The sequence below is a fragment of the Salinisphaera sp. C84B14 genome, from assembly GCF_040361435.1.
In the GTDB taxonomy this organism is placed as follows: Bacteria; Pseudomonadota; Gammaproteobacteria; order Nevskiales; family Salinisphaeraceae; genus Salinisphaera.
In genome coordinates this window covers 225177-282847 of sequence record NZ_APNL01000002.1, presented here as the reverse complement: position 1 = coordinate 282847, position 57671 = coordinate 225177, and the positions used below count along the sequence as shown (strand labels likewise).

Annotated in this window: 44 protein-coding genes and 2 pseudogenes (2 of these 46 cut by a window edge); 22 read left to right on the top strand and 24 right to left on the bottom strand. The window is 62.2% G+C overall.

Going from position 1 to position 57671, the window contains the following annotated elements:
- On the bottom strand, nt 1–745 hold the 5' portion of the coding sequence (locus tag C84B14_RS02770; RefSeq protein ID WP_353221756.1) for an acyl-CoA dehydrogenase family protein. It extends 503 nt beyond the left edge of the window; only the first 745 of its 1248 coding nucleotides appear in the window; the start codon lies at nt 743–745; its stop codon lies off the left edge, out of view.
- Between the two features lie 175 nt (nt 746–920).
- On the opposite strand from C84B14_RS02770, the gene C84B14_RS02765 reads away from it, so the two are divergent.
- Nucleotides 921–1586 carry a transposase gene (locus C84B14_RS02765; RefSeq protein ID WP_353221755.1) on the top strand — a complete coding sequence of 222 codons (666 nt, stop codon included), beginning with the start codon at nt 921–923 and terminating at the stop codon, nt 1584–1586.
- 108 nt (nt 1587–1694) lie between these two features.
- Here the strand turns inward: C84B14_RS02765 and C84B14_RS02760 are convergent, their stop codons facing one another.
- On the bottom strand, nt 1695–2234 hold the full coding sequence (locus tag C84B14_RS02760) for a hypothetical protein (protein ID WP_353221754.1): 540 nt from the start codon (nt 2232–2234) through the stop codon (nt 1695–1697).
- 193 nt (nt 2235–2427) lie between these two features.
- Nucleotides 2428–4062 (bottom strand): methyl-accepting chemotaxis protein, encoded by a 1635-nt coding sequence (locus tag C84B14_RS02755; protein WP_353221753.1) that lies wholly within the window; start codon nt 4060–4062, stop codon nt 2428–2430.
- A 449-nt stretch (nt 4063–4511) separates the two neighbouring features.
- On the opposite strand from C84B14_RS02755, the pseudogene C84B14_RS02750 reads away from it, so the two are divergent.
- Nucleotides 4512–4646 (top strand): annotated as a pseudogene (locus C84B14_RS02750) (IS3 family transposase); the annotation flags it as partial.
- A gap of 129 nt (nt 4647–4775) precedes the next feature.
- Here C84B14_RS02750 and C84B14_RS02745 read toward each other — a convergent pair.
- The 7 genes from C84B14_RS02745 to aceE all read right to left on the bottom strand — a co-directional run bounded on the left by C84B14_RS02745 (nt 4776) and on the right by aceE (nt 14070).
- A complete protein-coding gene (locus C84B14_RS02745; protein WP_353221752.1) occupies nt 4776–6137 on the bottom strand; it encodes a hypothetical protein in 1362 nt (453 codons plus the stop codon).
- A gap of 145 nt (nt 6138–6282) precedes the next feature.
- Nucleotides 6283–6543, bottom strand: a complete 261-nt coding sequence (locus C84B14_RS02740; RefSeq protein ID WP_353221751.1) for a HigA family addiction module antitoxin — start codon at nt 6541–6543, stop codon at nt 6283–6285.
- 81 nt (nt 6544–6624) lie between these two features.
- Entirely contained in the window at nt 6625–7023 is a 399-nt protein-coding gene (locus tag C84B14_RS02735) for a PIN domain-containing protein (RefSeq protein ID WP_353221750.1), read from the bottom strand.
- A complete protein-coding gene (locus C84B14_RS02730) occupies nt 6992–7264 on the bottom strand; it encodes a type II TA system antitoxin, ParD family (RefSeq protein ID WP_353221749.1) in 273 nt (90 codons plus the stop codon). Before C84B14_RS02730 ends, C84B14_RS02735 begins: the two co-directional genes overlap by 32 nt.
- Before the next feature lie 126 nt (nt 7265–7390).
- Nucleotides 7391–9283, bottom strand: a complete 1893-nt coding sequence (gene lpdA / locus C84B14_RS02725; RefSeq protein ID WP_353221748.1) for a dihydrolipoyl dehydrogenase — start codon at nt 9281–9283, stop codon at nt 7391–7393.
- Nucleotides 9284–9468: 185 nt separating this feature from the next.
- Nucleotides 9469–11295 (bottom strand): dihydrolipoyllysine-residue acetyltransferase, encoded by a 1827-nt coding sequence (locus C84B14_RS02720; RefSeq protein WP_353221747.1) that lies wholly within the window; start codon nt 11293–11295, stop codon nt 9469–9471.
- 84 nt (nt 11296–11379) lie between these two features.
- Entirely contained in the window at nt 11380–14070 is a 2691-nt protein-coding gene (gene aceE, locus C84B14_RS02715; RefSeq protein WP_353221746.1) for a pyruvate dehydrogenase (acetyl-transferring), homodimeric type, read from the bottom strand.
- A 141-nt stretch (nt 14071–14211) separates the two neighbouring features.
- Between aceE and C84B14_RS02710 the strand changes: the two genes are divergently transcribed.
- The gene (locus C84B14_RS02710; RefSeq protein ID WP_353221745.1) at nt 14212–15219 is read left to right on the top strand and encodes an amidoligase family protein; all 1008 of its coding nucleotides are present in this window, start codon (nt 14212–14214) and stop codon (nt 15217–15219) included.
- A gap of 8 nt (nt 15220–15227) precedes the next feature.
- Complete coding sequence (locus C84B14_RS02705; RefSeq protein ID WP_353221744.1) at nt 15228–15911, top strand: gamma-glutamyl-gamma-aminobutyrate hydrolase family protein; 684 nt, start codon at nt 15228–15230, stop codon at nt 15909–15911.
- Between the two features lie 73 nt (nt 15912–15984).
- Here the strand turns inward: C84B14_RS02705 and C84B14_RS02700 are convergent, their stop codons facing one another.
- Both C84B14_RS02700 and C84B14_RS02695 read right to left on the bottom strand, forming a co-directional pair.
- Entirely contained in the window at nt 15985–16191 is a 207-nt protein-coding gene (locus tag C84B14_RS02700; protein WP_348766484.1) for a CsbD family protein, read from the bottom strand.
- A 76-nt stretch (nt 16192–16267) separates the two neighbouring features.
- On the bottom strand, nt 16268–17128 hold the full coding sequence (locus tag C84B14_RS02695) for a formate/nitrite transporter family protein (protein WP_353221743.1): 861 nt from the start codon (nt 17126–17128) through the stop codon (nt 16268–16270).
- A 115-nt stretch (nt 17129–17243) separates the two neighbouring features.
- On the opposite strand from C84B14_RS02695, the gene C84B14_RS02690 reads away from it, so the two are divergent.
- The gene (locus tag C84B14_RS02690; RefSeq protein WP_353221742.1) at nt 17244–18032 is read left to right on the top strand and encodes a glutaminyl-peptide cyclotransferase; all 789 of its coding nucleotides are present in this window, start codon (nt 17244–17246) and stop codon (nt 18030–18032) included.
- An 11-nt stretch (nt 18033–18043) separates the two neighbouring features.
- Here C84B14_RS02690 and C84B14_RS02685 read toward each other — a convergent pair whose 3' ends face one another.
- The 6 genes from C84B14_RS02685 to rpmH form a co-directional block, all read right to left on the bottom strand.
- Complete coding sequence (locus C84B14_RS02685; RefSeq protein WP_006914437.1) at nt 18044–18445, bottom strand: ectoine synthase; 402 nt, start codon at nt 18443–18445, stop codon at nt 18044–18046.
- Between the two features lie 171 nt (nt 18446–18616).
- Nucleotides 18617–20200 (bottom strand): FMN-binding glutamate synthase family protein, encoded by a 1584-nt coding sequence (locus C84B14_RS02680; protein WP_353221741.1) that lies wholly within the window; start codon nt 20198–20200, stop codon nt 18617–18619.
- Nucleotides 20201–20276: 76 nt separating this feature from the next.
- A complete protein-coding gene (mnmE, locus tag C84B14_RS02675; RefSeq protein WP_353221740.1) occupies nt 20277–21635 on the bottom strand; it encodes a tRNA uridine-5-carboxymethylaminomethyl(34) synthesis GTPase MnmE in 1359 nt (452 codons plus the stop codon).
- A 10-nt stretch (nt 21636–21645) separates the two neighbouring features.
- The gene (gene yidC / locus C84B14_RS02670) at nt 21646–23394 is read right to left on the bottom strand and encodes a membrane protein insertase YidC (RefSeq protein WP_353221739.1); all 1749 of its coding nucleotides are present in this window, start codon (nt 23392–23394) and stop codon (nt 21646–21648) included.
- Between the two features lie 20 nt (nt 23395–23414).
- On the bottom strand, nt 23415–23801 hold the full coding sequence (gene rnpA / locus C84B14_RS02665) for a ribonuclease P protein component (RefSeq protein WP_353221738.1): 387 nt from the start codon (nt 23799–23801) through the stop codon (nt 23415–23417).
- 9 nt (nt 23802–23810) lie between these two features.
- A complete protein-coding gene (rpmH, locus tag C84B14_RS02660; RefSeq protein ID WP_006914433.1) occupies nt 23811–23945 on the bottom strand; it encodes a 50S ribosomal protein L34 in 135 nt (44 codons plus the stop codon).
- A gap of 177 nt (nt 23946–24122) precedes the next feature.
- Between rpmH and dnaA the strand changes: the two genes are divergently transcribed.
- The 4 genes from dnaA (at nt 24123) to gyrB (ending at nt 30360) form a co-directional block, all read left to right on the top strand.
- Complete coding sequence (gene dnaA, locus C84B14_RS02655) at nt 24123–25436, top strand: chromosomal replication initiator protein DnaA (RefSeq protein ID WP_353221782.1); 1314 nt, start codon at nt 24123–24125, stop codon at nt 25434–25436.
- A gap of 252 nt (nt 25437–25688) precedes the next feature.
- Nucleotides 25689–26789 carry a DNA polymerase III subunit beta gene (gene dnaN, locus C84B14_RS02650; RefSeq protein ID WP_353221737.1) on the top strand — a complete coding sequence of 367 codons (1101 nt, stop codon included), beginning with the start codon at nt 25689–25691 and terminating at the stop codon, nt 26787–26789.
- 11 nt (nt 26790–26800) lie between these two features.
- Nucleotides 26801–27874 (top strand): DNA replication/repair protein RecF, encoded by a 1074-nt coding sequence (gene recF, locus C84B14_RS02645; protein WP_353221736.1) that lies wholly within the window; start codon nt 26801–26803, stop codon nt 27872–27874.
- A gap of 65 nt (nt 27875–27939) precedes the next feature.
- Nucleotides 27940–30360, top strand: a complete 2421-nt coding sequence (gene gyrB, locus C84B14_RS02640) for a DNA topoisomerase (ATP-hydrolyzing) subunit B (protein WP_353221735.1) — start codon at nt 27940–27942, stop codon at nt 30358–30360.
- Between the two features lie 57 nt (nt 30361–30417).
- Here the strand turns inward: gyrB and gmhB are convergent, their stop codons facing one another.
- From gmhB to glyQ, 3 genes are read right to left on the bottom strand one after another with little or no spacing between them, the layout of a single operon-like run.
- Entirely contained in the window at nt 30418–30978 is a 561-nt protein-coding gene (gene gmhB, locus C84B14_RS02635) for a D-glycero-beta-D-manno-heptose 1,7-bisphosphate 7-phosphatase (RefSeq protein WP_353221734.1), read from the bottom strand.
- Nucleotides 30979–31011: 33 nt separating this feature from the next.
- Nucleotides 31012–33093 carry a glycine--tRNA ligase subunit beta gene (gene glyS, locus C84B14_RS02630; RefSeq protein ID WP_353221733.1) on the bottom strand — a complete coding sequence of 694 codons (2082 nt, stop codon included), beginning with the start codon at nt 33091–33093 and terminating at the stop codon, nt 31012–31014.
- A complete protein-coding gene (gene glyQ, locus C84B14_RS02625) occupies nt 33090–33986 on the bottom strand; it encodes a glycine--tRNA ligase subunit alpha (protein WP_348766473.1) in 897 nt (298 codons plus the stop codon). The genes glyS and glyQ overlap by 4 nt, the downstream gene beginning before the upstream one ends.
- 259 nt (nt 33987–34245) lie before the next feature.
- Here glyQ and glnA point away from each other — a divergent pair, with 259 nt between their 5' ends.
- From glnA to glnG, 4 genes are all read left to right on the top strand, one after another.
- On the top strand, nt 34246–35655 hold the full coding sequence (gene glnA, locus C84B14_RS02620; protein WP_348766472.1) for a glutamate--ammonia ligase: 1410 nt from the start codon (nt 34246–34248) through the stop codon (nt 35653–35655).
- 129 nt (nt 35656–35784) lie between these two features.
- Nucleotides 35785–36471: a DUF4124 domain-containing protein gene (locus C84B14_RS02615; protein ID WP_353221732.1), complete on the top strand. Its 687-nt coding sequence runs from the start codon at nt 35785–35787 to the stop codon at nt 36469–36471.
- A gap of 471 nt (nt 36472–36942) precedes the next feature.
- The gene (gene glnL, locus C84B14_RS02610; protein ID WP_348766470.1) at nt 36943–38019 is read left to right on the top strand and encodes a nitrogen regulation protein NR(II); all 1077 of its coding nucleotides are present in this window, start codon (nt 36943–36945) and stop codon (nt 38017–38019) included.
- 21 nt (nt 38020–38040) lie between these two features.
- Entirely contained in the window at nt 38041–39564 is a 1524-nt protein-coding gene (gene glnG, locus C84B14_RS02605) for a nitrogen regulation protein NR(I) (protein ID WP_353221731.1), read from the top strand.
- A 49-nt stretch (nt 39565–39613) separates the two neighbouring features.
- Here the strand turns inward: glnG and C84B14_RS02600 are convergent, their stop codons facing one another.
- Nucleotides 39614–40939, bottom strand: coding sequence for an NAD(P)/FAD-dependent oxidoreductase (locus C84B14_RS02600; RefSeq protein ID WP_353221730.1), 1326 nt, complete (start codon nt 40937–40939; stop codon nt 39614–39616).
- A gap of 65 nt (nt 40940–41004) precedes the next feature.
- Here C84B14_RS02600 and C84B14_RS02595 point away from each other — a divergent pair, with 65 nt between their 5' ends.
- The 4 genes from C84B14_RS02595 to C84B14_RS02580 all read left to right on the top strand — a co-directional run bounded on the left by C84B14_RS02595 (nt 41005) and on the right by C84B14_RS02580 (nt 49846).
- Nucleotides 41005–41769 carry an NRDE family protein gene (locus C84B14_RS02595; protein ID WP_353221729.1) on the top strand — a complete coding sequence of 255 codons (765 nt, stop codon included), beginning with the start codon at nt 41005–41007 and terminating at the stop codon, nt 41767–41769.
- 13 nt (nt 41770–41782) lie between these two features.
- Nucleotides 41783–43735 carry an alpha/beta hydrolase family protein gene (locus C84B14_RS02590; RefSeq protein ID WP_353221728.1) on the top strand — a complete coding sequence of 651 codons (1953 nt, stop codon included), beginning with the start codon at nt 41783–41785 and terminating at the stop codon, nt 43733–43735.
- 334 nt (nt 43736–44069) lie between these two features.
- Nucleotides 44070–45953, top strand: a complete 1884-nt coding sequence (locus C84B14_RS02585; protein WP_353221727.1) for an autotransporter assembly complex protein TamA — start codon at nt 44070–44072, stop codon at nt 45951–45953.
- A complete protein-coding gene (locus tag C84B14_RS02580; RefSeq protein ID WP_353221726.1) occupies nt 45950–49846 on the top strand; it encodes a translocation/assembly module TamB domain-containing protein in 3897 nt (1298 codons plus the stop codon). The genes C84B14_RS02585 and C84B14_RS02580 overlap by 4 nt, the downstream gene beginning before the upstream one ends.
- A gap of 462 nt (nt 49847–50308) precedes the next feature.
- Here C84B14_RS02580 and C84B14_RS02575 read toward each other — a convergent pair whose 3' ends face one another.
- Together C84B14_RS02575 and C84B14_RS02570 are read right to left on the bottom strand one after the other, a co-directional pair.
- Nucleotides 50309–50881, bottom strand: coding sequence for a DedA family protein (locus C84B14_RS02575; RefSeq protein WP_348766214.1), 573 nt, complete (start codon nt 50879–50881; stop codon nt 50309–50311).
- Nucleotides 50881–51540 (bottom strand): alpha/beta hydrolase, encoded by a 660-nt coding sequence (locus C84B14_RS02570; protein ID WP_353221725.1) that lies wholly within the window; start codon nt 51538–51540, stop codon nt 50881–50883. The genes C84B14_RS02575 and C84B14_RS02570 overlap by 1 nt, the downstream gene beginning before the upstream one ends.
- Nucleotides 51541–51737: 197 nt before the next feature.
- Between C84B14_RS02570 and C84B14_RS02565 the strand changes: the two genes are divergently transcribed.
- The 5 genes and pseudogenes from C84B14_RS02565 to polA form a co-directional block, all read left to right on the top strand.
- The gene (locus C84B14_RS02565; RefSeq protein WP_348766216.1) at nt 51738–52847 is read left to right on the top strand and encodes an S-(hydroxymethyl)glutathione dehydrogenase/class III alcohol dehydrogenase; all 1110 of its coding nucleotides are present in this window, start codon (nt 51738–51740) and stop codon (nt 52845–52847) included.
- Between the two features lie 101 nt (nt 52848–52948).
- Nucleotides 52949–53803 carry an S-formylglutathione hydrolase gene (fghA, locus tag C84B14_RS02560; protein WP_353221724.1) on the top strand — a complete coding sequence of 285 codons (855 nt, stop codon included), beginning with the start codon at nt 52949–52951 and terminating at the stop codon, nt 53801–53803.
- A gap of 152 nt (nt 53804–53955) precedes the next feature.
- A pseudogene (gene lptM, locus C84B14_RS02555) lies at nt 53956–54066 on the top strand (LPS translocon maturation chaperone LptM); the annotation flags it as partial.
- Nucleotides 54067–54165: 99 nt separating this feature from the next.
- On the top strand, nt 54166–55428 hold the full coding sequence (gene lysA, locus C84B14_RS02550) for a diaminopimelate decarboxylase (RefSeq protein WP_353221723.1): 1263 nt from the start codon (nt 54166–54168) through the stop codon (nt 55426–55428).
- 409 nt (nt 55429–55837) lie between these two features.
- On the top strand, nt 55838–57671 hold the 5' portion of the coding sequence (polA, locus tag C84B14_RS02545; protein WP_353221722.1) for a DNA polymerase I. Its footprint extends 899 nt past the window's final position; only the first 1834 of its 2733 coding nucleotides appear in the window; the start codon lies at nt 55838–55840; its stop codon lies off the right edge, out of view.

Sequence of the window (57671 nt, the reverse complement as noted above, 5' to 3'; positions counted from 1 at the left end):
TGGCCGGCACGTTCAGGGTGGCATACACGCTGGGCTGATAGCGCTTGTTCACGAAGCCGAGGGCGTCGCTCCAGGGCACTTCCACGTCGCGGATAATGACGCCGCCGGATTCGGTCAGACGCTGGCCGAGGTTGTCCCAGTCACCCAGAAATTCCAGCCCGTCCTGGCGCGAATCCACCACCGCGAACACATGCTCGCCGCTGTTTTCCAGCACGCCTTCCAGTACGGTCAGATCCGCCACCCCGCTGCCGGTGGAAAAACTCTTGCGGCCGTTGAACACGAGCGTATCGCCCGTATCCGTCACCTTGAGATCGTTATCACGCGGGTTCACCGCGCCGCCGAAAAACAGCTGCCCGGCGGCATAGTGGCGCTCGATGGCCTCGATCTGATCCGGCGTGCCCACCAGACGCGCCGCCCAGGCCCACAGATAGTGATACCCCAGCAGCTGACCGATCGAGCCATCGCCCCGGGCCACCTCGCGAATCACCCGATAGGCGGTCGACCACCGCTGGCCACCGCCGCCAAGGGCTTTCGGCGCCAGCAGCGTGACCAGCCCGGCGTTCTTGAGCAGCTCCACCTCGGCATGCGGGCTGCGATTGGCGCGATCGCGCACCACCGCATCCTCGGCCAGCAGATCGCCGACGCTACGGGCCCGCTCGATCCAGCCATCCGCCGTATCCGGCCAGGCATCCTGCTGCCAACCGAACGCATCGACCACTTCCTGCTTGATAGACACTGCACTCATCGCTGCTCTCCATCGAAAGACGCATCGGCGCGGCCCCATGCCGTCACCGCAGGCCAACAGTCTCTGCAACGAAGTGAGAGCCGCGCCAATCACAAAACGGCAAAAGCAAATCACGCAGCATCTATTCGGGGACAGTATACTTAACTCCCACACCCGACCCCGCTAGAGCATCCGCATGGCCCGCCTCGCCCGTGTCGTCCTACCCGGCACACCGCACCACGTCACCCAGCGCGGCAATCGCCGCCAGCCCGTCTTTTTCGAAGACGACGACTACCGGTTCTATCTATCGCTGATCAACGAGTTCGCTGCGAAGGCGGATACCGCGGTGATCGCCTATTGCCTCCTGCCCGACCAGGTGCACTTCATCCTGACGCCAAGCCACGCGGACGGCCTGCGCGCGGCGCTGGGCGAAGCCCATCGGCGCTATACGCGACATATCAACTTCCGCGAAAACTGGCGTGGTCATCTCTGGCAGGAGCGCTTTCATTCCTATCCCATGGATGATGCGCACCTCTGGGCCGCCGTACGCTATGTCGAACGCAATCCCGTAGCGGTGGATATCGTCACCGACCCCACCGAATGGCCGTGGTCGAGTGCCAAGGCCCATGTATCGAACCGAGCCGATCCCCATATCAAACTATCGCGCCGACCCAACCTGGCTGATGACTGGCGCGATTACCTGGCTGCCGGCGTGCCCGCGGATGAAGCCGAACAGGTCGAGCAACACCTACGTACTGGCCGCCCGCTGGGCAATGAGGTGTTCATCAACCGGGCCGAGAAGCGGCTCGGGCGAACGCTTCACAGACAGCCGCCCGGGCCGAAGCCTAAAAGCCGGGACTGAGATAAGAATGCTTTCCCCGGATCCAGGCACGCGGGTCAGGGCGTCGCTTCAGGCCTGCAGCCCGGTATATATCCCGTCGAAAACCGGCGGCACATGTACCGCGCCCGGCTAACGCTTTCTGTCCGCCTGTCGGTAACAAACCTCGTCCGGCGCCAGGCCGCGCTTTTCGATCGCATCAAGATAGGCTTGTGCCTTCGCCTTGCGAACAATCGTGGGGCCCACCATCAGGCCCAGGCCTTCGTTGGCCGGCACTTCGTTGTAATCCGCCACCAGGGCATTGATCGGGACAAGCGGCAAGACCCACAGCAGGCCATAGAACTTGTGAACCCGCGCGCCATATTGATAGCGCGCGATCTGCACATTCTGGTGGTACAAACGCGCCTGCGCATGCACCGGCGACAGCCAATAGGTCGGCAACAGCCCGAACGTCCACCCGGACAACCACCCAGCCGGATTCTCATCCATGTAATCGTTACCGGAGCCGCTATCCACCTCGAAGTAATAGGGCGTCGGGCCGGCGTGCACGTCACACACCGGTACAGCTACCGCCGTCTGATCGACCCGGGCGAGTTCGCCGCCGACGATACCGGCGCACCCGGTCAAGACGCTGATCACCATCGTCGCAGCAACACGGGCGAGATACTTCATGGTTCCCCTTCGGAAAAACCATGAAGAAACTACAGCGTTGAACGAATACCCGCCACCGACGGCCGCGAAGGTAATTTCGGGCGCATCTATAGCGACGTATAAGGGACAGACGACTTCTTATCGCGTTAATCGGTGATATCACTCACTTAAGCGATTCAAACGTGGTCTGTCCCGAATGGCGCTGAATGCGGGCTCAAGCCGGCTGGTACGCGGGCGTGGCATCGGCGGGCTGTAGCACAGCGTCGCTGGCCGGCGATCGGGCGGGATCGCTGACGCGCTGTAGACGGAATTCCGAGATCGCACTCAGCAACAGCTTGGCCTGGCGATTGAGTTCCTTCGCATCCGCGTTGCTCTGCTCAACCATGCGGGCGTTGTCCTGCGTGTTCTGATCGATCTGGCCAATCGATGTACTCACTTCGCTCACCCCGATGCTCTGCTCGGCGCAGGCCTGGCTGATTTCGGCCACATGGCGGGTCACGCGTTGGATCGCTTCCACGGCCGCCTGAATCGTCTGGCCGGCATGGGTGGCGCGTTCGGTGCCCTGCTCGGTCTGGCTGACGCTCTGGTTGATCAAATCCTTGATCTGGCGGGCCGCTTCGGCGCTGCGCGTCGCCAGGCTACGCACCTCCTGCGCCACGACCGCGAAGCCGCGGCCCTGTTCGCCGGCTCTTGCGGCTTCCACCGAGGCGTTCAGCGCCAGCAGATTGGTCTGAAAGGCAATCTCATCGATCATGCCGATAATATCGAAGATCTCACGGGCACTCTCGTGGATGCGCTGCATGGTCGACTGCACCTCGTTGAAGACACTGCCGCCCCGCTCGGCGATATCGCTGGCATCGCTGGCCAAGCGCTCAGCCTCGCGCGCGCTGTCGGCATTACGGCCCACCGTCGACGTGAGCTGTTCCATCGCCGCGGAACTCTGTTCCAGCGCGCTGGCCTGACCGTCGGTGCGCTCCGAGAGCCGGGCATTCTGATGCTCGATCCGATCGCTCGCGTCCGAAACCGAATGCGCCGCATCATCCACCCGAGTCACGGTATCGCGTAGCGTCGCCACGGTTTGCACCAGGCAAGCCATGATGCTACCTGCATGCGCCTTACGCAGATACGTCGATGTGTCGACCGCCAGATCGCCGCGGCCTATCGACTCCGCCAGCCAGCGCACTTCGTACGGCTCGGCGCCGAACGTGCGGATAAGCTGACGCGCAATCACGAAAGCAATGCCGGCACCCAGAAGCAACGCAAACAAGGTGAGGGCAATCATGATGTTGCGAAAGCCGCTCGTGGTTTCACGCGTGGCCTGCACGTCGACGTTGTTCTGTTGTTCCTGGTAGTCGATGAAATCGTTGATTCGATTCAGCCAGGTCATGTATGCCGGCCGGGCTTCGGCCAGCACGAGCTGCCGGGCCTCGGCCCGGGCCCCGTCACGGCGCAAATCGAGCACCCGCTCGGTTAAAGGCACCGTGCGCGCGCCTATCTCGTTGATAGCAGCCAGGAGCTGCATGTCCATGTCGCTGAAGTCGACTTCGCCCTGCATCGCCTGCATGTTTTCGTGAGCACGGTCATAGTCTGCGGCCAGATTGGCGATCAGCGCCTCGACATCGCCCAGCTCGGCGTCATCCACGAGCAGAGCGTCGCGCAATGCGATCGCGCGATCGTGCACACTGCCCCGATAGTTGATGGCATACCGCTGCTTTTTGCTGTTGACGTCATTGATGTACGTCAGCAATCCATCCACTTTCTCGACCTGCCATATACCGATCGCCGTGAGTAACACCATCAGCGATAGAACGGCGCTGAAACCCAGCATGATGCGGGTACGCAGACGCATACCACGGCCTGCGCCGTGATCTTGATTCGAGAAAGGCATGAAGCGGACTCTAGTGGGTGATAATAAGCACGGGCCGGCCGTCGGGTTGACCGACAGCCAAGTAAGCACGCCTTATCGGCCGCCCGCCGGATTACTTAAGCCGCAATTAACTCGCTTACGATTATTTTGTGCGCGACCTATTCGCGCTGAGTGGCTTATAGAAAGCCGCGCATTGGGGGATAGGAGACGCGCCGCAGGCGCCGAAGCCTAAGATACATATACTGTCCCCTTATTTAGAGGCGCCTGACCAAAGAGCGATAGAAAGGCCAGTGCAAAAAACGCGCCCAAACACTATCGGGCGCTGGGCAGCGAAGGATCGCTCACAGCGGCGATCGTGAGCTGTGTTTGAGCGTTACGTATGGACACATCACGTCGCACCAAGGGGATAAGTATACTGTCCCTGGATTCCGTTTGAGTCGCCATCGCAGGCTAAATCTGCGATCTTCGACTACATCGAGGTCTTCTATAACCGACAGCGACTACACCAATCGCTGGACTATCAAACACCGGAGAGTTACGAACGTAAGCTAGCCACTAACCCCTGATCTGGCTGTCCGAAATAGCCGGGGCATCTCATACTGTCCCCGAATCACTAGGTTTGAACCTGAATCCACCACGGCGTGATGCGGCGTGAGCCAATTTCCTGGTAAAGAGACGTCTGTCTCCTGTGATTTCTAGCCACCTTCTCGATGCTGGGGGTGTTGAATAATAAAATTCCAGACAAAGCCGCCGGTGCTAGCGTCTCCCCAATCTGACTTGGTCAGTGATAGCCGTATGCCGTCAACCGCCAAGGCGCCAGATTCGGCGGATTCAACGTGACGATAGATCGTCGTTGCACGTTCAGAGCCAAATGTTTTAGCAAGCAGAGTTAGAGCCCGCTCATAGAAGGCTTGCTGCGCTTCTTTCGTGTCGTTCTGGTTGAAACCATCAAGTGCAATTCGCAGCCGCGTTACGGCCCGCTCGTTACCGCTAAGATAATAGGAAACTCGATCGGCTAGGACTTTCTCGTTCAGTTTCACCGACGGGATATGAGCAAACCATTCCCAGGGTGTCCGATGATAGTGATCGGTGATGAGGCCATATTCCTTAAGAAATAGTCTCGCCTCATAGGGTGACCAACCTTCGGCGCGTGAAACGGCAGGCGGATTATCTTCAATTTTGCGGAGCCGCTTGATCTCTTGGATAGCGTCTTTGACGCCCTGTTTGTCCGCGATGTCACGCACACGCATATCTCGAGACAGCCGCTTAACCCCATTAATATTGATGCCGAACGAGAATAGCGCACGCCATCGCGCATAGCGGACAATTGAGGATTGCTTTGGTCTCGTTCGGAGGCGCACGAAGGCTTCTTCGTACGTCATATACGTCGCGAGTAAGTAAATAAATGGAACGAACATCAGCCAGAGAAGAAAAGGTAACCCAAACTCACGCAATGTGTTGAATGACCAAAATACGGCGACGTTGTTAGCGATAAAAACGCAGCTCGCGCAGAGAACTATGACGCCTGCGAACATTTCGGTGTTGCGTAAAATTTTCAGAACTTTGGCGTTGTTGTGCCTACCAACTTGGTGTTCGCAAACGGCGATAAGGAGCGTCAGTAGCACCAAAACCGGAAGCATTATCAGTTCTATAAAGAGTGGGAAACTAACGAGTTCGGCGACGAAAAAAATTACTGCGGAGATTGTGAATGCCTCTGTCACAAGTCGTGGAAGCATATGTGGCTTATCTTTAAGTCGTTGTGCTTCAAAAACGCCGGTGAATCCAACTGTCATCCACCACAGTAAGGTCGATTTGAGGTTGGTCAATTCCCATAGCTGCAGCCAAGCGAGCAGCCCCACACAACCTGCCACGTATAGAGACATAACTAGCCAAACCTTTGTAAGCTTCGGCGCGAAGAATGTTTTAACGAGATTGAGCGCGAGTGGACGTGTTTTTGTCCAGAGGAGCAGCCCTGCGAGCAGTAAGCCCAGATAAATGAGCGTTGCTGTCTCGCGATTGCTCAGGTCGAAGCCGAATTCAGCGGCTGTTACGGACACGTCTACCCAGACCGTAAATTCTCAGTATTGTGAAGCAGATTATGTTCTATCTACGCGGATATCTGGGGATATCTGGGATATCTGGGATATCTGGGATATCTGGGATATCTGGGATATCTGGGGACAGTATACTTATCCATCTTGATCAGGCGACTTGGGCTCGATGTACCTCTTCCAGATCATAATCGGCCTGCAATCCCATCCAGAATTTCTCACTGGCTCCGAAATACCGGGCCAATCGTACCGCGGTATCCGCACTGATCGCCCGCTTTTCCAGCACGATTTCGTTGATACGACGGGGCGGTACGTCGATTGCACGGGCCAGTCGGTTTTGGCTCAGTTCCATCGGCTTTAGAAATTCCTCAAGGCGAATTTCGCCGGGGTGAACGTTTGCTAGTTCGGTCATCGGTGCACCCGCTAGTGGCGTCTACGATCTCGACGCTGATCCGATGTCTACGCATCCGGTGGTGGCGTAAACAGCACGCATTCATCGCATGAACGCTTGGAAATCCAAGCGCTGAATCTTTTCGAAATGCTTTCGGTTGCCGCTCAACAGCGTGAGTTCATTATGTATCGCCGTAGCCGCGACGAGAGCGTCCGCGAGTAATAGACCGTCGGAGAGCGCGTGATCTCTAATCAAATCTCTGGCGATGTTGCCGGTTGCCGCATTGATCGGCACGACGTTGACGCCCCAGTTGTCGAGACCGCGTTCGAGCTCCTTAAGCTCCCGCGCATCACGCGCGCCCTGCATGAGCTCGATGACCGTGACGATCGATAGAGCCGGCTGATCTATTGCGTCGACGGTCTGCACCGCGGACGCATCACCGCGCGTCGCCCAGATCACCACATCGGTATCAATCAGCATCATCGCACGGCGATTGCTCAAACCGACGGCCTTTGCGCTGATCACGCACCCAGGCATCAGGGTCCGCCATGTCGTTTCGATCGGCCCAAAGGCCGCTCAACCCGGAGTCGCTGAATCGCGGTCTGTCTGCTTGGGGTTCGCTGTGTTCTGACGTCCCCAGCCGACGCAAGACGTAGTCTCGTAAGCTCAGGCCCCTCAGCGAGGCTTCCGACTTGATTGCGCGGTGCAGTTCGTCGGGTATATCAATGCTCAAGCGGCTCATGTGGCACCCCCACAAATGTTCATCTCCACAGTAGCGCCATCATGCAACCTGAGCAAATGTCGCGGGCGACCATAAAAAAGGCCGGCGAACGGCCGGCCTTTTGATCGCAGCAGAGTGTCGGCCGCGCTATTTCTTCTTCTTCGGAATATACAAATCCGTGAGCGTCCCAGCTTCGGCCTCAGCGGCCATGCCGACCGTTTCGGCCAGCGTTGGGTGCGGATGGATGGTCAGGCCAATATCGTCGGCGTTAGCACCCATTTCGATGGCGAGACAGGTTTCGGCGATGAGATCGCCAGCACCGCTGCCGACAGCACCCGCACCGATGATGCGGCCGTCGCTGCCGAACAGCAGCTTGGTGTTGCCGTCGGTGGCGTCCAGGCCGATGGCCCGGCCGTTGGCGGCCCAGGGGAAGGCGCCCTTGGTATATTCGATGCCGTCTTTCTTGGCCTGGGTTTCGGTCACGCCGGTCCAGGCGACTTCCGGGTCCGTATAGACGACCGACGGGATGACCTTGGCATCGAAGGCGGCTTTTTCGCCGGCACAGCATTCCGCGGCGACCTTGCCCTGGTGCGTGGCCCGATGGGCGAGCTGGGGTTCGCCGGAGACGTCGCCGATGGCAAAGATGTTGTCGACGTTGGTACGGCACTGTTTGTCGATGGCGATGAAGCCGCGGTCGTCCACTTTTACGCCGGCGGCGTCGGCGCCGATCTTGGCGCCGTTGGGCTTGCGGCCGATGGCGACCAGCACTCGGTCGTAGTCCTTGGACTTGGGCACGTCGTCGCCTTCGAAGCTCGCCGTGAGCTTGTCGCCGGCTTCCAGGCCGGTGACCTTGGTGGACACCCAGATATTGCCGCAGCGCTTTTTCATGCGCTTGGTGAGCGGCTTGATGAGGTCCTTGTCGGCGCCGGGGATGAGGCTGTCGGTCATTTCGACCACATCCACATCGGTGCCGTGGGCGGCATAGACGTTGGCGATTTCGCAGCCGATGATGCCGCCGCCGACGACGAGCAGCGAGCCGGGGATTTCGTCAGGGGATAGGGCTTCTTCCGAGGTCCAGATGCGTTCGTCCTCGGGCCAGCCGGGCAGCATGACCGGCTCGGAGCCGACGGCAATAATGGCGCTTTTGAAGGTGATCTGGTCGGTATCGTCGCTGCCTTCGATCTTGAGCGTATGGGCATCGGCAAAGGTGCCCGTGCCGTTGACGATATTGACCTTGCGCTTGGAGGCCATGGATTTCAGGCCGCCGGTGAGCTGGTCGATGACCGACTGCTTGTAGTCGAGCAGCTTGGGCAGATCGATTTCGGGCTTGCCGAAGGTGACGCCGTGATTGGCCATATTGGCCGCGTCTTCAATCACCTTGGCCGAATGCAGCAGCGCCTTGGAGGGAATACAGCCGACGTTGAGGCATACACCGCCCAGCACGCTATGGCGCTCGACCAGGGTGACGCTCAGGCCCAGGTCGGCGGCACGGAAGGCGGCCGAGTAGCCGCCCGGGCCGGAGCCGAGGACGAGCACGTCGCAATCGTAGTCGTGATCGCCGCTGGCGGGCTTGTCGGCCTTCTTCTTGGGCTGCTTCGAATCGGACGACTGTTTCTTGTCGGCCGATTTGTCCTTGGAGGCGGACTTCTTGTCGGATTTGGCGGACGATTTCTTGTCGTCCGACTTGTCGGACTTTTTCGATTTCGCCGCCTTGGTGTCCTCGTCCTTCTCATCGTCGCTTTCGGTTTCGCCGTCATCGGCGTCGTCCGAATCGGCGTCGCCTTCATCCTCACCGCCTTCTTCATCGGCGGCTTCGATAAGCGCGATCACATCGCCTTCGGAGACGGTATCGCCTTCCGAGACTTTCAGTTCGGTGATCTTGCCGGCGACCGTGGACGGCACTTCGAGGGTGGCCTTGTCGGATTCCAGCGTAATGAGCGGCTGTTCTTCCTCGACCGTGTCGCCCTCGGCGACGAGCACTTCGATGATCTCGACGGAGTCGAAATCGCCGATGTCGGGAACCTTGATTTCCTGCGCCATGGTTTAACTACCTTGACCGGCCCGCGGGCCGGAGTGTGCGTTCAAGAAGCGGGCCATCGAAGCGACAGGCTTCAGATCGCCCGGCGCGAGCGATGAGGCTGCAAGCCAAGGCGCCGGGAGCGCTGTGTAGCAACGCTACATAAGCGAGCGGCAACGCCGTATTGCAGTCTCATGGCCGCGGCCTCCTATAGAAGCAACGTACGAAGATCGGAGAGTTTCTCGCTGATAAAGCCGGTAATCCGTGCCGCCTTGGCCCCGTCGATCACGCGGTGATCGTAGGAGAACGACAGCGGCAGAATCAGACGCGGCTCGAACTCGCTGCCGTTCCAGACCGGCTGCCAGCTGTGCTTGGACACGCCCAGAATGCCGACCTCGGGGGAGTTCACGATCGGCGTGAACGCGGTACCGCCGACACCGCCGAGGCTCGAGATCGAGAAGCAGGCGCCTTTCATGTCGTCGCCCTTGATCTTGCCGTCGCGGGCCCGGCCGGACACATCGTCCAGATCGCGGGCGATCTCGTAGATGCCTTTCTTGTCGACATCCTTGATCACCGGCATGAGCAGGCCGTTGGGTGTGTCCACCGCCACGGCGATGTTCACGTACTTCTTGTGGACCAGCGATTCGCCGTCGGCCGTGAGCGAACTGTTGAGGTCCGGGAAGGCCTTGAGCGCGGCCGCCGAGGCCTTGAGCAAAAAGGCCAGCGGCGTGAGCTTGACCCCATCGGCCTTGGCCTTTTCCTTGTTCGCCTGGCGGAATTCTTCCAGATCGGTGATATCGGCGTTGTCGAACTGGGTGACATGCGGAATGAGCAGCCAGTTCTTGTGGACCGCCTTGGCCGAGATCTTGCGGATACGCTCCAGCGGGACGGTTTCGACTTCGCCGAACTGGCTGAAATCGATATCCGGCTGGGCGGGCACGCCGCCACCACCGCCGGCCGGTGCCGCCGCAGATGCGCCGCCGCCGCTCTGTGCCTGCGACAGGGCTTTCTTCACATAGGACTGCACGTCCTCGAAGGTGATCCGGCCCTTGCGGCCCGAGCCGTCCACGCGGCCGAGATCGGCGCCGAGTTCACGCGCGTACTTGCGCACGCTCGGCGAGGCGTGGGCCTTGCCGAAGCGTTCTTCGTCGACCTTGTCCAGCTTGGAGGAATCGCCGCTGTCGTCCTTGGGTTTCTGCTTGTTCGACGCCGGCTCTTTTTTCGACGACTTGTCTTCAGACTTCTTCTTGTCCGCCTTGTCGTCTTTCTTCTTTTCGGACTTTTCGTCCTTCTTGGCGCGGTCGTCATCGCCGGATTTCTTGCTCGACGCCTTGTCCTGCTTGGACGACTGCTTCTTGTCGCCGCCCGAGGACTGGCCGCCGGCTTTTTCCAGCATTGCGATCACATCGCCTTCGGAGACGGTGTCGCCTTCCGAAACCTTCATTTCGGTGATCTTGCCGGCCGCGGACGAGGGCACTTCCAGCGTGGCCTTGTCGGACTCCAGCGTGATCAGCGGCTGTTCTTCTTCGACCTCGTCGCCTTCGGACACCAGCACTTCGATGACTTCGACCGAGTCGAAATCGCCGATATCGGGGACTTTCACCTCAACGGTTTCGCCGCCGGCGTCTTCGTCGTCGGACGACTCGTCTTCTTCGCCGTCGTCTTCGTCGGCGTCTTCGCTGGCGTCGTCTTCGTCCGCGTCCGAGTCGCCTTCTTCAGAATCGGCTTCGTCGTCGCTTTCGCCTTCATCGGATGCGTCGTCGTCGCCGTCGTCATCCGAATCGTCATCGCCTTCTTCAGCGGCTTCCACGAGCGCGATCACGTCGCCTTCGGAGACGGTATCGCCTTCCGAGACCTTCATTTCGGTGATCTTGCCCGCGATGGTGGAAGGCACCTCGAGCGTGGCCTTGTCGGATTCGAGGGTGATGATCGGCTGTTCCTGCTCGATCGTGTCGCCTTTGGATACCAGTACCTCGATGACTTCGACCGAGTCGAAGTCGCCGATATCCGGGACCTTGATTTCCTGCGCCGCCATAAAGCGTTTCCTTGGCTGCTGGCGCAGCGGAACCAAGCCGCTGCGCCGTGTCTATCGTTGCTGCCTGCCCGGCCGCGAAACCGATCAGTGCGTGATCGGCTCCGGCTTGTCCGGGTCGATGCCGTATTTGCGGATGGCTTCGCCGACGACCTTGCGTTCGATCTTGCCTTCGTCGGCCAGGGCCTTGAGCGCACAGACGGTGATCCAGCGCCGGTCCACTTCGAAGAATTCGCGTAGTGCTTCGCGCGTGTCCGAACGACCGTAACCGTCGGTGCCCAGCGTGTGGTAGGCGACCGGCAGATAGGGCCGAATCATTTCCGGCAGGCCACGGACATAGTCGGTGGCGGCAATGGCCGGGCCCTTGGCGTCGGCGAACTTCTTGGCCACGAAGCTCTGCTTGGGTTCTTCTTCCGGGTGGAGCATGTTCCAGCGCTCCACCGAAGCGCCGTCGCGCTTGAGCTGGGTAAAGCTCGGCGCGCTCCAGACCGTGGTGCCCACATCGAACTCGTTTTCGAGCATGTCGGCGGCGGCGATCACTTCGTTGAGGATCGTGCCCGAGCCGAGCAGATTGACCTGCAGGTCCTTGTCCGTGCCCGACTGCGAGAACTGATACATGCCGGCAATGATGTCGTCCTCCACGCCTTCCGGCATCGGCGGATGGGCATAGTTTTCGTTCATCATCGTGAGGTAGTAGTAGACGTCGCGCTGTTCTTCGAACATCTCTACCAGGCCCCGATGCATGATCACCGCCATCTCGTAGGAGAAGGTCGGGTCATAGGCACGACAGTTGGGCACGCAGTCGAACAGCACGTGCGAATGGCCGTCCTGATGCTGCAGGCCTTCGCCGTTGATCGTGGTACGCCCGGCGGTGCCGCCCAGCAGGAAACCGCGGGCACGCATGTCGCCGGCCGCCCAGCAGAAGTCGCCCACGCGCTGGAAGCCGAACATCGAATAGAAGGCATAGAACGGGATCATCGTCTTGCCGTGATTCGAATAGGCCGTGGCCGCCGCCATGAACGATGACATGGCCCCGGCTTCGGTGATGCCTTCCTCGAGGATCTGACCCTTGACCGATTCCTTGTAGAAGGCGAGCTGGTCCGAATCCTCGGGCACGAACAGCTGGCCCACCGGCGAGTAGATACCCAGGCTTCGGAACATGCCTTCCATGCCGAAGGTACGCGCTTCGTCCGGGATGATCGGCACGACGCGGTCCTTGATGTTCTTGTCGCGGGTGAGGATCTGCAGGATGCGGGTGAACACCATGGTGGTGGCCATCTCGCGATCGCCCGAGCCCTGCAACAGCTTGTCGAAAGCGCTCAGCTCGGGAATCTCGAGCTTGTCGCCTTCGGTACGCCGCTGGGGCAGATAGCCGCCCAGCTCCTTGCGCCGCGCCTTGAGATACTGGATCTCTTCGGAGTCTTCGTCCGGCTTGTAGAAGGGGGCGTCGGCGATCTTGTCGTCGTCGACCGGGATCTCGAAGCGGTCGCGGAATTCCTTGAGCGCGTCCTCGCCCATCTTCTTCTGCTGATGGGTGATGTTCTGGCCTTCGCCGGCCTCGCCCATGCCGTAGCCCTTGACCGTCTTGGCCAGGATCACGGTCGGGCGCCCGTTCTTCTGGTTCACCGCCGCGTGATAGGCGGCGAACACCTTGTGCGGATCGTGGCCGCCGCGGTTGAGGCGGCGAATGTCCTCGTCCGACATGGAGGCGACCATTTCCTTGAGCTCCGGATACTTGCCGAAGAAGTTCTCGCGGGTGTAGTCGCCGCCGTTGGCCTTGAAGGCCTGGTATTCGCCGTCGACGGTTTCGTTCATCAGTTCGATGAGCTTGCCGTCGTGGTCCTGGGCCAGCAGGCCGTCCCAGAGCGCGCCCCAGATCACCTTGATCACGTTCCAGCCGGCACCACGGAAGGCGCCTTCGAGCTCGTTGATGATCTTGGAGTCGCCGCGGACCGGGCCGTCCAGGCGCTGCAGGTTGCAGTTGACCACGAAGATGAGGTTATCCAGGCCTTCGCGGGCGGCGATATCGATCGCGCCCATGGATTCTGGCTCGTCCATCTCGCCGTCGCCGCAGAAGCACCAGACGTGACGGCCTTCGTTGTCCTGAATGCCACGGTTCTGCATGTAGCGCATGAACCGGGCCTGGTAGATCGCGTTGATCGGGCCGATACCCATCGACACGGTCGCAAACTGCCAGTAGTCGGGCATCAGCCAGGCGTGCGGATAGCTCGACAGGCCCTTGCCGGTGGATTCGGCGCGGAAGTTATAAAGCTGGTCTTCGTTGATACGCCCTTCGAGATAGGAGCGCGCATAGATACCCGGCGCGGAATGGCCCTGGATATACACCAGATCACCGCCGTGATCGTCGCTGGGCGCATGCCAGAAGTGGTTGAAGCCCACTTCGTAGAGGGTGGCCGCCGAGGCATAGCTGGCGATATGACCGCCCACGCCTTCGTGGTGGCGATTGGCCTGTACGACCATGGCCATCGCATTCCAGCGGATGATCGAACGGATGCGCCACTCGATCGCCGGATCGCCCGGCGAGCGTTCTTCCAGATGCGGCGGAATGGTGTTGATATAGGCCGTATTGGGCGAATACGGAATATATGCCCCGGATCGGCGGGAACGCTCGATGAGCATTTCCAGCAGATAGTGGGCCCGCTCCGGCCCCTCGATCTCGATGACGGCGTCGAGCGCGTCGCGCCACTCGGCGGATTCCTGCGGATCGACGTCTTCGACGTCGTCGGCGTGCTCGGGATGCGGGCTCGCCTGGGCCATAAGGCGCTCCTTGAAGTAGCTCGGTGGAATTCAGTCTGAAACCGATATTACGCCCGCATTTCGAGGCGAGACAACTGGCCGTGTTCCAGCATGGATGGCATGCTTTCAGCGTTTCTCGAATATGCTGCATTGCACTATACAATGACCAAGATCGACGCCACCGCGGCACAGGCCCCGCTGCGCCTGCCATCACGCCGCCATACGGCATCGAACGGTGAACGCCGTGTCGGCGTGGAACTTGAGTTTACCGGCCTGTCGATCGAGCGGATAAGCGAAATCGTAAGGCGTACGCTCGGCGGCGAAATCCGCCCGCACAGCGCGTACGAATACACGGTGGCGAACACGCCCCTGGGCGACTTCGCCCTCGAACTCGACTACGCCTTCCTCAAGGAACGCGGTCGGCGTGAAAGCCAGCCCGGCCTGCTCGACGAGATCGAACGCGTATCCGAAGACATGCTCGGCGCAGTCGCCAAGCGGGTGGTGCCTTTTGAGATTGTCGGCCCGCCGATTGCCATCAGCGAACTGCATGCCGTCAACGCACTGATCGCGGCCCTGCGCGAAGCCGGCGCCCGCGGCACCAGCCAGTCGGCGATCTACGCCTTCGGCCTGCACCTGAACCCGGAACTGCCCGATCTGGAAACCAACACGCTGCTGGGCTATATGCGTGCCTTTGCGGTGGCCTTCGATTGGCTCAAGCGGGTGAGCGAAATCGATATCAGCCGCCGCGTATTTCCGTATATCCAGCCTTACACGAAGGCCTATGTCCGCCAGATCTGCGATCCGGCATACGCGCCTACGCGCGATCAGCTTATCGACGACTATCTTGCCGAGAACGCCAGCCGCAACCGCGCGCTCGACATGCTGCCCGTATTCGCCCATCTCGACGAGGCGCGCGTGCGCGAAGCCGTTTCCGACGGGCTGATCAAGGCACGGCCGACGCTGCATTATCGCCTGCCCAACTGCGAAATCGAACGACCCGGATGGGACCTGCGGCCGGCCTGGGACCACTGGCTGGTAATCGAGGAACTCGCAGCGGATCCCGAGCGTCTCGAACAGATCTGTGCCGACTACTGCGATACGCTGGACCGGCCGTTCGGCGACTGGTTCGGCCGCTGGAGTGATGTGTTCGAACAGTACCTGCAGCGCTGAGCGCGGCCATGGCCCGCCTGCGACCCATAATCGCCGTCACCGGCAAGGCCAGCCGCTGGGCGCCGGGCTGGTGGGCTGCATGGCTTGCCATCGCCCTGGCCGGCGGGCGCGCCGTGCGCGCCACGCCGCGTCACCCCATGCCCGCACCCATCGACGGCCTGCTGATCGGCGGCGGTGACGATATCGCCACCGATCTCTACGGTGCCAGCGCGGCCTACGACAACACCGCCGACCGGGCTCGCGACGCCTTCGAACTGGCAGCCATCGAAAAGGCGTTGGCCGACAACAAACCGGTACTGGGCATCTGCCGGGGCGCACAGCTGATCAACGTCGCCGCCGGCGGCACGCTGTACAGCGATATCAGCAAGCTGCGCCGCGCCACCTCAAACCGGGTGAACATACTGTCGTGCAAGCCCGTCGCCATTAAACGGCGATCGCGCCTTGCGGCGATTTTCGGTGCGCGCCGGCTACGGGTTAACAGCCTGCATCACCAGGCAGTGTTGGCCCTGGGCGAGGGCATCGCGGCCACCGCCCGCGACGCCGATGGCTTTGTACAGGCAATCGAAGCACGAGGCCCGGATTTCGTGGTCGGCGTGCAATGGCATCCGGAGTATCTGTGCTACCAGGGGGCACAGCGCCGGCTGTTTCGTGCGCTGGTCGCGGCCTGTCGTGTGCGTCGCGATGGCGGCTAGTTCGCCGCTGAAAAGCCGACGCCGCGCATAAAAAAGGCCGCCCCGTGGGGCGGCCCATTCAAACGCCATGGCGTTAGAGATATTTGCTCTCGAATTCCTTGAGCATCTCTTCAGCTTTTTCCTTGGTCTCGCCGTACTTCTCCTGGATCTTGCCCAGCATGTTCTGGCGTTTGCCCTTGGTCTCTTCAACTTCGTCGTCGGTGAGACGGCCGAAGTGCTCGCGGGCCTTGCCCTTCACACGATCCCAGCGGCCTTCCCATTTATCGTCGGATTCTGCCATGACAGATTTTCCGTTTGAGTGGTGAACTGACTATACCGTATTGGGAAAACTTTGCCAGCCAACGCTGTGAAGGTTGTCAATCGCCCTTGTCGACGTCGCTGTCGTCGCGCTCGGAGTCGCTATAGGCCACCTGGGCATAGTTCACCGCGGCCACCATGGCGACGCCACCGAGCACGTTGCCGAGAATGGTCGGCACGAAGAACACGCTGAAAAACTCCATCAACCCGTGCCCGCCGGTAAACACGCCGTAAAGGGCAGCGACCGAACCGGCGATGATGTGCGGGAAATGGGCCAGGCCAATCACATAGGTCACGAGAATGATCACGCCCACGCGCGCGGTTTCGGCAAACGGCAGCAGCCAGAGCATGAGCGCGACCAGCCAGCCAGCGAATATGGCACGCACGAACATGGTGGCGAAGCCGTTTTCGTACTCCTTGGCGGCGATCGATGCCAGGGCACCGTTGATCTTGGGATCGAGTACATCGAAGTGCGACATCATGAACGCGAAAATCGCGGTGCCGACCATGTTCGCGATCAGCACCACAACCCACAGGTTCATCGTACGCAGCACGGTCGAGAGCTGGCGTACGCGCAGTACTTCCAGCACCGGCGTGAGCGTGTTTTCGGTAAACAGCTGCTGGCGGCCGAGAATGACGAACAGAAAGCCGATCGAATACCCGAAGCTGGCGATGATCGGGCGCCAGGCGGATTCCGGCGTATAGCTGTAAAGCAGGGCCTGGGCGATGAACGAAAACCCCATGGACAGGCCGGCGGCCAGCCCCGAGAACGCCAGCCCCGGCAACGGACGGGTGAGTTCGGATTCGGCTTCGCGCCGGATTGCTTCATAGACCACGGCCGCGCTCGGCGCTTCGCGACGGCGGGCGTCGCGCTTCTGACTGGAGTCGAGATCGTGTTCGGTGTGTTCTTGTTCGGCCATGCTTGGCGTCTTCCCTAGCGGTGGTCAATCATCAATGTCAGGCGCTGTGCGAAGCGCACAACGGTATCGCCGAGACAGGCTGGCGCGATTGAATTGTGCGCCATATCATCCGGGAATGCGTCGTTTTTTTTGCTTTCTGGCGGTCACGCTCGCGGTACTGCTGTCGTGCGCCTGCTCGGCTCAACCGGCCGACACGCACACGGCCGCCATCGGCGCCGAGTTTGCGCACGATACGTCCGCATTCACCCAGGGCCTACTGTATTACGACGACGCGTTGTACGAGAGTACAGGCCAGTACGGCCAGTCTCGACTCAGACAGGTGGAACCGGCAAGCAACACGGTGACACGCGAGCTCCGGCTGCCCGATCGGTATTTCGGTGAAGGGCTGGCGCGCGTGGGCGATCATCTGTTCTGGCTGACCTGGCGGTCGGGCCGCGCGTTCGTATTCGATATTCACAGCTTCGAGCAGATCGGCACGCGCCGCTATGACGGCGAAGGCTGGGGCCTGACCTACGACGGCCGCCGATTGATCATGAGCGATGGCAGCGCCACGCTGCGCGTGCTCGAACCGAGCGATTTCAGCGTGGTCCGCCGTATCGAGGTACATGACGGCGGGCGCGCCGTTGACAAGCTCAACGAGCTGGAATACGTCGACGGCGAAATCTGGGCCAATATCTGGTATTCGGATCGTATTGCACGCATCGACCCAGACAGCGGGGCCGTGCTGGCATGGCTGGACGCCAGCCCGCTGCGTACGGCACTCGGCCCCGCGGCAGACGGGGCCAACGTACTCAACGGCATCGCCTGGGACGCCGACAGCGGGCGTATCTATCTCACCGGCAAATACTGGCCGAAGATATTCACGGTTGCGCCGCCGCCTGACATCCCGCCGACGCTAGATTGATGCAAAGGCGCCTAGCGCTGCAGCACGCTGCCGTCATCGTCGAGCAGGGCATAGCTACCCTGTTCGTCGTGATCTTCCGGCCCCACCAGTGACGGCGAGAAGCAGCACAGCACGGTCATGCCCTTCTCGCTGGAGAGGATATGCTGCTGGTGCTTGTCCAGCGCATAGAGCACGCCGGGCTTGAGATCCCATTTGCCGCCTTCGGTGAGATCCTCGATCTGGCCTTCGCCCTCGATACAGATCACCGTTTCCTTGTGGTTTTTGTACCACATATGCAGCGCACAGCCGGGCTTGACATAGGTTTCGTGAAACGAATGCCCCATGCCGTCGGCGCGCAGCGTATAGCGGCGGCTGATGAACTTTTCTTCGTCGACGGCCGTTTTCTCGGCGTCTTCATGATCTCGTACGATCATCGCGGTACTCCTGGTTAAACCGCCCAATCAGCCGCAAGCGGCCAGACCGGGCGTTTGAAAGGTCGCACACGGTAACGATGTCGCAAAGCGCAAAGAATCCGCCCAAGTACGTACGCCGGCGTTCTACGCGATGGTGCTGGGGCATGGCGTCATATTTGATGACGACATGCCCTAAAACGCGTCCGCGCTGGCCCGGGCCCAGGCACTGATATAGCCTTCCGGCACGTCGCCGTTGAGAAACGCACCACTTTTGACGGTCGGATGGACCTCGGCGAACGTACGCGCCGGGCCGTGTTCCGGCCGGTGATGGATCAGCGAGCGAGTGAGCGCATCCGGCGTGGAACAGCCCATGACGCCGGTAATATCCAGAAACGAACCGATCGTGGCGTCGTGAAAATTACGCACGGCCAACGATTTGCCCAGCACGTCGATAGCCGCCGCGCGACGCGGGTTCTGGGTGGCCACGCCGGTCGGGCAGGTGTCGGTATGACAGCGGCGCGCCTGAATACAGCCGACCGAGAACATGAACGGCCGGGCGGCGTTGCACATATCGGCGCCGAGGGCGATCTTGACCACCATATCGAAGCCCATCACCACCTTGCCGCTGGCGATGATGCGGATCTCGTCGCGCAGGCCGATGCCCCGCAGGCAGTTGTCGACGAACGGCAGGGCCTCGTTGATAAAGGTGCCCAGCGAATCCTGGAACTCGGTCGGCGCGGCCCCAGTGCCGCCCTCGGCGCCGTCGACGGTGATGAAATCGGGGTAGATGCCGGTTTCGAGCATCGCCTTGCAGATGCCCATGAATTCATCCTGACGGCCCAGACAGAGCTTGAAGCCCACCGGCTTGCCGTGGGTGAGCTGGCGCAGCCGATCGACGAACTCGAGCAGGCCCCGCGGGGTATCGAATTCGGGATGAGATGCCGGCGAGGCACAGTCCTTACCGACCTCGATCTCGCGCACGCGGGCGATTTCCTCGGTGACCTTCGAACCGGGCAGCAGACCGCCGTGACCGGGCTTGGCGCCCTGGGAGATCTTGATCTCGATCATCTTGACCTGATCGGTATTGGCCTTTTCCGCGAACTCCGCGTCATCGAAGCGACCCTCCTTGGTCCGACAACCGAAATAGGCGGAAGCCACCTCCCAGATCACATCGCCCCCATGTTCGCGGTGATAGTCGCTGATCGCGCCTTCGCCGGTGTCCTGGGCGAAGTTGCCCAGCGCCGCGCCGCGGTTCATTGCGGCCACCGCGTTGCCCGAGAGCGAGCCGAAGCTCATCGCGGAAATATTCAGGCGTGAGGAATCGTAGGGCTGGCGACACTGCGAACCGCCGATCATCAGCCGGGCATGGCGTTTGTCGACGTCCTTGGGCGCCATCGAATGCTGTGCGAAATTGAAGCCGGCATCCTCGAAGTCGCGCATGGTGCCGAACGGCGAGGTATCGCCCGCGCCGGCGCTGCGCTTATAGACGATTTCACGCTGTTCCCGATTGAACGGCCGGCCGCTGGTTTCCGACTCGAAGAAGTACTGGCGCAGCTCCGGGCGCAGGAACTCCAGCATGTAGCGCAGGTGACCGATCACGGGAAAATTGCGTAGCACGTTGTGGCGTGAGCGCAGGTCCAGCGCGCCAACAATCACCAGCGCGACGAGCAGCAGCCACGGCCACAGGCCGATCGGCCACCAAAGCGCCAGCACCACGCCGAGTGCAATCGTGAGTAGAACAAAGCCGGCATAGATGAGCCGCGGATAGCCGAACATGGGGGCGCTCGTGGGGATTGTGCATGCAGCATGCATTGCCACGATACGCAGCTCAATAAGGGCGGCTACTTACGGGTCACTTGCCGATACAGAAGCTCGAAAAGATGGCGCCCAGCAGATCATCGCTGGTGAACGTGCCGGTGATCTCGCCCAGGGCGTTCTGTGCCGTGCGCAGCTCTTCGGCCAGCAGTTCGCCGGCCGCGTCGACCACGAGCCGTTCGTAGCCGGCTTCAAGCGCCTCGGCGGCTCTCGCGAGCGCGTCCAGATGCCGACGCCGGGCCACGAAGGCCGGCGTTGCATCGTCGTTCATTCCGGCGGCCTGTTTGAGATGGGCCGCCAACGCATCGAAGCCGGCGCCGGTGGTCGCCGAAACCCCGATCGTGTCGTGGCCAAGCGCAGCGCGCACGCCGCTAGGGCCCGCGCTGAGATCGACCTTGTTGGCGATCACCGTCACCGGGCATCGTGCGTCGATCTCGGCGAGCACGGCCTGTTCGTCGGCCCCCAGGCCGTGTCGGTCGTCGATCACCAGCAGCACCCGGTCCGCATGCTGGATTTCGGCCTTGGCGCGGCGTACGCCTTCGGCTTCGATCGGGTCGTCGGTTTCGCGCAGGCCGGCCGTGTCCACAAGGGTCAGCGGCAGCCCATCGATGGACAGCTGTTCGTGGAGAACATCGCGGGTCGTACCGGCGATATCGGTCACGATAGCGGTATCGCGACGCGCCAGACGATTCAGCAGGCTGGATTTGCCGACGTTGGGCGAACCGAGAATGACCAGCCGCAGACCTTCGCGCAGGCTTGCCCCTTGGGCCGCCCGGGTGCGCAGCTCGGCCAGGCGCTCCCGGATCGCGGCGAGCCGGCGCTCGATCTCGCCGTCGCCGAGAAAATCCACGTCGTCTTCGTCGGGGAAGTCTATCGCGCCTTCGGTATACACCCGCAGCTCGACGAGGGCCGCGACCAGCGCGTCGATCTCGCGCGAGAACGTCCCCTCCAGGGACCGCATGGCCGCACGCGCAGCGGCGCTGCTGCCGGCTTCGATGGCATCAGCGATCGCCTCGGCCTGATCGAGGCTGAGCTTGTCGTTGAGAAAGGCACGGCGCGAGAACTCGCCCGGTTCGGCCAGGCGTACGCCCAGCTCGAGCAGCCGCGTGAGCAGCATATCGACCAGCACGGGGCTGCCATGGCCCTGCAGTTCAAGCACATGCTCGCCGGTGAACGAGGCCGGCGCGGCGAAATAGACTGCCACGCCGCGATCGATGGCCACGCCATCGCCGTCGACAAAGGCGCAGAGACGGGCCTGTCTTGCGCCCGGCAGGCCGCCGATCACGGCCTCGGCGATCTGGGGTACCTTCGGTCCGGAAACACGAACCACCGCCACGCCGGCGCGGCCCGCGCCGCTGGCCAGCGCGGCGATCGTATCGCCGGGCGTGCCCGTCATCGCTTATCGATCAGCTGTTGGCGGCCTTGTGCCCCAGGCCTTCGGCATCGAGCTTGCGGTAGATATACCACTGCTGGGCGATCGACAACATGTTGTTGGTGCACCAGTACAGCACCAGACCGGCCGGGAAGAAGGCGAAGAACACCGCCAGACCCACGGGCATGATCTGCATGATGCGCTGCTGCATCGGATCCATGGTCACGTTCGCGGTCAGCTTTTGCTGCAGGAACATGGTCAGGCCGAAGACCACCGGCAGGATGTAGTACGGGTCCGGCGCGGACAGGTCCTGAATCCAGAGCATGAACGGCGCGTGGCGCAGTTCCACCGATTCACGCAGTACCCAGTACAGCGAAATGAACACCGGCATCTGCACGAGCATGGGCCAGCAGCCCGCCAGCGGATTGAAGCCCTCTTTCTTGTAGAGCTCCATCATCTTGGCCTGGAGCTTCTGGCGATCGTCGCCGTACTGCTCCTTGAGCTGCTGCATGCGCGGCGCGAATTTGCGCATACGGGCCATCGCCCGGTACTGCGTTTCCGACAGCTTGTAGAACACCAGCTTGATCAGGAACGTCAGCAGGATGATCGCCACGCCCCAGTTGCCAACCAGCGCATGCAGGTGCTCCAGCACCCAGAAGATTGGTTTGGCGAGCACGGTCAGCCAGCCGTAGTCGACGGTCAGGCCCAGTCCGGGCGCCACGGCGTCGAGCTGGTCCTGCAGCTTGGGGCCGACGAAAAGCGTGGCCTCGAGCGTGCTCTGCGTGCCGGCGGCAATCGACTGCTGGGCACCGATGAAGCCGGTCGCGAACCCGCCCGCGGCATTGGGGACGTCCTTGGGCTGGCCGAAAAAACGCACCTTTGCATCCGGCGGCGGGATGGCCGCGCCGATGAAATAGTGCTGGATCATGGCCACCCAGCCGCCCTGCTGGGTCAGCTCGAGCGGGTTCTCGCCCAGGTCCTCGTGGCTTTCGGTCTTGTAGCTATAGCTTTCGCCGCCGTCCTTGCGGTTGTACCAGCCCACGCCGAAAAACGCCTGGGCAAAGGGTACGTCGCCGGTGATTTCGTAGGGCGCGCGCCAGAACCGCACGTACTGGGAGACTTTCCAGTCGTCGCTGGCGTTGTTGGCCACTTCGTGGCGCAGCCCGATGCGGTAGCTGTCACGGTTGAAGGTATAGACCTTGGTGACTTCGTGGCCGGCGTCGTTGGTCCAGGTCAGCGGAACTTCAATGCTGTCCTCGCCGTCGGCCAGCTCGTATTGCTTGCGCTCGGACTGGTAGCGCGAACGATGATCCGGCGCCTTCGCCCCGGCGGCCACGAGCCCGCTCTGGGCGATGAAGAAGTTGGGCGCGCTGTCGTTGATCAGGCGCAGGTTGGTATCCGGCTGTTCCGAAGACACGGGCACGCCGCGAAGCTCGACCTTGCGCAGATCGCCGCCGCGGGTATCGATGATCACATCGAGCTTGTCTGTGACTACGTGGATCTGGTCTGCCTGACTGACCACAGGGGCACTGTCGGCACCGCGTTCGTCGGCGCTGGCCTGCGGCCCGCGCTGTTCGGGTCCGCCGTCGCTATCGGCCGTGGGCGCGGAATCCAACGCCGGGACGTCATCTTCGTCCGAGGCATAGTCCTGCTGGGCCGTGGTCTGGTTGTTGGCCGACGTCGCGTCCGCCTGGGTGGGCGCATAGTCATTCTGCCACGCCTGGTACAGGAAAAAGCAGATGACGGCGACAGCGCAGAGCAGTCCGAAGCGAATATTTTCCATGCGCGGCTAATGTCCTTCGGTTAACGGCTATCGCTTGAAGAGCGAGTCTGCGACGACGTGACCATACGGCCTAGTTGAGGCCAGAGCGCTTCTAGCTGCTCGAACAGCGCGGCGTTGCTCATCGTGGACGTGCGGCTGCGAGCGAGTACGACAACATCGACTGCGGCCAAGTCCGGTCGGTGCAACCGAAACGACTCTCGAAGCACCCGTTTAATGCGATTGCGCTCGACGGCGTGCGCGATACGTCGCTTCGCCAGCGCCAGACCCAGCCTCGGCTGGCCGGCAGAACTTGCGGCGGCAATGACCACGAATCCCGGACTGACGAACTTGCGTCCGTTTGCGAACACGGCACGGAATTGTGCCGATTGCCTCAGGCGCGCAGTCGCGGGAAACGCGGCCCGGGGCACGGGCTTTCCTTACGGCGTCAGGCGCTTACGGCCCTTGGCACGACGTGCGGACAGTACGGCGCGACCGTTCTTGGTGGCCATACGGGCACGAAAGCCATGCGTGCGCTTACGGTGCAGGTTGCTCGGCTGATAAGTTCGTTTCATGACGGTCTCGTTCTCGCGCCGCGCAGGACGCACTTCACGGTAAAGAGCGCGGATTCTAGTCGTCTGCCACCCCGCATGCAAGCCTGTAAAATGCTGTGGATAACTTGTGGCCCGTACGCTAGGGTAAGGCGCCAGCGCCGGCCCCCGGCCGCGCTCTTTTCGCTACGGAGTAACGGAATTTTGGCTGACACGCTCTGGCAACGCTGTCTGACGCATATCGAGGCGAGACTGCCCGAAAAGGACATCAACCTCTGGCTGCGACCGCTTGAGGCCGAGTTCACCGATGAAGGCCTGGACCTGATGGCACCCAACGAGGTGGTGCGCGATCAGGTCGAACGGGAGCTACGCACCCCGATCGCCAATGCGCTGAACGACCTGGGCGCCGTACCCAAGCGCATTCGCGTGCTCGTCGGCGGCGGACGCAAGCCCAAGGCAACGGCCAGCGAAGCGCCGGCACCGGCACCAACTTCGCGCCATAATCTGGATAGTCGGTATACGTTCGAAAGCTTCGTGCAAGGCAAGTCGAACCAGATCGCCCGCGCCGCGGCCGAACAGGCGGCCAACCCCGACAATATCGCCTACAACCCGCTACTTATTTATGGCGGTGTCGGTCTGGGCAAGACCCATCTCATGCAAAGCGTGGGCAACCGGCTGCTCGACAGCGATCCGCGCGCCAAGGTGGCTTACGTGCGTTCGGAGCATTTCGTCAACGAGATGATCACCGCGATCCGCCACAACCGCATGGATAAGTTCAAGGCCCATTACCGCTCGCTCGATGCCTTGCTGATCGACGATATCCAGTTCTTCGCCAACAAGGATCGCTCGCAGGAAGAGTTCTTCCACACCTTCAATTCCTTGCTGGAATCGAACCAGCGAATCGTGATCACCTGCGACCGCTTTCCAAAGGAAGTCGAAGGGCTGGAAGACCGGCTGAAGTCGCGCTTCTCCTGGGGTCTGTCGGTGGCAGTGGAGCCGCCGGAGCTGGAGACCCGCGTCGCCATCATGCTTTCCAAGGCTGACTACCACGGCATTACCTTGCCGCAGGAAGTCGCGTTCTTCATCGCCAAGCGTGTTCGCTCCAACGTACGCGACCTCGAAGGTGCATTACACCGACTCAAGGCCTCGGCACAGATCACCGGCACGCCCATCACCGTGGACTTCGCCAAACAGGCGCTCCACGACATGCTGGCGGTCTACGACCGGCTGGTCACGCTGGAAAATATTCAACGCACCGTCGCCGAGTATTACAAGATGCGACTCGCCGACCTGCTGGGTAAAAAACGTACCCGCTCGGTCGCCCGACCTCGCCAGATCGCGATGGCTCTCGCCAAGGAGCTCACCAACCACAGCCTTCCCGAAATCGGACAAGGCTTCGGTGGACGCGATCATACGACCGTCCTGCATGCCTGTCGCAAGGTCAAGGAATTACGCGAGACCGATGCGCGGACCGAAGAGGATTACGCCAACTTGAGCCGAATACTCACAAGCTAGTTGTGGATAAGCTGGGAGTAAACGCCGAGCAAGCGATCGTCGCCGCCAGGTGAGCGAATCGGCGCACACTTTGTCCACATGCAAACAACAATCTTCCAGCCCTGTTTGCTACAGGGTTGCTATGAACGTAAGCAACTGATTTAAATAATATTTAATCGGTTTTCAACAGAATAGAGCCACCGTAGTTACTACTACTACTAACTTTTTTTAAGCCTTAAAAGACAACAAGGCCGACTGCTTCGGGAGACCGCCATGCAATTCACGGTGCAGCGCAAGGATTTGCTCTCTGCCCTTCAAACCGTCATCGGCGTAGTCGAACGCCGCCAGACAATGCCGATCCTGTCGAACGTGCTCATCAAGGCCGAAAACGACCGAATCGTAATAACGGCAACTGATCTGGAATTGGAGTTGATTACCGACACTCCGGCGGTCATTGGCCAACCGGGTGCTGCAGCGATCCCTGCACGAAAACTGCTGGATATATGTCGCGGACTTCCGGACGACGCGGAGATAACCCTGGAGCACGACGCTCAGCAAACCCGTGTCCAATCCGGCCGCTCACGGTTCACGCTCTCGACGATGGCGGCACAGGACTGGCCCTATCTCGACGAAGTGGAAACCGGGCAGCAGATATCCATTCCCGAACGGTTGCTCAAGGGACTTCTTGATCGCACCCACTTTGCGATGGCCCACCAGGACGTTCGCTATTACCTGAACGGCCTACTGCTTGCACTGCGAACCGACCGGGCTCGCTGTGTCGCAACCGATGGCCATCGCCTGGCGTTGAGCGATACCCCGCTGAATATCGAAATCGACGAACCCATCCAAGCCATCGTGCCGCGTAAGGCGATCACGGAGCTGGTGCGTCTGTTGGATTCCAGCGAAGCAGAGATCAACCTGCAACTGTCGTCCAAGCACTTACGTCTACAGCTACCGGGCTTGGTGTTCACCACCAAGCTTATCGACGGTCGGTTCCCCGACTATGAGCGCGTAATTCCTGAGCAGGCAGACAAGCAAATGCATGCCGATCGCGACACGATTCGTCAGGCGTTGTCACGCACTGCAATCCTGTCTAACGAAAAGTTCGGCGGGGTTCGGCTTGCACTGAGCGAACATAGCCTTCGCCTGCAAGCTCAGAACGTGGAACGCGAAGAAGCCGAGGACGAAATCCAGGTCACTTACAACCACGACCCGATTGAAATCGGTTTCAACGTCAACTATTTACTGGAAGCGCTCGGTGCAATGGACAGCGGAGAATTCACGCTGTCCCTTTCCGGGCCCGATAGCAGCGGACTGTTGCAGAGCGTAAACGACCCGGCCACCCGGTATGTCGTTATGCCGATGCGGTTATAGATCCGGCGGGAATGTATCTAACCCGGCTACGGCTCCACGATTTTCGTTGTTTCTCGACGGCGGATATCGAACCCAATCCATCGATTAACGTCATTACCGGCGACAACGCCTCGGGCAAGACAACCTTGCTCGAGGCGATCTATTTTCTAGGGCGCGGCCAGTCGTTCCGCCAATCCGGGCCTCGGCCTGCGATACGCGCAGGCACAAACGCCTTTACGGTCACCGGCGATATCGCGGTACCCGACGGGCGGTCACATCGTGTTGGCGTCAGTCGAGACAAGCGCGGTATTCGCTATCGCCGAGACGGCGACAATGAAACCAATCGAATAGACCTGATCAACACGCTGCCGTTGCAGATGGTCGATCCGAACGTCCATCGGCTGCTCGAACAAGGCCCGCGCTATCGCCGCCATTTCCTCGACTGGGGCGTGTTCCACGTGGAACACGCTTTCTTCCCTGCGTGGAGACGTTTCAGGCGCGCTCTAAAACAGCGAAACAGAGCGCTCAAATCGCGTATGCCCAAGGCCGACATCGTCGTTTGGGACGCAGAGCTCGTGCGAGCGGCCGAAGTTGTCGACGCCTCCCGCCGAGCCTACATTGACCATTTGCATGCAAACCTGCCGGGTCAGGCAGCGAAACTGCTCGGCGACGAGCCCGTAGTCCTCGAATACGACTGCGGGTGGCGTGGGGACGACGGCTATGGTGCAGCGCTCGCCGCATCGCTGGATCAGGATACCCGTGCGGGTTTTACCCAGCAGGGACCGCACCGCGCGGATCTTCGTATTTCGATCGCCACTGCCGTGGCGCGTGACTGGGTATCGAGAGGGCAACAGAAAATACTGACGACCGCTATGCTTCTTACCCAGGCGCAGCTGTTGTACGCCCGTCGACACGTACGCCCCGTACTGCTTATCGATGATATGGCAGCCGAGTTGGGCGCACGCTACCGCCAGGTTCTGGCTGAAGAAATTGCGGCCCTTGGCGGCCAGTGCTTTCTGACTTTCCTTGAACCTGACCTGGTGCCGGACGTTCTGAAAGGCGGCAGCATGTTCCACGTGGAACACGGTGCTGTCCGCACGGGCTGACTCCCCAGGGCATGCTAGAATCTATGGGTTGACTCGCACTTATACAGCCCTAAACGCGGTGACCCATGGCGGAATCGAACGGCGATTACAATTCCAGTAGCATCAAGGTTCTTAAAGGCCTGGAGGCGGTTCGAAAACGTCCAGGCATGTATATCGGCGATACCGATGATGGCACCGGCCTGCATCATATGGTTTTCGAGGTCGTGGATAACGCGATCGACGAAGCACTCGCCGGCTACTGTAACGAGATCCAGGTCATTATCCACCGCGATCAGAGTATTACGGTCAGTGACGATGGTCGCGGCATTCCGGTCGACATGCACGAAGGCGAGGGCAAGCCTGCCGCAGAAGTGATCATGACCGTATTGCATGCCGGCGGTAAGTTTGATGCGAACTCCTACAAGGTGTCCGGTGGTCTGCACGGCGTGGGTGTTTCGGTGGTCAACGCACTATCCGATCGCCTCGAACTGGATATTCATCGCGATGGGAAGCGCTACCGCCAGAGCTATTCAATGGGCGAGCCGCTCGACGAGTTGACCGCGGTTGAGGATACGCAACTCACCGGCACGTCGATCCATTTCCACCCCAGTGGCGACGTGTTCGCCAACATCGCCTATAGCTACGATATTCTCGCCAAGCGTCTGCGCGAACTGTCGTTCCTGAACTCCGGGGTTCGGATCCGGCTGCGCGAAGAAGCCAGCGAACGTGACGTGGTGTTTGAGTACGAGGGCGGGATTCGCGCTTTCGTCGAAAATCTCAACGAAAACAAGACACAGCTGCATGAAACGGTGTGCTACTTCACCGCCGAACGCGACGAAATCGTCGTGGAAGTGGCGATGCAGTGGAACGACTCTTATCAGGAAAGCGTGTTCTGCTACACCAACAATATCCCGCAGCGCGACGGCGGCACCCATCTGGCGGGTTTTCGCGGCGCACTCACGCGCACGCTAAACGGTTATATCGAATCGGAAGGCCTGGCCAAGAAGGAAAAGGTGGCCCCCGCGGGTGACGACGCCCGTGAAGGTCTGACTGCGGTGGTATCGGTCAAGGTGCCCGATCCCAAGTTTTCCTCCCAGACCAAGGAAAAGCTCGTCTCGTCGGAAGTGCGTGCGGTGGTCGAGTCCACGGTCAACGAACACCTGAACGATTTCCTGTTGGAAAACCCGCGCGAAGCGAAGGTCATTGCCGGCAAGGTTATCGAAGCCGCCCGCGCCCGGGATGCGGCACGCCGTGCCCGTGATATGACGCGGCGCAAGGGGGCGCTGGATATCGCCGGTCTGCCCGGCAAACTCGCCGATTGCCAGGAAAAGGATCCGTCGCAGTCGGAACTGTTCCTGGTGGAGGGTGACTCGGCCGGCGGTTCCGCGAAACAGGGTCGCGACCGCCACAATCAGGCGATTCTCCCGCTCAAGGGCAAGATTCTGAACGTGGAGAAGGCGCGCTTCGACAAGATGCTGTCCTCGGTCGAAGTTGGCACGCTGATCACCGCCCTGGGCTGCGGCATCGGTCGTGACGAGTTCGACCCCGCCAAGCTGCGCTATCACCGCATCATCATCATGACCGACGCCGACGTGGACGGCTCGCATATCCGTACCCTGCTGCTGACTTTCTTCTATCGTCAGATGTTCGAGCTGATCGAGGCGGGCTACGTATATATCGCACAGCCGCCGCTCTATAAGGTGAAAAGCGGTAAGCAGGAGTATTACGTCAAGGACGACAAGGAACTTGGCAACTACCTCCTGCGCCTGGCCTTGAGCAAGGCCGAGCTGCGCGTCGAGGCAGACACGCCGGCGATCTCCAGCGATGCGCTGGCCAGTCTCTCGCACCGTTATATGGGCCTGCTCGGCGATATCGATCGCCTGACGCGGCGCTTCGACCCGGCGACGCTCATGGAAATGACCTATCTGCCGCAGGTAACGCCGGAAACGTTCTCGGACGCCCAGGGGATGCAGGACTGGGCCGACCAGCTACAGGCGCGCCTCGACGCCCGCAATGAGGCCCGCCATCGCTACGAAGTGCAGGTCAAGCCGGCCGATGAGCAACGGCCATTGCACTTGCAGGTGACCCGATACAGTCACGGCATTCCGCATACCTTTGTGTGGCACGAAGACTTCTTCACCGGCGAGGAATACCAGCGCATGTCCACGCTCGGCAACGAGCTCATGGAGCTGATGGGTGAAGGCGCCCAGGTCAGCCGCGGCGAGCGCGCGGAGCCGGTGGATACCTTCGAACAGGCCTACGAGTGGCTGCTGGGCGAGGCCAAACGCGGCCTGCACGTACAGCGGTACAAGGGCCTGGGTGAGATGAATCCGGACCAGCTCTGGGAAACCACCATGGATCCGAACACGCGGCGGCTCATGCAGGTGAAGATCGACGACGCCGTGGGCGCGGATCAGATATTCACCACGCTCATGGGCGACCACGTGGAGCCGCGCCGTGAATTCATCGAGCGGAACGCGCTGATGGTGTCGAACCTCGACGTTTAGTCGGGTTCGGCCCTGGCCGGCGTAGTAAACGCCGGCGATGCGCGACAAGGCGGCTTTCTAGCCGCCTTTTTTATGGGTGCGGGATTTATCGCGGGCGATCAGACTGCCGGCAGCCTCAGCGAGATCGTCGTACACGTCGACGCCGGCCAACTCGGCCGCGTCCTCGTCGACGGCCTTGCCGCTACGTACGAGAACGGGCGTTGCGCCGGCAGCGCGTGCGGCCTGTACATCGGAGAGGCTGTCGCCGATGAAGGGCGTACCGGCGAGCGCGCGCCCGAAGCGCTTGGCAATATCGTCGAGCAGCCCGGTGTCCGGCTTGCGGCAGCGGCAACCGTCGTCCGGGCCGTGGGGGCAGAAGAAAATGCCGTCGACGTGGGTGCCGATATCCGCCAGCATGCGGGTCATCTTGTCGTGGATGGCAAACAGCGTGTCGTAATCAAACAGCCCGCGCGCAAGTCCGGACTGATTACTGGCGACGACGACACGATAGCCCGCGTTCTTGAGCTTGAGTATTGCCTCCAGGCTGCCGGGAAGCGGGCGCCATTCAGCCGGCGACTTGATGTAGTCGTCGCTGTCTTCGTTTATGACGCCGTCCCGGTCCAGGATGATGAGCTTCATGATGCATCGCCCGACAAATGTCTGCCGACCAGTCTAATCGCTCTGCTCGAGCGAGAGACAGGAGATATCGGCGACCTGTCGGCAGAGTTCGTCCAGCAGGCTGAGCAGCGCCAGTCGATTCTGCCTGAGCGACGGGTCGTCGGCCATGACCATGGCCTGATCGAAGAAACCGTCCAACGGGGCTGCGAGCGCCGCCAGCGCGGTCAACGCCTCGGTCGGGTTTTTCGAATCCATTGCCTCGACCACCACGTCGCGCTGCGCAGCGTAAGCGGTTGCGAGATCGCGTTCCGTCGGTTCGATGAGCGCGGCGGTATCGAAGGCCCGGCCTTCCACCTCATCGGCGTTGCGCCGCAGGATATTGCGAATGCGTTTGTGGGCGCCGCATACCGTCTGGGCGCTGCTCTCGCGGCCGAACGTATCCAGCGCTCGGATACGGCGGTCGAAATCGACCAGATCGGTGATCCCCAGATTGGCGAGCGCCTCGAAGCGATCCGGGCCAATGCCCTGATCCGCGTAGTAGCCCCGCAGACGTTCCATGTGGAACATCCACAGCGAATCCAGGGTATCGGGTTCAGCATTCACCGGTTGGTTGGCCAGTGCGGCTGCCAGCTCCGCGCGCAGGTCGAGCACGATGCCCGCCTCGATGACGGTTCGCAGAACACCCAGGGCTGCACGACGAAGCCCGAAGGGGTCCTTGTCGCCGCTCGGCCGACGCCCGATGGCGAATATGCCGCTAAGGGTATCCAGCCGGTCGGCAAGCGCCAGCGCACGCCCTGCCGGCGTGCCAGCGATATCGGCGCCGGCACGCGCTGGCGCATACTGTTCGGCGATTGCCAGCGCCACCTCGGTGGGCTCTCCGTCGGCCTCGGCATAGTAGAAACCCATGAGGCCTTGCAGGTCCGGGAATTCGCCGACCATTTCGGTCAACAAGTCGGCCTTGGCCAGCGCGGCCGCACGCTTGACGGCAGATGCCGAGGCGCCGGTCGGCTCGACCAGGCGTTCGCCCGCCTTGGCGATACGGGCACTCTTGTCGGCCAGCGAGCCCAGCGATTGCTGGAAGGTCACGCGGGCAAGTCCGTCGATATGGTGCGCCAGGCCCTGGCGGCGATCCTGATCCCAGAAGAACAGCGCGTCGGACAGACGCGGGCGCACGACCCTCTCGTTGCCGGCGATCACCTGGGCGACGTCGCGGCTTTCGATATTGGCGACGGTAATGAAACCGGCCAGCAGTTCGCCGGCCTCGTTCTCGATCGGGAAATAACGCTGGTGTTCCTGCAGCGTCGAGATGAGCACCTCGCGCGGCAACACCAGGAAGCGTTCGTCGAAGCGTCCGGCAATGCCCACCGGCCATTCCACGAGCGCGGTGACCTCTTCCACCAGGCCATCGTCGATCAGGGCCTGGCCGCCGAAATCGGCTGCGGCCTGTTTTACCTGTTCGACGATACGCTGCCGGCGAACGTCCGGGTCGACCACAACCCAGGCGTCGTTCAACGCCTGGGCATAGTCTTCGGCGCACGCGAGCTCGACCGCATCCGGGTGATGGAAGCGATGGCCGAAGGTCTGGCGGTCCGCGCTCTGTTCGAAAACGCTAAGCGGCACGATCTCACTGCCGTGCAGGGCAACGACCCAGTGCACCGGGCGCACGAACGCGGCTTCACTATCGCCCCAGCGCATCAGCTTGGGAATGGGCAGGCGCTTGATTGCCTGATCGACCGCCGGCTGTACCAGCGTTGCGATCGGCTTGCCCGGCTCGGTCGCGCGATAGACCAGGCGTTCGCCCTTGTCGCTGTCTTCGTGTTCGAGTGCGTCCACGGTGGTGCCCAGCGAGCGCGCAAAGCCTTCGGCGGCCTTGGTGGGCTGGCCGGCCGCGTCATAGGCGATGGCAAGCGTCGGCCCGGCTTTTTCCACCGCGACCGGGTCGGTCGCCGCGGCGACCTCCGCGATCGCCACGGCCAGCCGGCGCGGGGTGGCGTAGCGGGTCGTGGCGCCCAGTGCGAGCCCTGCTTCGGACAGCGCGCTCGTCACACCCTCGGCAAAGGCATCGGCAAGCGTGCGCATGGCCTTGGGGGGCAGTTCTTCCACCCCGATTTCGATGAGTAGCGTAGCGGCGGTCATGCGGCCTCGTCGTCGTTCTTGAGCATCGGAAAGCCAAGCGCCTCACGCGAGGCGTAGTAGGCCTGGGCACAGGCGCGCGCTAGGGTACGCACGCGCAGGATATAGCCCTGGCGTTCGGTTACCGAGATCGCGTGGCGGGCATCCAGCAGGTTGAAGGTATGGGAACACTCCAGCATGCGTTCGTAGGCGGGCAGCGCCAGCTCGGCTTCGACCAGGCGCTGGCATTCGGCTTCCAGCGCATCGAAGTGGGTGAACAGCGCAGCCACGTCGGCGTATTCGAAGTTGTAGCGTGATTGCTCGACTTCGTTCTGGTGAAACACGTCGCCGTAGTAAAGCGTGCCCGCACTCGATTCGGACCAGACCAGATCGTAGACGCTCTCCACGTTCTGGATGTACATGGCGATACGCTCCAGCCCGTAAGTAATCTCGCCGGACACCGGACGGCAATCCAGGCCGCCGGCCTGCTGGAAATACGTGAACTGGGTGATTTCCATGCCGTTGAGCCAGATCTCCCAGCCCAGCCCCCAGGCGCCGAGCGTGGGCGACTCCCAGTTATCCTCGACGAAGCGCACGTCGTGAATCGACATATCCAGACCGAGCGCTTCCAGAGACTGCAGATACAGCGACTGAATATTCTTTGGCGAGGGCTTGAGCAGTACCTGGAACTGATAGTAGTGCTGCAACCGGTTCGGGTTGTCGCCATAGCGGCCGTCGGTGGGTCGACGCGAAGGTTGCACGTAGGCCGATCGCCACGGCTCGGGGCCGATCGCGCGCAAGAACGTCGCCGGATGAAACGTACCGGCACCGACGGGCATATCCAAGGGCTGCACGATGGCACACCCCTGCTCGGCCCAGAACTGCTGAAGCCGGAAAATGAGCTGTTGGAAATCCATGCAAACTGTCCTGTGTTCGAGCGCGGAGTATAACGAAACAGGCCTCTTTCATGGTCTAGCCCGACCCTGCGTCAAAACGGTGCAGAAAAGCCTCTACGCACTATTTAAGTGCTGTCATTGCTCTTTAATGGTGCGGTATGGCGCTGCTTGACCCGAAAAAAGGCAAAGATGACGTGGCACGGATTCTGCCTTTATAGTGGCTATCCTCGTTGCTCTGCACCAGACAGTTCGAACGGGTTCTACATACAAGGAGTCATCAATGGCGAGTAGCGAAGCGCTCAAGCTGATCAAGGAAACCGAGGCGAAGTTCGTCGACTTCCGCTTCTGCGATACGCGCGGCAAGGAACAACACGTGACGATGCCTGCGCATATCGTCGACGAAGAGTTCATGGAAGAAGGCAAGATGTTCGACGGCTCGTCGATCGACGGCTGGAAAGGCATCAACGAGTCGGACATGGTGCTCATGCCCGACGACAGCACGGCGGTGCTGGACCCGTTCTTCGAAGAACCCACGGTCATCATCCGCTGCGACGTACTCGAACCCAACACCATGATGGGCTACGAGCGCGACCCGCGTACCGTCGCCAAGCGTGCCGAAGCCTATCTGGCCTCGACCGGCATCGCCGACACCGCCTATTTCGGCCCTGAAGCCGAGTTCTTCGTGTTCGATTCGGTGACCTGGCAGAACGAAATGAAGGGCGCCGGCTTCGCGATCGACTCCGAAGAAGGCTACTGGAACAGCGCCAAGCAGTATCCGGAAGGCAACATGGGCCATCGTCCGGGTATCAAGGGCGGCTACTTCCCGGTCCCGCCGGTCGATTCCCATCAGGACATGCGTTCGGCCATGTGTCTGGCCATGGAAGAAATGGGCCTGACCGTTGAAGTGCACCATCATGAAGTGGGCACCGCGGGCCAGGGCGAGATCGGCATGCTGTTCAACACGCTGGTCAAGAAGGCCGACGAAACGCTGATCTACAAGTACTGCGTGCACAACGTCGCCCACAGCTTCGGCCGCACGGCGACGTTCATGCCCAAGCCCCTGGTTGGCGACAACGGCTCCGGTATGCACGTGCATCAGTCGCTGTCCAAGGACGGCAAGAACATCTTCTCCGGTGAAGAGTACGGCGGCCTGTCCGAAGAGGCGCTGTTCTATATCGGCGGCATCATCAAGCATGCCAAGGCCATCAACGCCTTTGCCAATGCCTCCACGAACAGCTACAAGCGTCTGGTCAAGGGCTTCGAGGCGCCGGTGCTACTGGCCTACTCGGCGCGCAACCGTTCCGCTTCGATCCGTATTCCGTGGGTTTCCAGCCCGAAGGCACGTCGTATCGAGGTGCGTTTCCCCGATCCGACCGCCAACCCCTATCTCGCCTTTGCGGTGATGATGATGGCGGGCCTCGACGGCATCCAGAACAAGATCCATCCGGGCGAAGCCATGGACAAGGATCTCTACGATCTGCCGCCGGAAGAGGAAAAAGCGATTCCGACCGTGGCCCAGTCGCTGGAAGAAGCGCTCAAGGCCCTCGACGAAGACCGCGAATTCCTCAAGAAGGGTGACGTGTTCACCGACGATCTGATCGACGGCTATATCGAACTCAAGATGGAAGAAGTGCTGCGCATGAAGATGAGCACGCACCCGGCCGAGTTCGACATGTACTACTCCTGCTAAGGCAGGACCCCCGCTTCAGGGGAGGCCGTGGCATGTGCGTTTGATCGCACGGCGCCGCTGGCCGGCAGGGCGCGTCCTTTTATCGGGCGCGCCCTTTTTTATGTCTGCGCTTCGCGCTAGATTGAGGTTATGAAAACCTCCATCGCGCTGTTGCTTCTCGCCCTGGTCGCCGCCGGCACGGCCCAGGCCGATATCTATACCTGGGTGGATGCCCAGGGTGTACGCCATTACAGCGACAGCGCCACGAGCCAGGGCGCGAAGCGGGCCAACCTGCCGGGGCTGCAAACGGTGGACGGCAACCCCGACGCCCTGCAGGAGCTTCAGGCCGCCTCGGACCGCGCCCGTTCGCGAAAGACCAATGCCGAATCGCGCATGCCAACGCTCGTGAGTCCCGAGCCCGAGCAGACCTTCCGCGATGCCCGCGGCATCGTACCGGTATCGGTCGAAATCAGCGGTTCGCCCGAACTGCGCGACGGCGAACAGATCACCTACTACCTCGACGGCAGTCCGATCCCGCAATCGCCGACCGACGACACCCAGCTGTCGCTGGGCAACGTGCCCCGTGGAACGCACACGCTCAGCGCTGCCCTGCTGTATCAGGGCACCGAACTGCGACGTACCGAACCCGTCACCTTCTACATGAAGCCGCCGTCGGCCATCTCGCCGTTGAACAGCAACCCGAACGCGAGCGGCGACGGCAATGGGAGTGATTCGCCCGGTACGACGACGGCCGCGCCTGCCGCGGGCAACGTGGGCGGTGCCCCAAGCACGCCACGATTGAATACCGGCGGCGGCATGGCGGCACCGCCAAGCTAGGTCCTGGCAACGCCAACGAAATCGCCGCGCCGCGGCCCAGTTTTGGCCAAGGTCGTGCGCGGTTAGCCTGGTATCGCTTTGGATATGAGCCAGCTGCAATGCGAGATCGCAAATAAATGGCCCGCCTCCTGACGGGTTGCCTGCGAAAATCCGCCATGTGGCGTTGCCCGTCGTTCATCGGGCGCACCAAACATCTCGCCTCGCGCCTTGCCTGGCGAATTTCTGGACGGCAACGCGACGATCGACGTTAGCGTTGATTGGCCCTACGCCGGTGACCCGCCGCGCCTTGTGGTGCCTGCAGACTGGTTCGCGATCCGCTCGACCCTGGATTAAGCCGAGCGGTCAGAGTTATTGATCCTGCTGTCACAGGGGCACGCCGAGGCGCATAGCACTATGATGGTGCAATAGCGCTGTCGTGGTCCTACTACGCGGGACGTCGGCACTGGCCCAAGTCTTGCTTTCAGCTGCCTCATGAGCTCACGCGACAGTATCGGTGTTCGTCCCGACACCATCCTCGATAACCTCAAGACCGCCGTGGTCTGTCTGGATGCCAGACTGCGGGTGACCTATTTGAATACCGCCAGTGAAATGCTGTTCGGTGTATCGGCGCGTCACTGCGGCAGCGAGCCGTTCGATCGGGCGTTGCCCTATCTGGCCGATCATCGCGAGAAGCTCGAATCGGCGCTTTACAAGGGCGCAGCCTTTACCGAACGCGAACTGTATCTGCGCGCCGGTGGCGGTGATCCGCTCACCGTGGACTGCACGGTCACCCCGTTCACCGACCGTAACGGCGCCTCGGCGCTGCTGCTGGAGTTTCTTTCGCTCGATCGCCAGCTGCGCATATCGCGCGACGATCAGATGCGGGTTCAGAATCTGGCCAATCGGGAGATGATTCGCGGCCTGGCCCACGAGATTAAGAACCCGCTCGGCGGGCTGCGCGGTGCCGCCCAGCTGCTCGAACGCGAGATCGACGACGACGGGCTCAAGGAGTTCACTACCGTCATCATTCGCGAAGCCGACCGGTTGCAGAACCTGGTGGATGGGCTGCTCGGGCCCAGACGCCCGCCCAACAAGCAGCCGCTCAATATTCATGAGCCGCTCGAACACGTGCGGGCGCTGATCAGCTCCGATCTGCCCGCCAACGTGGAGCTCAAGCGCGATTTCGATCCCAGCATTCCGGAAATCAGGGCCGATCGAGAGCAGCTTATTCAGACGCTTTTCAATCTGGTGGGCAATGCCGTGACCGCGCTCGACGGCAGCGGCGAAATCCTGTTGCGTACCCGAACGCAGCGCCTGTTCACGATTGGCGGTACCCAGCACCGGCTGGTGGCTCGCGTGGACGTAATCGACAACGGGCCCGGCATTCCTCGTGAGCTTCTGCCGCGCATTTTCCATCCCATGGTCAGTTCGCGCGCCGAGGGTACCGGCATGGGCCTGCCGATTGCCCAGTACCTCATTCATCTGCACCACGGGTTGATCGAGTGCGAAAGCCGCCCGGGGCAGACCATTTTCAGCGTCATCCTGCCCCTCGAGGCCGGCGATGATTAGCCAGAACAAGGTGAGTTGGCGATGAGCAAAGGCAATACAGGCACGCTCTCGGCGTGGGTGGTGGACGATGACGAATCCATTCGCTGGGTGCTCGAACGGGCGCTCAAGAGCGCCGATATCGACGTGGTCACCTTCCCCGGCGGCGCCGAACTGCTCGACGCGCTCGAAGAGCAGACACCGGACGTATTGCTGACCGATATCCGTATGCCCGGCATTTCCGGGCTGGATCTGCTCGAGCGCGTGCATGCGCGCAAGCCGGAACTGCCGATCATCATCATGACCGCGCATTCCGATCTGGACAGCGCGGTCTCGGCTTATCGGGGTGGCGCCTTCGAGTACCTGCCCAAACCCTTCGACCTCGACGAAGCCGTGGAGCTCGTGACCCGCGCCGCCCGCCTGGCACGCGAAGACCTGCCGGAAGGAGAAGCCGCCAGACCGCAGGCATCGATCATCATCGGCGAAGCGCCGGCGATGCAGGAAGTGTTTCGTGCCATCGGGCGATTATCGGCCTCCAATATCACGGTGCTGATCACTGGCGAGTCCGGCACCGGCAAGGAACTGGTGGCCCATGCGCTGCACGAGCACAGCCCGCGGGCAAGCCGGCCGTTCATTGCCGTGAACACGGCCGCCATCCCCAAGGATCTGATGGAGTCGGAGTTCTTCGGCCACGAAAAAGGCGCGTTCACCGGCGCCGCCGCACAGCGGCGCGGGCGCTTCGAACAGGCCCATGGCGGCACCCTGTTTCTCGACGAAATCGGCGATATGCCGGCGGATCTGCAGACCCGGCTGCTACGCGTTCTTCAGGACGGCCAGTTCTACCGGGTCGGCGGGCACACGCCGGTATCGGTAGACGTGCGTATTATCGCCGCGACGAATCAGGAGCTGGAAAAAGAGGTTCGCAAGGGGCGTTTTCGCGAGGATCTTTTCCATCGGCTGAACGTCATCCGCCTGCGCGTGCCGCCGCTGCGCGAACGCCGTGAGGATATCCCCTTGCTGCTCGAGTTCTTTCTCGGCCGGGCCGCGCGCGAGCTCGATATGGAGCTCAAGAGCCTGAGCAAGCAGGCCAGCCAGTTTCTCAGCGCTCTGGATTGGGCGGGCAATGTCCGTCAGCTCGAAAACCTGTGTCGCTGGCTGACCGTCATGGCCCCGGGCCGCGAGGTGGTACTTGAGGATCTACCGCAGGAATTGCGGGATGGCAGCGCCATGCCGGCCGCCAATGCGGCCACACCGGTCGCGCACGAAAAGCCCGCCGACGCGCAACAGCCAGCGCCGTCTGCGCCCGTGTCCGAAAACGGCGGCGGCTACGTGCAGGCAGGCGAGCAACGCTGGGACGATCAGCTCGCGCACTGGGCCGAGCAACGACTGTCCGAAGGCGCAGACCACCTGCTCGACGAGGCGATCCCGAGCCTGGAACGGGTGATGATCCGCGCCGCCCTGGCGCGTACCGACGGCCACCGTCAGGAGGCCGCACGCCTGCTCGGCTGGGGCCGCAATACGCTTACGCGCAAGATCAAGGAACTCGGCATGGAATCCGAAGCGGTCTGATCGACCGCGCGATCGTGCAGTGGCTTGCTGGCTCGCGCGGCGCCTGGCTTCAGCGTGATTTCTGGCCGCGGGTCTCATGCAACCGGCGGGTATTCGGCGGCCGGCCGGTAATCAGCCGATCGCCGGTGCGACAGGTGAAGTATTTCCATACCCACTGCACCATCACCCGCAGCCGGCGCTCGCTGCCGATCAGCGCATAGATATGTATCAATACCCATAGTAGCCAGGCGCTGAAGCCGGCGATGGTGAAACCCGGCAGATCGGCGACCGCGCGGTTGCGCCCGATCACCGCCATGCTGCCCTTGTCCTTGTACTTGAAGCCGGGGGTGGTCTTGCCGCGGCGACGGCGCTTGAGGAGATTGGCGACATATTCGCCCTGCTGGATAGCGGCCGGTGCGAGGCCGGGCACGGCCTTGTCGGCGCGGTCGGTCACCGCAGCGAGATCGCCGATCACGAAAATATCCGGATAGTCGGGCAGGGTCAGGCTGGCATCCACCACCAGTCGGCCACCGTTGGCTCGCTCGGCGCCGGTACGTTCGGCCAGTATTTCGCCGAATACCGAAGCACGCACCCCGGCAGCCCAGAGCACGGTACGCGCGGCCAGCGTCTTTTCGCCGTCCGGGCCTTTCATGGTCACGCCCTGTTCGTCGATCGAGGATACGAGCGTATCGGTGACCACCTCGACGCCCAGTTCTTCCAGCATGGTCTCGGCCTGGCGCGAGAGCTTTTCCGGATAGGCGGGCAGCACGCGGTCGGCCCCTTCGACCAGCAGAATACGTGTTTCACGTGGATCGAAGCTGCGAAAATCCTCCACCATGATGCGATGCGCGAGTTCGGCGATGGCCCCGGCGAGTTCGACGCCGGTCGGGCCGGCGCCAACCACAACGAAGTTCAGCCAGGGCGCGCGTTCGGCCGCGTCGCTGGTAAGCTCGGCGGTCTCGAACGCATGAAATATGCGTCGCCGCATGCGCAGCGCGTGTTCCACCGTTTTCAGGCCGGGCGCGTGCTCGCTCCACTCGTCGTTGCCGAAATAGGCATGTTTGACGCCGGTCGCCACAATCAGCGTGTCGTAGGAAAGCTCGCCGCTTTCATGGAAGATGAGACGCTTTGCCGGGTCGATATCGTAGGCCGTACTCATCAGCGAGCGGATGTTTTTCTTGTGGCGCAGGGTCACGCGATGGGGCGTACATACATCGCCGGTGGTGAGCATGCCGACGGCGACCTGATACAGCAGAGGCTGAAACGTATGAAAATTGCGCTTATCCACGAGCGTGACGTCGTAGCCGCTGCGTCCGAGCTTGCGCGCGGCGAACAGACCGCCAAAACCACCGCCGACGATGACGACATGATGCCGCGTACTGTTGCTATCACTCATGATTTTGACCCGAAAAATCAGCCGAAAAGCTTAGCAGCTTCGCGCAGCGCAGGAGAGATTGCTGCATGTGTCTGATCGCCTTTGCCTGGCGCGCCCATCCACAACTGGACCTGATCGTGGCCGCCAATCGCGACGAGTTTCATGCCCGCCCGACCGAGGCCGCCCACTGGTGGCAACAGCCAGCCGAAGCATTCGGCGGGCGCGATCTGCAGGCCGGCGGCGCGTGGTGTGCGGCCGATCGGCACGGGCGCTTCGCGGCGGTGACCAACGTTCGCGAGGCGTCGAAGCCGGCCGAGGCGCGTTCGCGTGGTCTGCTGGTGCGTGATTATTTCGCGGCACAAACCGATGCCGGCGACTGGGCTGCGCGCATGCATGCCGAGGGCGATGCCTTCGGGCCATTCAATTTGCTGGTCGGCGATCGAACGAGCCTGTGGTTCGTATCCAATCGCGGCGCGGTGCGTCATCTGGAGCTGCGACCGGGCGTGCATGCCATTTCCAACGGCTGTTGGGGCGATCACTGGCCCAAGACCGAGGCCGCGCAGTCGCGGCTGCGTGGGCGCATCGAACACGACGATCTGGATGCCGGCGCGTTGTTCGAGCTGTTGGCCGATACGGACGCCGCAGCCATCGAGGCCTTGCCGGATACCGGCGTCGGCGCCGAACGCGAGCGTTTTTTATCCCCGCTTTTCATTCGCAGCGACTACTACGGCACGCGCGCCTCCACGGTGATCAAACGCCGCGCTGACGGCTCGGTTGCATTTCACGAGCGGGGTTTCGATGCCAATGCACGGCCCACGCATGCAATCGACGAATCCTGGACTGATCTTTGAAAAAGGCGTTGTCATGACGAACACGCAGGAAAGCACAGAACGCGAAATCCGCCCCTATGGCAGCTGGCCGTCGGCCATCACGGCCGATCATGTCGCCGCGGCAGGCCGTAAACTCAGCGATGTTTGCGTGGACAGGGGCGCCGATACGCCCACTCTTTACTGGATCGAAAGCCGTCCCGACGAGGCCGGGCGCAATACGATCATGCGCCTCGACGACAGCGGCGAGGCCGTGTCGCTGCTTGATGCGCCGTTGAGTGCGCGCAGCGCGGTCCACGAATACGGCGGCGCGGCGTTTACCGTGCATGCGCATACCGTCTGGTTCGTCAACGCGGCCGATCAGGCGATCTATCGGCGGGATGCCGACGGTACGATCGAGGCCGTCACGGCGACCGACGACGACGTGCGCTTTGCCGATCTGCAATACGACGCGCGCCGCGATCGACTCTTCGTGGTCGCCGAAACTCCGGTCGAGGGCGGGGAGCCGAAGGCGACGATCGAACGCGTCACTGCCGAGGGCGCACGGCACGTCGTCGCCGAGGGCCACGATTTCTATGCCAGCCCGCGGCTGTGTCCGCGCGGCGAGCGCCTGGTCTGGCTGGCCTGGAATCATCCCGATATGCCCTGGGATGCCACCGAACTCTGGCAGGCCGAGATCGCGGATCAAGGCATGCCCGGTGCGGCGCGCTGCCTATGGGCGCCGGCCGATGCCTCGTTGTTCGGCCCGCGTTTCGCCCCGAACGGGCGGCTGCATATCGTTTGCGACGATAACGAGTGGTGGAATATCTATCGCGAGCGCCCTGGCCAGGACGGCTTCGAGGCAGTCACCCGCGAGCGCGCGGAATTCGGCGTGCCGCAATGGGTGTTCGGCCAGAGTACCTATACCTTCACCGACGACGGCCGGCTCATTGCCATGGCCACCGCCGACGGCCTGTGGCAGATCGGCGAGGTCGATCAGAACAGCGGCACGTTCTTGCCCTGGCCGCTGGCCTGGGATTTCTACGAACAGCTGCAGTCCATCGGCGACGCCGTGGTCGTGGTGGCCGCCGACGCACGCACGCCGAAACAGCTGGTAGCCATCCAGCACGACGGCACGCCGCGGGTGCTGCGGGCAACCGACGGCCTGCCGGCTACTGCCGCCCTGTCGGCCCCGGAACCGATCAGCTGGCCGACCGCCAGCGGTGATACGGCGCACGGGCTGTACTATGCGCCGGCAAGCCACGCCTATCGTGGCCCCGAAAACGAACGCCCGCCGTTGATTCTCAAATGCCACGGCGGCCCGACCGGGGCGACCAGCACCGCGCTGGATGCGCGTATCCAGTACTGGACGTCGCGCGGCTATGCGCTGCTGGACGTCAACTATCGTGGCAGTACGGGGTACGGTCGTGCCTATCGTCAAAAGCTGACCGATGCCTGGGGCGTGGCCGACGTCGCCGACTGCGAATACGGCGCGCGCCATCTGACCGAGATGGACCGGGTCGACGGCGAGCGCGTGCTCATTTCCGGCAGCAGCGCGGGCGGCTATACGGTGCTGTGTGTGCTCACCTTCACCGACGTGGCCGCCGCCGGCGCGAGCTATTACGGCATCGGCGACCTGCGCCGTCTGATGGCCTCGACGCATAAATTTGAATCCCGCTACCTGCATCGGCTGATCGGCGCCGACGAGGCACTGCTGACAGAGCGCTCGCCGCTGGCGCACGCGGAACGCCTGTCCTGCCCGGTGTTGTTCTTGCAGGGGCTCAAGGACAAGGTCGTACCCCCGGACCAGGCCGAAACCATGGCCGCCGCGCTGCGCGAACGCGGCGTGGCGGTGGCCTACGTAGAGTTTGCCGAGGAACGGCACGGATTTCGTGATGCCGACAATATTCGTACCGCGATCGAGTCCGAGCGCGCCTTCTATACCCGGGTCCTGGGCATCGACGGCGTCGACGATTGTCGCGCGTTGACGATCGACAATTTCGATCGCTAAGGTCTGATAACGCTAACGAAACCGCTGCGCCGCGTCCCATTTTTCGTGCAGGACAATGCGCGATGCGCGTCGTTCATTTGGTTGACCAAACATCTGTCCTCGCGCCTTGCCTGGCGAATTTCGGGAAGGCGACGCGAGGATTGGCGGTAGCGTTCACGGGCCCCAGACGGGGCGGCCATGAATCGCCGCAGCGGCGCCGCGCGTAGCTAACACAGGCGAGGCCGGGCCGGATGTTTGTGGAGCACGGTTTCGTTTGCGGTAATCTTGGGCATCAGGTCTGCGTTTCGTCTGGCAGCCCGTTCGGCCTGTCGGGGGCTTTGTTTTGAAAACGCGGATGCGCACACAGCATTGGTTGGGCAACACGAGCACCGTGATCCGGCGCTATAGCACCTTATTCAAGCGGCGGCACCTGCCGCTGGTGGTGGTGATCGCGCTTGCGGGTGTGCTCGTGCGTCCGGCGGTGGCCGATACGGTCAACGTCAATATCGACGGCATCAACGATCCGCTGCTCGCCAACGTGCGCAACTCGCTTTCCGTGGCCGCCGAGCATGAAAAGCCCTGGGCGCCCGGCAAGATCCGGCGTCTGTATCGGCTCGCGCCCAACGAGATCAAGGCCGCGCTCGCGCCTTTCGGCTATTACAACCCGACGATCGAACAAACGCTGGCCGAGCCCGGCGACGACGGCGATACCTGGCAGGCCACCTTTCGTATCGACCGCGGCCCCCAGACCAAGGTCACCGCGCTCAACCTGGCCGTGCGCGGACCCGGCGACGAGCTGCCCGAAATCCGCGAAGCGCTGCGTGCGAGCAAGCTGGCAACCGGCAAGCGGCTGATCCACTCGCAGTACACGGCCACCAAGAACGCGCTGTATACCGCGGCCTACGATGCCGGCTATCTCGACGCGCGCTTCAGTCAGGCGGTCATCCGCGTGCGCCCCGACAACAATACGGCGGCGATCGATCTGGTGCTCGATACCGGCGAGCGCTACTACTTCGGCGACGTCAGCTTCGACCAGGACGTGCTCAACGACGATTTCGTGCGTCGTTTCGTGCCGTTCAAGGCCGGCGATCCGTTCGATGCCGAGCGCCTGGTGGACCTGCAGCTGATCCTGTCGGATACCGATTACTTCAACAAGATCTCGATTCAGGCCGAACGCGGCGACGCCGAGCGCGAAGCGCCGATCGGCGACTGGCTTTTCGATATCATCTATCCGCCGGACGATCCGCTCATCAGCATCGGCCGGCTACAGGTGCCCGTGGGGGTGACCGCCGAGCCGAGCAAGCCGCAGAGCTACCAGATTTCGGCCGGTTACGGCACGGATACCGGCCCGCGCGTGGGCCTGGGCGTGAAGTTTCGCCATCTCAACAAGCGCGGCCATCAGTTTCGCAGCGATCTGCGCCTGTCGGCGGTCCAGCAGGCCCTGCAGGCCTCCTACGATATTCCTATCGCCAACGTCGCCCAGGACAAGCTCAGCTTCACCGCAAACGTCGCCAACGAGGATTTCGGCGATATCACCTCGATCAACTACGGTATCGGCGCGGTGCGCGACACGGGCTGGTCGCTCGGGCGCAAGCGCGCCTATATCAATCTCGAACGCGAGACCTACGATCTGGGCGATGACGTGGGCGATCGCACCTCCACGCTGCTCTACCCCGGTTATACCCTCACCCTGCAGAAGGCCGACGACCTGCTCAATACGCGCAAGGGTGTGAGCGCGTCGGTGGACGTGCACGGCGCCAGCGAGTCGCTGGGCTCGAGCGTGGATTTTGTCCAGGCGAAGGTGACCGGCAACGCGGTGTTGCCGTTGACCTCCAAGTCCCGGCTGCTGCTGCGTAGCCAGTTCGGCGCCATCGAAGTGGACGACTTCGACGAACTGCCGCCGTCGCAGCGGTTTTTCACCGGCGGTGATCGTACCGTGCGCGGCTATGGCTATCAGCAGATCAGCCCGGAAAACGCCGACGGTGACAACATCGGCGGCCGTTATCTGGCGGTGGGCAGCATCGAAGCCGACTACAAGGTATACAAGGACTACGGTCTGGCCGCCTTCTTCGATGTCGGCGATGTGGCCAATACCACCAGCTTCGACTTGAAGCGCGGCGTGGGCATCGGCTTTCGCTGGGCTTCGCCGGTCGGCCAGATCCGGCTTGATCTGGCTCATCCGCTGGACGATCCGGACAGCGATTTCCGTATTCACTTCAGCCTCGGCCCCGACCTGTGAGCGAACACGACGACAACGACGCCGCCTCCGAGCCCGCGCAGGCAAACGGCGAGCACAAGCACGCGACCGGCAAGAAGCGCTCGCGGGTCTGGCGTATCGTCAAATGGACGCTGCTGATTCTGCTGGTGATCGTGCTCGTACTCGTGGGCCTGATCGCCTGGGTGGCGACCACGCGCAGCGGGCTCGACTTCGCCTGGGGCCAGATCGGGCCGCGCCTGCCCGACGGCATTGAAGTGGCCAGCGTCGAAGGCCGGCTGATCGGCCCGCTGGAAGTGCGCGGCGTGAACGTCGAAACCGAGACCCTGAAGCTGTCGGTCAACGCGGTGGATCTGGACTGGACGGCCAGCGAACTGCTTTCGGCCACCGTGCACGTACGCAATCTCGCCGTACGCGGGGTGAACTACGAAGTCACAAAGATCGTCGATACCCCGGAACCCGAGCCGGAAGAGCCGGCCGAGCCGTTCAGCCTGCCGGACGCGATCGACCTGCCGGTCACGGTCCAGATCGACAACGTGGCGCTGGACGATATTTCTGCCACGACGGCACCGGACGCCGAGCCGTTCGTCGTCGATACCGCGCGGCTGGCCAATGCCCGCCTGGACGACGAAAACTGGCATATCGAATCGCTGACCGGCCACGGTCCGATGTTCGACGTGGATGCCCAGGCACGGCTGAACCCGCGCGGTGGCTATGCCACCAATCTGACGCTCAACGCCGCGCTGCGCCTGCCCGATCTGGCGCCGATCGAGGCCGATGCCGAGCTTGAAGGCGATCTAACCAACCTGAACGTCGATACCCGGGTGGCCGCCCCATATAACTTAACGCTGAGCGGCCGCGTGACCGATGTGCTGGACAATCTGGCGCTATACCTCACGCTCAAGCTCGACGATACGCATCTGTCTGCGATCCGGCCGGATTTGCCGCAGGCGGGCGTGAGCGCGTCCGTTGGGCTGCAGGGGCCGCTCAAGGCGCTCGATACAACGGTGGAAGTGGACGCCGACAGCGCCGAGTATGGTCGGGCCACGCTGGGCGCCGTGCTGCGTTACACCGGCGACACGGCTGTCATCAAAGCCTTGACACTGGCGGTTCCCGACACGCCGGGGCGTCTCTATGCCCAGGGCGATATCGCGCTTGCCGAAGGCAACACGATGAACCTGCTGGTGGATTGGGGCGATCTGCAATGGCCGCTAACCGGCAACGCGGCCTATCGATCGCAAAAAGGCCGTGTTCATCTCACCGGCGCGCTGACGGACTACGAGCTGGCCGCGAATATGGCCTGGCAGGTCGTGGGCCAGACCGAAGGTCGGCTCGATGTCCAAGGCAGCGGCAGCATGGAAGCCTTCGAGCTGGCCAAGCTCGATATCAGCGGTGGCCCGGGCGATATCAACGGCAACGCCTCGATCCGCTGGGCGCCGGCGCTGGACGTCAACGCCCATCTGGAAGGCTCGAACATCAATCCGGGCGCGGTAGTGGCTGATGTACCGGGCGATTTCGACCTGGTCGCCGACCTGCGGGCGAAACAGGACGGCGAGCGCATCGTGGCCGATATCGACAAGCTGACCGCCCGCGGCAGCCTACGCCGCCAGCCGCTGCGCCTGGACGCCAAGGCCCGGTATCTGGGCGATCATGTCCTCGTGGATCGGTTCGACCTGGTCTCGGGCGCCACCGATGCCAAGATCAGCGGCCGCTTTGGCTGGACACCGGACGCCGCGCTCGACGGCCGCTGGACGATCGATTCCAGCGATCTGTCCACGGCCTGGCCGACGCTGGCCGGCTCCTTGCAGAGCCGGGGCACGGTCAAGGGCCGGGTGTCGGCGCCGAACGTGGATGCCACCCTCGCGGCCCGCAATATCGCCCTCGACGACAACCGCGTGGCCCGCGCCGATCTGAATGCCAAGGTCGACTGGTCCGGCAACAGTCGCTCCAACGTGGCGCTGGATATCGCCGGCGTGAATGCCGGGGGGCAGGCGATCGACAGCGTGGCCCTGCGCATGAACGGTACGCCCGGCGCGCATTCGATCAGCGCCAACGTGGATTCCGAGATCGCCACCGCGGATATCGGCCTTGACGGCGCGCTCGACAAGAACACGATGAACTGGCGCTATTCGCTCAAGCAGCTCAAGGCGGCGTACGGCGAACTGGCCCCGTGGACGCTGGCGACCACGGCCAAGGGGGCGGTATCGGCTAAGGCGCAGTCGATCGAAAACGCCTGCCTGACCTCGGGCGACGCCCGTGTTTGTTTGCGCGGCAGTCACGACGCCAAGGCCAGCAACGCCCATATCGAGCTGTCGGACTTTGCCTACGACTACGCAAAAACCTATTTCCCCGAAGGTCTGGATATCAACGGCTCGGTATCCGGCACCATCGACGCCCGTCTACCGGCTGCCGGCGACCCCGACGTCGACGCACGCCTGAACACCAGTGCCGGCAGCGTATCCATGACCCAGCCCGACGAAAGCGTTGTGCGGATTGTGGATATGGAGCCCGGCACCATCACCCTGCGTATGCAGCGCTCCGCACTCGACGGCGCCATCGACCTGCCGCTGGGTCAGACCGGGCGTATTGCCGCGGATGTCGCGGTGGCGCCCGGCACCGCGCCGCTGACCGAACGTGCACTCAGCGGGTCGGTCAATCTCGATATTCAGCGCCTGTCGGTCATCGAGCAGCTCTCGCCGGAAGTCGACGAGTTCGATGGCAAGATCGCCGGCCAGCTCAATCTTGGAGGCACCCTCGCGCGTCCGAGCGTACTGGGCGATATCGGCCTGAACGCCTCGCGCGTGGTCCTGGTCACGCCGGGCCTGGTGCTGACCGATCTGAGTCTGGCGGCCAACGGCCGCGGCGATACCATCGGTATCGAAGCGAGCGCGAAATCCGGCGGCGGCACGCTCGCGGCCAACGGCGCGATCGCGCTCAACGACGACGGCCAGGACGTGGATCTGACCATTCGCGGCGAGCGCTTTCAGGTGGTCAACATCCCGGACGCCACCGCCTACGTCAGCCCTGATCTTCGCGTGGCCGTCACCCCGTCCCGGGTGGATGTCGAAGGCCGCGTGGTGGTGCCCGAGGCCTCGATCACACCCCGGGATCTGCCGGCCTCGGGGGTGACCACCGTCTCGGGCGATCAGGTGATCGTGACCGACGAACAACCCGATGCGGCGACCGAGGCGATCAGCCGCGCGATTCATGCCGATGTGCAGGTGGTGCTTGGCGACGACGTGCATATCGAGGGTTTTGGCCTGACCGCCAATCTCACCGGCGATCTACGCGTGGTGCAGCAGCCGGGTGATGTGACCACCGGCACCGGCGAGATTCAGATCGTGGACGGCGCGTACCGGGCCTACGGTCAGAATCTCGATATCCAGGAAGGCCGTATTCTTTTCGCCGGCGGGCCGGTGAGCGAACCGGGGCTGGATCTGCGCGCGGCGCGCTACCCGGCCGAGGACGTGACCGTGGGAGTGGAAGTCCGGGGCAGCGTCGAAAACCCGCGGCTGACCCTGTTTTCCGAGCCCGCGATGGGCCAGTCCGAACAGCTGTCCTGGCTGTTGCTGGGGCGCCCGCTCGACGGCGCCAACAGCCAGCAGTCCAGCCTGGTCGCGCGCGCCGCGCTGGCGCTGGGGAACAACCGGGCCAATCAGACGCTGGAAAATGTCGGCGATCGACTGGGTATCGACGATATCGGCATAGGCGCCGGGGCCGGTCAATCCAGCGACAACGCCGCGTTCACGGTCGGCAAGTATCTTTCGCCCAAGCTTTATGTGAGCTACGGCATCGGCCTGTTCAACCCGGTATCGACGCTGTCGCTGCGCTATACGCTCAGCTCGCGCTGGCGCTTGGAAACCGAGTCGAGCAGCGTGGCCACCGGCGGCGACCTGATCTATTCGATCGACCGCTAGGGTCGGTTAACGCTAACGAGATCGTCGCGCCGCGCTGTGTTTTTCTGCCATGCGGCGTTGCGCGGCTTGACCCTGGAATAATCAGGGCCGGCGCCACGCGCCTTGTCTGGCACGATTTTGCGCAGCAACGCCGCCATCGGCATGAGTGTTAACAGGCCCTGGGCGAGCGATATTCGAACACCGCGGGAAGGTAAGCGGTGCTCGGGCCGCAGATCCACACAGATCAAAGACCGCCGTGTGCTACGGGCGGTAGCCACCAGTCAGCCGTTGGGCTAACCGGGGGGCGCGTCGTCGGATCGTGTCTTGATCTGGGCCGATATGCGTCGATCTGCAGGCAAAATGCGCGTTTGTTGCAAGCCGTAGCCCAACACGACGGGGCTCAAATCAGGTCGGCTTCCTCCATATAATCTGCAGGCTCTGGCCTTCAGAGTGACGCAATAATCGCGTACGAGATCGGCTATGTCAGCGTTGGGCGGTGACGTTGCGGCGCATCCAGTAGATCGCCAGGCCCAGCCCGGCACCGACGAGCACAACGGCCGCCAGGATCTTTTCTACATCCTGAATATGGGCCAGGGCGTGCTCGATCGCGCCGGCCAGCTGCACGCCGACAAAGGTGACCGTGCCGACCCACAGCAGCGTGCCGATCGTGGCCAGCACAAAAAAGCGTAGCGGCGATACGCCAAGCGAGCCGAGCAGAAACGGGGTGACGTAGCGCAGACCGTAGAGAAAACGAAAGCCGATCATCACCGGTGCGCCGTAGCTTTCGAGCAGGCGTTCGACCCGGGCGATCTTGGGCTGCCAGCCGGGGCGCCGATCCAGCGCCGGCCGGCCCATGCGGCGGCCGATATGAAAGCACAGGTTGTCGCCGATGATCGTGGCTACGGTGGCTGCGACGATCACGCTCTCCAGCGAGAGCCAGCCGCGGTGGGCGCCGAACACGCCCAACAGAATCGAGGTTTCACCTTCCAGAAGACAGCCGATGGCCACCGCGAAGGCGCCGAAATCGGCGATCAGGGCCTGTAGCGTTTCGATCATTACAGCAAACGCTCGCCCAACCAGCGGCCGATCGTGGCTATCTCGGGCATGCAGACCTGGTGCTGCATCGGGTATTCGTGCCAGGCGACGTCGTAGCCTTGCTCCAAGAGGTGATCACGGCTGGTTTGGCCGAGTTGCACCGGCACCACCGGATCGTGACTGCCATGGGCCATGAGAACCGGGGTGGCGCGGTTGGCGTCGCTGGCTTCGCCGGGCAGGGTTTCGGCCAGGGGCAGATAGGTGGACAGACCCATGATGCCGGCCAGCCGATCGGCATGGCGGACGCCGGTATGCAGCGCGATCGCGCCGCCCTGTGAGAAGCCGGCGATAACAATGGATTCTGTCGCCACGCCGCGCTCGAGCTCGCGGGCGATGAGCTGTTCGATCTCGGCCGCGCTGTCGTGAATGCCCTCGGCATCCTGCTTGTCGGCGATCGCCATGCCCTTGATGTCGTACCAGGCGCGCATGGCCATGCCGTTGTTAACGGTCACCGGGCGCGTTTTGGCGTTGGGGAACACGAAACGAATGCCGTGATCCGTGCCCAGGCCCAGTTCGTCGACGATCGGCACGAAATCGTTGCCGTCGGCGCCCAGTCCATGCAGCCAGATCACGCTGGCGCGGGCGGTGGTTTTCGGTTCGATCTCGATACAGTCGAGCATGCGTTATCGCGATGAAGGAAAAACGAGAAGGCGAAGTCTGGCCAGACGCGGCCCTGCGCGCAAGCAATTCTTCGCGTTCGAGGGCCATGTTCAACCATTGTCTGTCTTGCGTAGGCGTTGGACCGATGCGATAGACTCGAATGCCATATTCATACAAGCAATGATGCAACGACCTCATTGCATAACGAGGATACGCCATGAAAAGTCGTGCCGCCGTGGCCTGGGAAGCGGGCAAACCGCTGACTCTTGAAGAGATCGACGTTGCACCGCCGAAAGCCGGGGAAGTATTGGTACGCATCGTGGCGACCGGGGTCTGCCATACCGATGCGTTCACCCTGTCGGGCGCTGACCCGGAAGGCTTTTTCCCGCGTATTCTCGGCCATGAAGGCGGGGGCGTGGTCGAGGAAGTCGGCGAAGGTGTAACCAGCGTGTCGCCGGGCGACCACGTGATTCCGCTGTATACCGCCGAATGCGGCGAGTGCAAGTTCTGTAAATCCGGCAAGACCAACCTCTGTGGCGCGGTGCGCGAAACCCAGGGTCAGGGCCTGATGCCGGATGGCACCAGCCGTTTTTCCAAGGACGGCACCGAGCTCTATCACTATATGGGCACGTCCACGTTCTCGGAATATACGGTTGTGCCGGAAGTCTCGCTGGCCAAGGTCAACAAGGAAGCACCGCTGGACAAGGTGTGCCTGCTCGGCTGCGGCGTGACCACCGGTATCGGTGCAGTGTTCAATACCGCCGGCGTGGAAGAAGGCTCGACCGTGGCGGTGTTCGGCCTGGGCGCGATCGGTCTGTCGGTGATCCAGGGTGCGCGCATGGCCAACGCCAGCCGCATCATCGCGATCGATATCAACCCGTCGAAGTTCGATTTCGCCAAGCAGCTGGGTGCCACCGAGTGCGTGAATCCGAAGGACTATGACGACCCGATCCAGCAGGTCATCATCGAACTCACCGACGGCGGCGTGGACTATTCCTTCGAATGCATCGGCAACGTCAACATCATGCGCGCGGCGCTGGAATGCGCGCACAAGGGTTGGGGCGAGTCGACCATTATCGGCGTGGCCGGCGCGGGCGAGGAGATTTCCACCCGCCCGTTCCAGCTGGTGACCGGTCGCGTATGGCGTGGTTCCGCCTTCGGCGGCGTCAAGGGTCGTACCCAGCTGCCGGACTACGTGAATCGCTACATGAACGGCGAGATCAATATCGACGATTTCGTCACCCATGATCTGCCCTTCGAAAAGATCAACGAAGCGTTTGATCTGTTGCATGAAGGCAAGGCCATTCGTTCGGTTCTGCACTTCTAGAATCGTCTGCATGAACCCGGATCGCCGTGGTGTCGGTCACGACATCACGGCGATTTCGTTTAGATTGGAACGACTGTCTCGAATTCTGCGCGGAGTCCACGATGGAAAAGATTGACGAACACCGCTCGTTCGGCGGCGTACAGCGTCGCTATACGCATGCCTCCGAGGTCTGCAATTGCGACATGACCTTTTCGGTCTACTTGCCGCCGCTGGCGGATACGCGTCGCGTGCCCGTGGTCTACTGGCTGTCCGGTTTGACCTGTACCGACGAAAACTTCGTTAACAAGGCCGGTGCCCAGCGTATCGCCGCGGAGCTCGGCCTTGCCATCGTCGCCCCGGACACCAGCCCGCGCGGCGAAGATGTGCCCGACGAGGACAGCTACGACATGGGCACGGGCGCCGGTTTCTATGTGAACGCCACCGAACAGCCCTGGGCCAAGCACTATCAGATGTACGACTACGTGGTTTCGGAGCTGCCTGGCCTGCTCGCCGATGAATTCGGCACCACGCTGGATCTGTCGCGCGAAGCGATTTTCGGCCATTCCATGGGGGGGCACGGCGCGCTGGTGATCGGTCTGCGCAATATCGATCGCTTTGCCGCCATCTCGGCGTTCTCGCCGATCTGTGCGCCCAGCGAAGTGCCGTGGGGCCACAAGGCGTTTCCGAAGTATATCGGCGACGACAAGCAGGACTGGTATGCCTACGACGCCAGCTATCTGCTAGCCAACGCCGACAATCCCGACGCCTTGCCACCGATTCGCGTGGAACAGGGCCTGGCCGACAATTTCCTGGACGAACAGCTGCAGCCGCATCGGCTTGAGGAAGCCGCCGAGAAGGTGGGCGCCGACGTCACCGTGCATCGACGCGAAGGCTACGATCACAGCTATTTCTTCATCGCCAGCTTCATGGAAGACCATCTGCGCTTTCTGGCGACCCATTTGGGCGTGGAAAGTTAGCGGCCGGTAAACCGTTTGACGACTGTGGCGCCGGGCGCACGACCCGGCGCCGGGGTGCCCGGGCCGGGCCAGCGTCGAGGCCGGCGGCCAAACGGTGTCGCACGAAACCACCACAGGCCCTAGACTAGGCGCTCAATTCACGGTGGCGAGCGATGATGAAAACGCTTTCGAGTGCCCTGCTGTTGGCGTTTGTGGCGGTCGTGCTGGCGGGCTGCGGTCAGACCGGCCCTCTGTATCTGCCCGGCGAAGCGCCCGAATCCCAGACCGACGGCCCGTTCGGCATGGACGACGATAGCGCCGACAACAGCAGCCGTCCGGCGTCCGACAACAGCGCCGAAGCCACCGACAACCGCGTCGATTAGATGGACCATTTCCAGTATCGCGATGGCGTACTCCACGCGGAGGGCGTCGCCTTGCCGGCAATCGCCGAGCGCTTCGGTACCCCTTGCTATGTGTATAGCGCGGCCACTATCGCCCGCCACTATCGCGTGTTCGACGAGGCCCTGGCCGGTATCGATCACCGCATCTGCTTTGCGGTGAAAGCCAACGGCAATATTGGCGTGCTCGGTCTGCTGGCCGATCTGGGCAGTGGTTTCGATATCGTCTCGGTGGGCGAGCTGGAGCGCGTGATCACCGCCGGCGGCGACCCCGCCAAGGTGGTGTTTTCGGGCGTGGGCAAGCGCGTGGACGAAATCGAGCGCGCGCTGGAAGTGGGTATTGCCTGCTTCAATATCGAATCCGAAGCCGAACTCGAGCGTATCGATACCATTGCCCGGCGTATGGGCACCACCGCGCCGGTGTCCCTGCGGGTGAACCCCGACGTGGATGCCCAGACCCACCCCTATATCGCGACGGGCTTGAAGGAGAACAAGTTCGGCGTCGATATCGGTCGGGCCGAAGCGCTGTATGCGCGCGCGGCCGAGATGGCGGGCATCACCATTCGCGGCGTGGATTGCCATATCGGCTCGCAGCTGACCCAGCTGGCGCCGTTTCGCGATGCGGTCAAGCGCGTACTCGCCCTCATCGACCGGCTGGCCGAACGCGGAATCGTCATCGACCACCTGGATGTAGGCGGCGGTCTGGGTATTCGTTATCGCAACGAGACCCCGCCTTCGCCGGCCGAATACGCAGAGAATATCCGTGATCTCGTGGAAGGTCGCGACCTCAAGCTCGTGTTCGAGCCGGGCCGTGTACTGGTGGGCAACGCCGGCGTGCTGCTCACGCGGGTCGAGCTGCTCAAGCCAGGCCAGGCCGACGACGACAAGCATTTCGCCGTGGTCGATGCGGCCATGAACGACCTGCTCCGGCCGGCGCTCTATGACGGCTGGCACGAGATCGTGGCGGTGACGGCGGGACCCGAGACGCCGGCCCGCGTCTGGGAAATCGTCGGCCCGATCTGCGAAACCGGCGATTTTCTCGGCCACGACCGCGAACTGGCCCTGGCCGCAGACGATCTGCTGGCGGTACGTAGCGCGGGTGCCTATGGCTTTAGCATGGCATCGAGCTACAACGCTCGCCCGCGGGTGGCCGAAATCATGGTCGACGGCGATACGCCCCACGAAGTGCGGGCTCGGGAAACCGTGGCCGACCTCATGCGCGGCGAAAAGCGGCTGCCGTTTGCTTGATCTTCAGACGTGTTCGCGCGCTTTTTGAAGGCATCAACCTGAGATTACGCCGATTGCGCAGATAGTAAGGCGCTGGAAATGGTAGGCGTCGCTTCGTCGCTGAAGAAGGCCGTTAGTCCGCAGATCGACACAGGTAAACGCAGATAAAAACAAAGATCGGTTAGACCGAGGTCCACGACTAGCCCTACGGTCGCTTTCCGATCGGCATGCCTCAGCGTCGATCTGTGGATACTTGTTCGAAGAACGCGGCCCGATGCGCGCTGTGATCATGTTCCAGGTGTCGGCTTTCGGCCAGGCGCGGGCTGGGTGGGTCTTAATCCATTGCCATCTGCGTTAATCTGCGGATCGATTCTTGTTTGTGGCCGCCCCGCGATCCATCCGGGCGGCTGCCTGTTTGCCGGTTGATGCCATGTCCGATTCTGCCAATGCTTCTGCCACGAAAGCCGCTGCGTCGCCGCGCGGGCCGTTGATTCTTATCGATGGTTCGTCGTGGTTGTATCGCGCCTATCACGTGCTGCCACCGCTGACCAATGCGGCCGGCGAGCCCACCGGTGCGATCTACGGCATGACCAACATGCTGCGCAAGTTCCTGCGCGAATACGATTCGGATCGTATCGTGGTGGTATTCGATCCGCGCGGCCCGACCTTTCGTAACGAGCTGTTCGCCGACTACAAGGCCAATCGTCCACCGGTGCCGGAAGAGCTCTCGGCCCAGTTCGCCGGCATTCGCGATGTGGTGGTGGCACTCGGCCTGCCCCTGCTGCAGGTCGACGGTGTGGAAGCCGACGACGTGATCGGCACCCTGGCCAGCCGCGACGCCGGCGAGGTGCTGATCGTGACCGGTGACAAGGATATGGCACAGCTGGTCAACGAGCGGGTGAACCTGCTCGATACCATGCAGGATCGGCGCACCGACGTGGCTCGTGTGCACGAAAAATTCGGCGTCGGCCCCGAGCTGATCACAGACTATCTCGCCCTGGTCGGCGATAGCTCCGACAATATACCGGGCGTGGCCAAGGTCGGGCCCAAGACCGCCGCGAAATGGCTGCTGCAGTACGACGGCCTCGACGGCGTAATCGCCCATGCCGACGAAATTGGCGGCAAGGTCGCCGATAACCTGCGCGCGGCGCTCGACGATCTGCCGCTGTACAAGAATCTGGCGACGATTCGCTGCGATCTCGATCTGGGCTCGGTCGGCGAGGCGCTCACACGCCGCGAAGCCGATACGGCCGCCCTGGCCGAGCTGTATCGCGGCTACGAATTCCACAAGTTTCTGGAAGATATCGATGCGCCGGCCGCACAGGCTGACGCCGAAGTGCCCGCCGCCCCGGCCGAAACCCATTACCACCAGGTGCTCGACGAAGACGCCCTCGAGGCGATGATGGCCAAGCTCGAAGCCGCCGAGCTGATCTGTGTGGATAGCGAAACCGATGCGCTGTCGGCCATGCAATCGAATCTGGTCGGGCTGTCGTTCGCGGTCGAACCGGGCGAAGCCTGGTACGTACCGGTCGGGCACGACTACATGGGCGCGCCCAAACAGCTGTCGATGAAAACCGTCATCGAGCGCGTGCGCGGCGTGCTGGAAAACCCCGATATCGCCAAGCTCGGCCAGCACATCAAGTACGACATCAACGTACTGCGCCGGCACGGTATCGACGTGCGCGGCGCCGATCACGACACCATGCTCGAATCGTATGTGCTCAACAGCACGGCCACGCGTCACGATATGGATTCGCTGGCGCAGAAGTATCTGGACCGCAGCACCACCAAGTTCGAAGAGGTGGCCGGCAAGGGCGCCAAGCAGATCACCTTCAATCAGGTATCGCTGGAACAGGCCACGCCCTATGCCGCCGAAGATGCGGACATCACCCTGCAGCTGCATCACCGACTCTACGGCGAACTGGCCGAGAGCCCCCGGCTGAAAGCGCTCTACGAAGATATCGAAATGCCGCTCATGCCGGTGCTCGCCCGCGTCGAGGCCAACGGCGTGCTCGTGGATCGAGACATGCTCGGCCGGCTGAGCCAGACAATGGCCGAGCGCATGGCCGAAATCCAGACCCAGGCATTCGAGGCCGCCGGCGGTGAGTTCAATCTCGGCTCGCCGGCCCAGCTCAAGGATATTCTCTTCGATCGCCTGGAACTGCCGGTCATCCGTAAAACGCCCAAAGGCGCGCCTTCGACCGCCGAGGACGTGCTGCGCGAACTGGCCGACCAGCACGAACTGCCGGCGCTGATCGTGTCCT

Coding starts and splice junctions, on each gene's coding strand:
- C84B14_RS02585 (WP_353221727.1), top strand. CDS start 44,070: ATGCGCACACAGCATTGGTTGGGCAACACGAGCACCGTGATCCGGCGC.
- C84B14_RS02700 (WP_348766484.1), bottom strand. CDS start 16,191: ATGGCAGAATCCGACGATAAATGGGAAGGCCGCTGGGATCGTGTGAAG.
- C84B14_RS02600 (WP_353221730.1), bottom strand. CDS start 40,939: ATGAGTGATAGCAACAGTACGCGGCATCATGTCGTCATCGTCGGCGGT.
- glnA (WP_348766472.1), top strand. CDS start 34,246: ATGGCGAGTAGCGAAGCGCTCAAGCTGATCAAGGAAACCGAGGCGAAG.
- gmhB (WP_353221734.1), bottom strand. CDS start 30,978: ATGAAGCTCATCATCCTGGACCGGGACGGCGTCATAAACGAAGACAGC.
- mnmE (WP_353221740.1), bottom strand. CDS start 21,635: ATGACGGGCACGCCCGGCGATACGATCGCCGCGCTGGCCAGCGGCGCG.
- C84B14_RS02615 (WP_353221732.1), top strand. CDS start 35,785: ATGAAAACCTCCATCGCGCTGTTGCTTCTCGCCCTGGTCGCCGCCGGC.
- recF (WP_353221736.1), top strand. CDS start 26,801: ATGTATCTAACCCGGCTACGGCTCCACGATTTTCGTTGTTTCTCGACG.
- C84B14_RS02755 (WP_353221753.1), bottom strand. CDS start 4,062: ATGCGTCTGCGTACCCGCATCATGCTGGGTTTCAGCGCCGTTCTATCG.
- dnaN (WP_353221737.1), top strand. CDS start 25,689: ATGCAATTCACGGTGCAGCGCAAGGATTTGCTCTCTGCCCTTCAAACC.
- C84B14_RS02595 (WP_353221729.1), top strand. CDS start 41,005: ATGTGTCTGATCGCCTTTGCCTGGCGCGCCCATCCACAACTGGACCTG.
- aceE (WP_353221746.1), bottom strand. CDS start 14,070: ATGGCCCAGGCGAGCCCGCATCCCGAGCACGCCGACGACGTCGAAGAC.
- C84B14_RS02720 (WP_353221747.1), bottom strand. CDS start 11,295: ATGGCGGCGCAGGAAATCAAGGTCCCGGATATCGGCGACTTCGACTCG.
- C84B14_RS02765 (WP_353221755.1), top strand. CDS start 921: ATGGCCCGCCTCGCCCGTGTCGTCCTACCCGGCACACCGCACCACGTC.
- C84B14_RS02575 (WP_348766214.1), bottom strand. CDS start 50,881: ATGATCGAAACGCTACAGGCCCTGATCGCCGATTTCGGCGCCTTCGCG.
- gyrB (WP_353221735.1), top strand. CDS start 27,940: ATGGCGGAATCGAACGGCGATTACAATTCCAGTAGCATCAAGGTTCTT.
- C84B14_RS02570 (WP_353221725.1), bottom strand. CDS start 51,540: ATGCTCGACTGTATCGAGATCGAACCGAAAACCACCGCCCGCGCCAGC.
- rpmH (WP_006914433.1), bottom strand. CDS start 23,945: ATGAAACGAACTTATCAGCCGAGCAACCTGCACCGTAAGCGCACGCAT.
- C84B14_RS02760 (WP_353221754.1), bottom strand. CDS start 2,234: ATGAAGTATCTCGCCCGTGTTGCTGCGACGATGGTGATCAGCGTCTTG.
- lpdA (WP_353221748.1), bottom strand. CDS start 9,283: ATGGCGCAGGAAATCAAGGTTCCCGACATCGGCGATTTCGACTCCGTC.
- C84B14_RS02690 (WP_353221742.1), top strand. CDS start 17,244: ATGCGTCGTTTTTTTTGCTTTCTGGCGGTCACGCTCGCGGTACTGCTG.
- lysA (WP_353221723.1), top strand. CDS start 54,166: ATGGACCATTTCCAGTATCGCGATGGCGTACTCCACGCGGAGGGCGTC.
- C84B14_RS02590 (WP_353221728.1), top strand. CDS start 41,783: ATGACGAACACGCAGGAAAGCACAGAACGCGAAATCCGCCCCTATGGC.
- C84B14_RS02565 (WP_348766216.1), top strand. CDS start 51,738: ATGAAAAGTCGTGCCGCCGTGGCCTGGGAAGCGGGCAAACCGCTGACT.
- C84B14_RS02710 (WP_353221745.1), top strand. CDS start 14,212: ATGACCAAGATCGACGCCACCGCGGCACAGGCCCCGCTGCGCCTGCCA.
- glnL (WP_348766470.1), top strand. CDS start 36,943: ATGAGCTCACGCGACAGTATCGGTGTTCGTCCCGACACCATCCTCGAT.
- C84B14_RS02705 (WP_353221744.1), top strand. CDS start 15,228: ATGGCCCGCCTGCGACCCATAATCGCCGTCACCGGCAAGGCCAGCCGC.
- glyQ (WP_348766473.1), bottom strand. CDS start 33,986: ATGGATTTCCAACAGCTCATTTTCCGGCTTCAGCAGTTCTGGGCCGAG.
- C84B14_RS02730 (WP_353221749.1), bottom strand. CDS start 7,264: ATGAGCCGCTTGAGCATTGATATACCCGACGAACTGCACCGCGCAATC.
- yidC (WP_353221739.1), bottom strand. CDS start 23,394: ATGGAAAATATTCGCTTCGGACTGCTCTGCGCTGTCGCCGTCATCTGC.
- C84B14_RS02680 (WP_353221741.1), bottom strand. CDS start 20,200: ATGTTCGGCTATCCGCGGCTCATCTATGCCGGCTTTGTTCTACTCACG.
- C84B14_RS02685 (WP_006914437.1), bottom strand. CDS start 18,445: ATGATCGTACGAGATCATGAAGACGCCGAGAAAACGGCCGTCGACGAA.
- C84B14_RS02695 (WP_353221743.1), bottom strand. CDS start 17,128: ATGGCCGAACAAGAACACACCGAACACGATCTCGACTCCAGTCAGAAG.
- glnG (WP_353221731.1), top strand. CDS start 38,041: ATGAGCAAAGGCAATACAGGCACGCTCTCGGCGTGGGTGGTGGACGAT.
- C84B14_RS02740 (WP_353221751.1), bottom strand. CDS start 6,543: ATGACCGAACTAGCAAACGTTCACCCCGGCGAAATTCGCCTTGAGGAA.
- glyS (WP_353221733.1), bottom strand. CDS start 33,093: ATGACCGCCGCTACGCTACTCATCGAAATCGGGGTGGAAGAACTGCCC.
- fghA (WP_353221724.1), top strand. CDS start 52,949: ATGGAAAAGATTGACGAACACCGCTCGTTCGGCGGCGTACAGCGTCGC.